Below are 56,477 nucleotides of genomic sequence, written 5' to 3' on the forward strand. Positions count from 1 at the left end.
CGGGGCCCATGGGTGCGATCGGCACCCGGCTTTCCCTGCGCCCTCTGATCGAGGAGGGCGGAACGAAGAGCAAAGCTCGGGCGGATCATGTCGCGAGAACGCGGATGTCTGACTCACAAGTGGCGCAACAAACTCAGTGTCGTCCCGGCGCAGGCCGGGACCCATAACCACTGAAGGCGATTGTTGCGCGACGCTGGGGCCACAGCTTTCCTCACCAACCCAATCCTGGGGTTATGGGTCCCGGCCTTCGCCGGGACGACATGGGGAAGGGGTCATCCCTCGATCCAGCGGAAACCGTTCATCCCGGGAACCCGCCAACCCGCTCGGCCGGCGGCATTTCCCGCCTCCAAATTTCCCTTTGGTAACCTCGCCTTAACCATGATTAGCGTTTGGTTAGGGTCGGAATGCCGCGCGAAAAGCCCTCGTTTTGACATGTTGGCAGGGGAAGCAGGGCCCGGCTTTTGGACGGGCCCCCCATGCGACAGATGTAAGAGGCTCTCGCGCAGTTTTGCCGCGCCTGATACGCGGCCGTGGAACCGGTGCCGACTGGCGGCCCGCCTGATAGGGACACTTGCGTTGAGAGGATATTGCCGATGAATCCCGCCGACGTGGCTCAGTCGACGCTGCCACTGGCATCGAGCGATGTGTCGCTGATCGCATTGTTCTGGCAGGCCCATTGGGTCGTCAAATGCGTGATGTTGGGACTTCTGTCCTGCTCGGTCTGGGTCTGGGCGATCGCGATCGACAAGATCCTGCTCTATGCCCGCACCAAGCGGGCGATGGACAAGTTCGAGCAGGCCTTCTGGTCCGGCCAGTCGATCGAGGAGCTGTACCGGGCGCTCTCCGCCAAGCCGACCCAGTCGATGGCGGCCTGTTTCGTGGCGGCGATGCGGGAGTGGAAGCGCTCCTTCGAGAGCCAGTCGCGGTCCTTTGCGGGCCTGCAGGCCCGGATCGACAAGGTTATGAACGTCTCGATCGCCCGGGAGGTGGAGCGGCTGGAACGGCGGCTTTTGGTGCTCGCCACGGTGGGCTCGGCCGGCCCCTTTGTCGGCCTGTTCGGCACCGTCTGGGGCATCATGTCGAGCTTCCAGTCGATCGCGGCGTCGAAAAACACCTCGCTGGCGGTGGTGGCGCCGGGCATCGCGGAGGCGCTATTTGCCACCGCAATCGGCCTGATTGCCGCAATTCCGGCGACTATTTTCTACAATAAGTTCACTTCGGAGGTGAACCGGCAGGCCCAGCGCCTGGAGGGGTTTGCCGACGAGTTCTCCGCCATCCTGTCGCGTCAGATCGACGAGCGGGGCTGAGACATATGATAGTCACTTTGGCGAGTGTGCGATCATGGCGATGAGCATGGCAGGGTCCGGCGGTGGCGGCGGGCGTCGCCGCGGCGGGCGCAAGCCGGTCATGGCCGAGATCAACGTCACGCCGATGGTCGACGTGATGCTGGTGCTCTTGATCATCTTCATGGTGGCGGCGCCGCTGATGACGTCGAACATCGACATCGACCTGCCGGTCGCGAGCGGCGGCAAGTCGATGTCGTCCAACGCGCCGCCCTTGACGCTGTCGGTCAAGCGCACGGGCGGCGGCTGCAACTCGAACATCGAGCTCTATCTGGGTGACGCGTCGATCGCGGCGGCCGATCTTCTGCCCAAGATCAAGGCCATCGGCGAGGCCCGGTCGGAGGCCGAACGAGTGGTCTATCTGCGTGGCGACAAGGACGTCTGTTACACGGATATGATGAAATTGCTCGGGGAGATCCGGACCGCGGGGTTCAAGGCGAATATCGTCATCATCCCTGAAGGTGGCTAGGAGCATGATCCGGAAAAGTGGAAACCGGTTTTCCGGCCAGATCATTCTCCAACATGATGAGTCCATGTGCGGCAAGCGGCACGAGGAAGCCTGAATTGAAGGTCAAGGTCGACAAGACTCTGGCGGCATCGATTGTCCTGCACGTCCTCGTGATCGGGTGGGGCCTCGTGTCGTTTTCGACCAGGGCGTACGTGATGCCGGAAGAAGAGTCCGTCGCTGTTGACGTCATCTCGGCCGATCAGCTGTCCCACGTCATGACCGGCCAGAAGGACGGCAAGAAGGAAAATCCCAAGCCGCTGGTCGACAAGGTCGCCGAAGCCAAGCCGGTCGACGACATGGTTGGCAAGGTCGAAGATAAGAAGCCGCCGGTGGTGACGGAAACCGCGCCGCAGCCGACGCCGAAGGTGGAGAAGCCGGAAGACAAGAAGCCGGATCCGCCGAAGAAGGTCGAGAACAAGCCGAAGGAGGAGCCGAAGCCGGTCGAGAAGAAGCCCGATCCGGTGAAGCCCGACCCGATCGCGGAAGCGATCAAGAAGGAAGAGAAGAAGCCGCAGAAGCCGGTTGAGCAGGCCGCCAAGCCGCCGCCGGAGCAGAAGCCGAAGGATCGCGTGTTCGACCAGAGCAAGATCGCAGCGCTGCTCGACAAGCGCGACCCGACGCGCGCCGCGGCGACCGGCGATACGCTCAACGCCAACGCTGCGCTCGGCACGGCGAAGGGCAAGGCCGCCGACAACTCCGCGACCTGGGGCGCGATGTTCAGGCAGCAGGTCGAACGCTGCTGGAAGAACAAGCCCTACGGCAGCATTGAGGAGCAGCGGACCCAGGTGGTGATCGATGTCGATCTGAAGCGCGACGGCACGCTCGCGCGCATGCCGGTCGCGGAAGGCTCGCCGAGCACGCCCTACATGCGCGTCTATCAGGAGAGCGCCCTGCGCGCGATTATCGCATGTCAGCCCTATAATCTGCCCGCGGGCTGGTTCGACGAATGGAAGGCATTCGCACCGGTGTTCAAAGAGAATAGTACGTGAGATCAGCTGCGACGCTTGGCCAATAGCAGACAAAGTCTACCGACAATGACCGACAACAATGATTTGCGTGAAATGATGTTTCGCCTCAACCGCCGACAGATGATTTCCGGAATGGCCGCCTTTGGCGCGCTTGCGGGTGCACCCTTCCGTCAAGCCATCGGGCAGGAAGGTGGCCGCAAGCAGATTCCCGTCCCGGGGGGCGAGTTCGCGCCGGTGCCGATCGCGATTCCGAATTTTTCGGCCGGCACGCCCGGCGATACCGAAGTCGGCGTTGGTGTTGCCCAAGTCATTACCAACAACCTGAAGCGCAGCGGATTGTTCGCGCCGATCGACCAGGCGGCCTTTCTCGAGAAGCAGGTCAACATCGACGCGCCCCCGAACCTGAATAACTGGACGAGCATCAAGGCACAGGCGCTGGTGGTCGGCCGCATGACCCGCCAGGGCAACGGCCGCGTGAAAGCCGAATTCCGGCTCTGGGACGTCGGCACCGGCCAGCAGCTCGCCGGCCAGTCATACGACACCTCGGCGGAATACTGGCGCCGCATCGCCCACATCATCTCCGACCAGATCTATGAGCGGATGACCGGCGAGAAGGGCTATTTCGATACCCGCGTCGTGTTCGTCGACGAGAGCGGCTCGGCTGACCGCCGCGTCAAGCGGCTGGCGCTGATGGACCAGGACGGCGCCAATGTGCGCTATCTGACCCGCGGCACGGATCTCGTGCTGACGCCGCGCTTCTCGCCGTCGACCCAGGAAATCACCTATATGGAGTTCGGGCAGGGCGACCCGCGAGTCTATCTGCTCAACATCGAGACCGGCCAGCGCGAGATCGTCGGCAACTTCCCGGGCATGTCGTTCTCGCCGCGCTTTTCGCCCGACGGCCAGCGCGTCATCATGAGCCTGCAGCAGGGCGGCAACTCCAACCTGTTCGTGATGGATCTGCGCTCGAAGTCGATGACGCGGCTGACCGACACGCCGGCGATCGACACTTCTCCGTCTTATGCGCCAGATGGCACGCGGCTCTGCTTCGAATCCGATCGCGGCGGCAAGCCACAGATCTATGTGATGCCGGCGACCGGCGGCGCGGCTCAGCGCATCTCGTTCGGCGACGGCACCTATTCGACGCCGGTGTGGTCGCCGCGCGGCGACTACATCGCCTTCACCAAGCAGGGCGGCGGGCAGTTCGCGATCGGCATCATGAAGCCGGACGGCTCGGGCGAGCGCATCCTGACCTCGGGCTTCCACAATGAAGGCCCGACCTTTGCGCCGAACGGGCGCGTCGTGATGTTCTTCCGCGATCCCGGCGGCAACAGCGGGCCGTCGCTGTACACGATCGACGTCTCCGGCCGCAACGAGCTGCGGGTGCCGACGCCCGGATTTGCCTCCGATCCCGCCTGGTCGCCGCTGTTGTCGTGAGCCGGCGCAGACCTGCTCCGCGGAACCCCGGGGCTGGTCGGCGGTTCTCACCTAGCGCACTGAATCCTATGCCGAATTTCGATCGTCAATGGGGCACGGCAAGGACTTGCTAACGATATTCCCTCAGAAAGACTTCACCTGCGATCAGTAAGAGTGCGAGCTGAAAAGGACGCGCGCTCTCACAATGCAGTTTGCAAGTCAGACGGGAGAACCGGACCGATCGATGTCGCCGACGATCTCCGCGGCGCTGGTCGATTCCCTGTTCATGAACCCCGCGCCCATGATCTTCGGCGCCTTCGGCCCCGCCATTGCGGGCGCCGTGATTGCGTTTGTCACCGGCAATCTCTTGTCCTGGCTGTGCGTGCCGCTGTTCATCGTGGTCGGTCTGGCGCGCGCGTGGCAGATGTACCGCTACCAGCAGCGCAATTCCCGGCTCACCGTTGAAGAGTCCGAGGCGTGGGAGAAGCGCTACCGGATCGGCAGCCTTGCCTACGGCATTGCGCTCGGCCTGTGGGGCTCCGCCGTGCTGCTCACGACCAAGGATGCCGCCGCCCACATGCTGTGCGTGACCACGGTGGTCGCCTACACCTCGGCGGGGGTCGGACGGACCTTCGGCCGGCCGCAGATCTTCCACCTGCATCTGCTGATGTCGATCGGTCCCCTTATCGCGGCGCTGATGTATGTCGGCGGTCCCTATCACATCGCGCTTGCGCTGCTCAGCCTGGTGTTCTTCAGCGCCATCCGCCACCTCACGACCAGCCTGCAGCGGATCTACGTCAACGCCTGGATCGCCAAGGAGCGCGAGGCCGCGCTGGCGGGCCAGTTCGATACCGCGCTGAACAACATGCCGCACGGCCTGTGCATGTTCAGCGCCGACGGCCGCCTTGCGGTGATGAACCACCGCTTCATCGAGATGATGCAGCTGTCGGACGACTTCGTGCAGCGCGGCGCCAGCGCGACCGACATCTGCAATGCCTGCGTCCTGTCCGGCTCGATCTCGGCCGCGGCCGCGCAGCAGATCCTGTACGAGATCGAGAGTTCGCAGCGCGGCGACATCGTCACCAGCGACCCCGATCCCGCCAAGAACCGCTCGCTGGACTGGACCTTCCAGCCGATGGCCGGCGGCGGCACCGTCGTGCTGGTCGAGGACATCACCGAGCGCAAGGACGCCGAGGCCCGGATCAGCCACCTCGCGCGCTACGACGAGCTGACCGCGCTGCCCAACCGCGTCAATTTCCGCGACGAGATCGGCCGGCTGCTCGCCATGCAGCACGGCGAGCACCGCTCCGCATTGCTGTTCGTCGACCTCGACCAGTTCAAGCAGGTCAACGATACGCTCGGCCATCCCTGCGGCGACCAGCTGCTCTGCGCGGTTGCCGAACGGCTGCGCGAGATGCTGCGGCCGGAGGATTTCGTGGCGCGGTTCGGCGGCGACGAGTTCGTCGTGTTCCAGCAGAACATCCACTCGCACGAGGACGCCGCCGCATTGGCGCGGCGCATCGTTGACCGCCTCAGCGAGCGCTACAAGATCGACAACCATCTGGTCGAGATCGGCGCCAGCGTAGGCATCGCGATGACCGCGCCCGGCGTCGGCGCCGATACGCTGCTGAAGAACGCCGACATGGCGCTCTACCGCGCCAAGGCCGACGGCCGCGGCACCTTCTGCTTCTTCCGCGACGAGATGGCGCAAACCGTCGAGGCCCGCCGCATCCTCGAACTCGATCTGCGCAAGGCGCTGGCCAACGAGGAATTCGAGCTGTTCTACCAGCCGCTGATCAACCTCAAATCCGGCAAGGTCTCGACCTGCGAGGCGCTGCTGCGCTGGAACCATCCGGCGCGCGGCACGGTCTCTCCGGTCGACATCATTCCGGTCGCCGAGGACATGGGCCTGATCGTCGATCTCGGCCGCTGGATCCTGCGCAAGGCCTGCATGGAGTGCATGAAGTGGCCCGAGGCGGTCAGCGTCGCGGTCAATTTCTCGCCGCAGCAGTTCCATCAGCGCGACGTGCTGAGCGAGGTGCGCTACGCGCTCGAGGTCTCCGGCCTGCCGGCGCACCGTCTCGAGATCGAGATCACCGAATCTTCGCTGCTGCACAACACCGAGCTGACCCACGACGTGCTGTCGCAGCTGCGCTCGCTCGGCGTGCGGATCTCGCTGGATGATTTCGGCACCGGCTACTCGTCGCTCAGCTACCTGCACAATTTCCCGCTGCAGAAGGTCAAGATCGACCGCTCCTTCCTCGAAGGCATCGACAGCGATCGCCCGCTGACCTTGCTGCGCGGCGTGGCGCGGCTGTCGGCGGATCTCGGCATGTCGGTCGTGGTCGAGGGCATCGAGACAAATGAGCAGCTCGAACTGATAAGCGCCGACGGCGCGGTGACCGAAGCACAGGGCTACCTGTTCAGCCGGCCGGTTCCCGCGGTGCGCATCCGCCAGCTGCTCAACGCTTCGCACGGCCGCCGCCCCGACGAGCAGTTGCACGTGGTTCCGTCGCGCTCGATCGCTTGATCCGGCGCCAAGGCCTTCAATCGATAGTTGTGAGAACCTTCGACTGCACGATTCGAAGTGCACCCCTGCGGTCAGAGGTTAACTGTATTGCCGCGATTGCTTTGACGAAAATTAAGAAGCTGTTAATCTTTTGGCTCGCGTTGAAGTTGTTGGGTTGTTCAGGGGAGTACTAAATGAGGTCCGCGGCCGAAGCCATCAAGCCCGCGACAGGAAGGCTTGCGGACCCTCTGGATCAAGTCGACTACCGTCTCGCTCAGACCCCCGAACAGAAAGACGAGATCTACCGGCTTCGCTACCGCGCCTATCTGCGCGAAGGCGCGATCCGGCCGTCGGCGGACGAGCGCGTCGTCGATCAGTTCGATGAGGCCCCGAACGCTTGGGTGTTCGGCGTCTATCTTCACGGCGAACTCTGCAGCTCGATTCGCATCACCGTGGTGACGCCGGAGTGGCGCACCTCGCCGACGCTCGATGTGTTCGGCGATATATTGCAGCCGAAGCTCGATCAGGGTCTGGTCTTCATCGATTCAACGCGCTTCGTTGCCGATCCCGAGAAGGCGCGGAACAATCCGGAACTGCCCTATGTCACAGTGCGTCTCGGCTCGACCGCCGGCGTGCATTTCAATGCCGATTACGGCCTGGCGCCGGTCCGGCCCGAGCACATGGCGTTCTACCGGCGGGTGTTCCTGCACGAAACCTGGTCGGAGGCGCGGCTCTATCCCGGGCTCGTGAAGCCGGTCGGCTTGATGGCCTCGCATCTGCCGTCGGTGCGGGAGCGTGTGCTCGCCCGCTATCCGTTCCTGCGCTCCAGTGCGTTCGAGCGGCGGATGCTGTTCGACCGGGAAGGCCAGTTGCAGCCCGACGGTATCGTTCGGCCGTTCGAGCGCGCCTCGATCGTGCCGAATCCCTGAGCACACTGGCGATCTGATCGATCTGGCGTCCATCGACTGTTGCGCGCAGGCCAAATTGTCCTGCAAAAGCGGCCGGTTCCCGCGAACCTTGCCTTCCCTTCACCATCGCGCCACATTTGCCACCCATTAACCATCGGGGGCGCTTTTCGGCATTGCGCGGCATTTGATGGGGTCCAGCAAGGTCTCGTCAAGGTTGACGGAACGTTCGCTTAACCATCGCCCTGTAGACCCAATGGACCAGTACGAAGAGCGTGAGCGTGGAGGCTCCGGAATGAAATATCAGATGCGTATCCTCCAGGGTATGAAGCTGGCCGCGGTTCTGGCGGTGGCGCTGTCGATGGGTGCCTGCGCTAACAAGAACCCGCTGGACGCCAATGGCGCAATTGGGGGCGCCGCGACCCCGGGCAGCCAGCAGGATTTCGTGGTCAATGTCGGCGACCGCGTGTTTTTCGAGAGCGATCAGACCGATCTGAGTCCGCAGGCGACCGCGACCCTCGACAAGCAGGCGCAGTGGCTGCAGACCTATAACCGCTATTCCTTCACCATCGAAGGTCACGCCGACGAGCGCGGCACGCGCGAATACAACATCGCGCTCGGTGCCCGCCGGGCCCAGTCGGTCCGCTCCTATCTCGCTTCGCGCGGCATCGATCCGAGCCGCATGCGCACCATCTCCTATGGCAAGGAGCGCCCGGTCGCGGTCTGCAACGACATCTCCTGCTGGTCGCAGAACCGCCGCGCCGTCACCGTGCTGAACGCCAGCTCCTGACGCGAGCCTGAATGAATTCTTCCAAGCCGGCGCCTTCGGGCGCCGGTTTTGTTTTGGCCGCAGGAAACACCGAGGCGCCGTCATCTTGATGAACGAAGCTGCGCGCAATTGGCCGCTTGCTTGTTCCGGCGTCCGTACTAAACCGGTGTCCGCGGCGCTGTCCCGGATTTGAAGTGCCAGTCACAATTCTGGCGTACTCCGTCCCTCAATGTCGCTCGCTTTTCACGTCGATCTCGTCGTCAGGGCAAAATGTCATCCAGGCTTCATTTCCTTTCCACCGCTGCGGCGATCGCGGCGCTGTTCGCCGTTTCCTCTCCAGTGTTTGCCCAATCCGACGATTCCGATGCTGAAATGCGGATCGAGCGGCTCGAGAATCAGCTGCGGCAGCTGACCGGGCAGAACGAGGAGTTGCAGTACCGCAACCGCCAGCTCGAGGAGCGGCTGCGCCAGCTCGGCGGCCAGCCGCCCGGCCCGGGCGGACAGCCTCCGGCGGCCCAGCCCGGCGTCGCGGCGGTGCCACCGGCGCAGCAGCCGCAGGCCTATCCGCAAGCCCAGCCCGGCTACGCCCAGCCGCAGCAGGGATACGGCCAGCCGCAGCCAGGCTATGGCCGGCAGCCGCAGGGCGGCTACGACCAACAGCAGATCGCCGCGCCCGCGCCGATCGTGCAGGAGGCTGCGCCGTCGGCTGCGCCCGGCCGCCGCGGTCGCGGTGACGCCTTTGATCCGAGCCAGAACCCGAACGCCCCGGGCGCCCCGCGCGCGCTTGGTGGCGGTCAGATGCCGATGCAAGGCGAAGCGGCGGTCGGTGCTCCCGGCGGCCGCGGGGCGGGCGAGCCGCTCGATCTCGGCAACACCAGCCCGCCGCGGGCGCCCGGCGCGAGCGCGGCCCTGACCACATTGCCGCCGTCGGCCACGTCGAAGGACGAGTTCGACCTCGGCATCGGCTACATGCAGCGCAAGGACTATGCGCTCGCCGAAGAGACGATGAAGAACTTCGCCAACAAGTATCCGAGCGATCCCTTGGTGGCGGACTCGCAATACTGGCTCGGCGAAAGCTATTTCCAGCGCCAGCAATATCGCGACGCAGCCGAAACCTTCCTCGGCGTGACCACCAAGTTCGACAAGTCCGCGAAGGCGCCCGATGCCCTGCTGCGGCTCGGCCAATCGCTGGCGGCGCTGAAAGAGAAGGAAGCCGCCTGCGCCGCGTTCGGCGAGATCACGCGAAAGTACCCGCGCGCATCCGGCGGGGTCAAAGCCGCGGTTGACCGCGAGCAGAAGCGCGTGAAGTGCTAAACCAGATGCGGGAGGCCACGTCCGGCCTCCTCGTGACATGCTGGTTTTGCGATGCCCGACGATCAATCCGCCATCCCGGCAAGGGACGCCAAGCGCCTGTTCGCAGGCCTTTCGTCCGCGCCGGCGATCGTGCTCGCGGTATCAGGCGGTCCCGATTCAGTCGCGCTGATGTGGCTGGCCGCGCGCTGGCGCCGTGCGCTCGCGCGGGGACCGCGGCTGGTGGCGGTCACTGTCGATCACGGCCTGCGTCCTGAAGCGGCGCGCGAAGCGCGCGACGTCAAGCGGCTGGCGCACAGCCTCGACCTGCCGCATCACACGCTGCGCTGGAGCGGGCCCAAACCCGGGACCGGCCTGCCGGCGGCCGCGCGCGAGGCCCGCTACCGCCTGCTCGCTCAAGCCGCGCGCAAGCATGGCGCCACCCACATCCTGACCGCGCATACCCGTGACGATCAGGCCGAGACGCTGTTGATGCGGCTGCTGCGTGGCAGCGGCATCGCGGGCCTCTCGGCGATGGCGCGCGAGACCGCTCGCGACGGCGTTTGGCTGACGCGGCCACTGCTCGAAATCTCCAAGGCAGACCTGATCGCAACGCTGAAGAAGGCGCGCATCGGCTTTGCCGACGATCCGACCAACCGCGATCCCGCGTTCACGCGTCCGCGGCTGCGCGCGCTGATGCCGATGCTGGCGGAGGAGGGCGGCGATGCGCGGAACCTGGCGCGGCTTGCCGCGCGGATCGCGCGCGCCAACACCGCCCTGGAGGTGCTGGTCGACGGCGCCGAGCACAATCTTGCATTGAAAAGCGAGGATAACCCGCGCAACGGCTTCGAGGCGGCGCTGTTCGCGGCGATGCCTGAGGAAATCCGGCTTCGCCTCCTCAAGCGCGCGATCGACCGCACCGGACATGAGGGCCCGGCCGAACTCGGCAAGGTCGAAACCCTGCTCGCCGCCGTCGATGAGGCCCTCGGGAAGCGCGAACCGAAGCTGAAACAGACGCTTGCCGGAGCCGTTATCAGGGTCGGCGGCGGTCGTATCAGGATCGGGCCGGCGCCGCCGCGCCGGGCGCGTTCCCGCTGAGCCGGGTTCGATTGTTTCAATCGCTGTCATAATCCGGCAAAGAGGCTTAACCACCCCCGGAAAACACGGGATTTAGCGCCATTTTTTGACCGGGAATCGCGCTAGGATGCGGTAAATAGTCATGCGTGGTTCCCTTGGCATCGACCCCAGCGGCACCTAGATTGTATGCCATCGACGGGATGGATTCCCTGGGGATTCCAACAGAGCCTGCCCAAGGATAGAGAGAGGCCGCGATCCGCGCGACCACGAAGGAAGACCATGAACGCCAATCTGCGGAATTTCGCCCTCTGGGTCATCATTGTCCTGCTGTTGCTGGCGTTGTTCACGCTTTTCCAGAATCCTGGCCAGCGCTCGTCGTCCTCGGACATCTCGTTCTCGCAACTTCTGACTGAAGTCGATCAGGGCCATGTCCGCGATGTCGTGATCCAAGGGCCCGACATTCACGGCACCTTCAACAATGGCACGAGCTTCCAGACCTACGCGCCGAGCGATCCGACGCTCGTGAAGCGCCTCTATGACGCCAAGGTGCAGATCACCGCGAAGGCGCCCGGCGACAACGTGCCGTGGTTCGTCTCGCTGCTCGTCTCATGGTTGCCGTTCATCGCGCTGATCGGCGTCTGGATCTTCCTGTCGCGGCAGATGCAGGGCGGCGCCGGCAAGGCGATGGGCTTCGGCAAGTCGCGCGCCAAGATGTTGACCGAGGCGCATGGCCGCGTCACCTTCGAGGACGTCGCGGGTGTCGACGAGGCCAAGCAGGATCTGCAGGAGATCGTCGAATTCCTCCGCGACCCCGGCAAATTCCAGCGGCTCGGCGGACGCATTCCGCGCGGCGTGCTCTTGGTCGGCCCTCCCGGCACCGGCAAGACGTTGATCGCGCGCGCGGTCGCGGGCGAAGCCAATGTGCCGTTCTTCACCATCTCCGGTTCTGACTTCGTCGAAATGTTCGTCGGCGTCGGCGCGAGCCGTGTCCGCGACATGTTCGAGCAGGCCAAGAAGAACGCGCCCTGCATCATCTTCATCGACGAAATCGACGCGGTCGGCCGTCATCGCGGCGCCGGTCTCGGCGGCGGCAACGACGAGCGCGAGCAGACGCTGAACCAGTTGCTGGTCGAGATGGACGGCTTCGAGGCCAACGAGGGCGTGATCCTGATCGCGGCGACCAACCGTCCCGACGTGCTCGATCCCGCGCTGCTGCGTCCCGGCCGCTTCGACCGCCAGGTCGTGGTGCCGAATCCGGACGTCGTCGGCCGCGAGCAGATCCTCAAGGTTCACGTCCGCAAGGTGCCGCTGGCGCCGGATATCAACCTCAAGACCATCGCGCGCGGCACCCCGGGCTTCTCGGGCGCCGACCTGATGAACCTCGTCAACGAGGCCGCGCTGACCGCTGCCCGCCGCAACAAGCGGATGGTGACGCAGGCCGAGTTCGAAGAGGCCAAGGACAAGGTGATGATGGGCGCCGAGCGCAAGTCGCTCGTCATGACCGAGGAAGAGAAGTTGCTGACGGCCTATCACGAGGGCGGCCATGCCATCGTCGGCCTCAACGTCGTCGCGACCGATCCGATCCACAAGGCGACCATCATTCCGCGCGGCCGTGCGCTCGGCATGGTGATGCAGCTGCCGGAGCGCGACAAGCTGTCGATGTCGCTGGAGCAGATGACCTCGCGCCTCGCCATCATGATGGGTGGCCGTGTCGCGGAAGAGCTGATCTTCGGCCGCGAGAAGGTGACCTCGGGTGCCGCCTCCGACATCGAGCAGGCGACCCGCCTTGCCCGCATGATGGTGACGCGCTGGGGCCTGTCGGAAGAACTCGGCACCGTGTCCTACGGCGAGAACCAGGACGAGGTGTTCCTGGGCATGTCGGTCTCGCGCACGCAGAATGCGTCCGAGGCGACCGTCCAGAAGATCGACTCCGAGATCAGGCGTCTGGTCGAGGAAGGCTATAACGAGGCGACCAAGATCCTCACCGAGAAGCGGCAAGATCTCGAGGCGCTCGCCAAGGGCCTGCTCGAGTTCGAGACGCTGACCGGCGACGAGATCATCGACCTGCTGAAGGGCAAGAAGCCCAACCGCGAGTCGGTGCTGGAGCCCTCGACGCCGCGCGCCTCCGCCGTGCCGCCGGCCGGCAAGCCGCGCCCGCGTCCCGATCCGGACACTGGCATGGAGCCGCAGCCGCAGGCATAAGCCTCGCCTGCCATGGCCGGCAGTTCCGGCAAACCGATTGTGCAAAAGCTCGGCCTCAAGCCGGGCTTTTGTATTTTTGTCGACGGGTTGTCCGTCCCCTACAGCGACATCGTCGGCGAACTGCCGGCGGATCTGCGGATCGCGAAGACCGCGCGGGCGCCGCTTGATGCCGTGCATCTGTTCGCCGCCGAGGCCAAGGGGCTCGCCGCCAAGCTACGGCGCTACCGCGAGGCGATCGCACCTCGCGGCATGATCTGGGTGTCGTGGCCGAAGAAGACGTCTGGCGTCGTGACAGACCTCAACGATACGGTCGTACGCGAGGCCGGGCTCGCGTCCGGCCTGGTCGACGTCAAGGTCTGCGCCGTCGATGTGGTTTGGTCGGGACTGAAATTCGTGATCCCTCTCAAGGAGCGCGGCAGGCGCTGAGATCGTCGCGGCGAATATGCTTGGCCTCCGTCTGGGGGCCGTGGCATCCTCGCGCCAAGCCGTTCAACGGCACGGCCGTGTCCTCCAAGGCGCGCGGCAAGAAAAAGGGGAGGGGAGGCCGATGCGCAAGGCATTCGGCGCGCTTGGCGCCATTTCATTCCTGCTGCTGCCCACCGTTTCATTCGCCGCCGAGATGCGCGGCGTCACATCGACCGAAATCAGGATTGGCCAGACCATGCCCTATAGCGGGCCGGTGTCGGCGTTCGGTGCGCTCGGCAAGGGCGAAGCCGGCTATTTCAGGATGCTGAACGAGCGCGGCGGCATCATTGGCCGCAAGATCAACTTCATCTCGCTCGACGATTCCTACGCGCCGCCGAAGACGGTGGAGCAGACCCGCCGCCTCGTCGAGAGCGACGAGGTCGCGCTGATCTTCTCCTCGATCGGCACCGCGCACAACACCGCGATCGCAAAGTACCTGCAGAGCAAGAACATCCCGCAGCTGTTCCTGGCTTCCGGCGCCTCGAAATTCGGCGACATCGCGCAATTCCCGCAGGCGACGATGGGCGTGCAGGCGCCGTTCCGCTACGAGGCGCGGCTCTACGCGCGCTATGCGCTGGCGAAGAATCCGAACGCGAAATTTGCGGTGATCTCGCAGAACGACGATTACGGCGGCGACTATCTCGCCGGCCTGAAGGACGTACTCGGCGAGAAATATGATTCCGTCGTCACCGTTGCGAAATACGAGATCACTGAGCCAACCATCGACTCGCAGATCGTTCAGCTGAAGGCAACCAACGCCGACGTCTTCGTGATCGCGGCGACGCCGAAATTCGCGGCGCAGTCGATCCGCAAGGCCTATGAGATCGGCTGGCGGCCGATGACCTTCCTCTCCAACACCGCGGTGTGGATTTCGACCGTGATGCAGCCGGCCGGCGTCGAAGCCGGCATCGGCATCATCTCGACGGCTTATGTGAAGGACCCGGACGATCCGGCCTGGAAGGACGATCCCGGCATGAAGGGCTGGCGCGAATTCATGACCAGATATTTGCCCGATGGCGATCAGCACGACACCAACTATGTCAACGCCTACAACAGCGCGATGGTGTTGGAAGCGGTGTTGAAGGCCTGCGGCGACGATCTCTCGACCGAGAACATCCTGCGGCAGGCGTTTGCGATCAAGGACCTGGAATTGCCGATGCTGCTGCCGGGCATCAAGGTCAACACGTCGCCGTCCGACCACGTGCCGGTCGACCAGATGCAGCTGATGCGCTTCAACGGCAAGACCTGGGATCGCTTCGGCGAGCTTCAGACGGGGAATTGAGGCTCAAGTCGATCGCGCTTGAGTCCATGCTCCGCATTCTCCCCGTCATCCTGAGGTGCGAGCCACTTCGGCGAGCCTCGAAGGATGCACGGCCCGGCTGGTGGCCGTCGACCCTTCGAGACGCGCTTCGCGCTCCTCAGGGTGACGGAACTGCGCTTCAGGAGAACGCGACAGCGCAGCCTACTTCGTGCTCTCTGCTGCCGGCAGCGCGCCGGACTTCATCTCGTCCGATCGCACATGGATGACGGCGATGTCGTCCTTGTAGAGCCGCTTCCAGCCCTTGAGGTGGTCCAGCGCGTTTCCGGCGGGGGAGTCCGAGCTCAGCAGCGTGGTGTCGATCCGGTATTTGTCGAGCAGGCCGAGCAGCTGGCCGACGTCGCGGGCATCCAGCGCGTCGTAATAGTCGAGCACGAATTGCTCGCCATAGAGCTCGGCGCGGCCGTCGATGAACACCTTCATGTCGCGGCTCACCATGTAGCCGCCGAACGGCGCGGTGCTGAAGACGCGCTGCGCCTTGTGCTGCTGCAGAACATCGACCGCGGCCACGGGCGAGAACTGCGGCAGGAACTTGAACTGATGCTGCGCGACGAACATCGTCGTCGTCACCCACGCGCCGATCACCATCGCGATCGCGGCCAGGATCGTGACGAGCGGGATTGCGCGGGTTTCCTCGAAGCGGGTGGCGGCAGCGCCTGCCGTTCCCCATTGTTCGGCGATCGGCTTGGCGAGCACCAATGGGGCGATGAACGCGAACACCTCGATGTTGCGGACATGGCTCAGCGCCATCCAGATCAGGCCGAGCAGCAGCAGGATCCGCGGCACCGACAGGGTCAGCCTGCGATAGCAGATCAGGCCGATCAGGCCGAGCAGCGTGGCTTCGAAGAAGCTGGGCTTGCTGAAATCCGCAGGCTTCCACTCCCCGATCAGGGTCAGCAGCTTGCCGAGGCTGAGGATCTTCGTCGCACCCAGCAGGCTATTCCAGCCGTAGGGTGTCACGCAGCTCGCGGCCAGCGCGGCGAGGCCGAACAGTCCCCATCGCACGATGAGCTGACGGCGGCGGCTGGGCTCCACGTTCCAGATGGCCTCCAGCCCGATCGGTCCGATCAGCGCCAGGCCGAGAACGAAGCCGCCATGCAGATTGGCCCACAGCGTCATCAGCGGCAGTAGCCACCATGACGGTGAGGTGCGGCGGTCGGCGGCCGCCATCAGGCCGCCGATGAACGCCAGCAGCACCGGCAGCGCCAGCACGTGGGGCCGCGCGAAGAAGTGGATCGTCGACAGCAGCAGCGCCAGTGCCGTGATCAGGACGGCACGCGCCGGATCGAAATACGGGCTCAGGAGATTGAGAAAGATTGCAACCGTCGCGCCGATCGCAATCGACGTCAGGATCACCGGCCCGGCCCAATCTCCGCCGTACACCAGCGCAAACACCACCTGCGCCAGCCACGAACTCGAGATCCAGGCTTCGCCATAGCGGGTGAACGAGAACACGTCAGTGGTCGGCATCGCGCCGTGTTCGAGGATCCACTGCCCGATCCTGATCTGCCACATCGTATCGGAATCGCGCAGCAGGATTTCGCCGGCCGAGAGATAAAACAGATAGGCGCCCACGGCGGCGCACAGCGGCACCAGCCCTCGCGCCGCATTGCGGCTGATCACGCTGCTGGTGATGGAGAGTGACATGCGCTTTCTGGTTTCGGCCTGATGCATCGAGAGACAACGCCACGCATGGCGCTTAAGCGCACTCGACCACGGCTACCGATAAATTCGGGTAAATGCGGCCGCGACATCGTGGACCAGCGTGAGATCAGACGTCTCGATTTCGAGCGATCATGTTAGCGCGCGATTTACCATCTCGATCATGCTCCGACTTGATCGCAAGCTGCCAACCGCGGGCAGCGGATCACCCCATCCCGTGGCCGACGCTGGCCTGCCGGCCGTAGCGCCGCCGGCTCAATCAGAGGTGGCAACGGCGGTTGTAAAAAATCCCGACAATTCCAGCTTGTCAACCAGTCTGAATAGTTGTTCACTTCTTCAGACGATTGCGGGATCGATCGTTCAAAACATTGAAGACGCGTGTGTTCTGCCGGTGGGCGCCAGGGCGCACGGTGGGGGACGGAACGCCATGGTCTACCGGCGAACTCATCAGGTCGTGAAACGGCTGGCCGCCCGGCGCAGCGCTATCCTGTCGGCGGCGCGGGACGCGGCGGCGGCGGGCGGCATGGCGGCGGTCCAGATCGCACCCGTTGCGGTGCGAGCCAATGTCGCGGCCGGGACGGTCTATCGCTATTTCCCGTCGAAGGCCGAGCTGATCTCGGAATTGATCACGGAAGTCTCGCGCGACGAATTGTCCGCGATCCGGCGCGCCGCTGATGCCGCGCCCGGACCATCGTCGGCGCTGGCGACCGCGGTGACGACGATTGCGGTCCACGTGCTGTCGCAGCGCAAGCTCGCCTGGGGCATCCTGGCCGAGCCTGTCGATGTCGACGTCACCGCCTCGCGCCTCGCCAGCCGCCGCGATATTTCCGGCGAGCTTGCCATGCGCATCGACGCCGCCGTGCGTGCCGGGCATCTGCCGGCGCAGGATACGGCGCTGGCCGCCACGGCCTTGCTTGGCGCGCTGCACGAAGCGCTGCTCGGCCCGCTGGCGCCGGCCAATCTCGACGATCCGATCAAGCTGCGCGATGCGGTGCAGACCGTGACGCTGCTCGCGCTGCGCGCGGTCGGCGTCATGGATGCGCGCGCCCGTGGCCTCGTGGTGCAGGCGACGACCCCGGCCAAGGCGCTGGTCGGCGCCTAGCGCTTCGGTTCTGATCGAACCGAAGCTCTGGATTGCTGTTTTGACGCGTTTTCTTTACGCGAACCGGCGTCCACTTCGCTCGAAAACGCTCTGGCGCCGGAAGCACAGCGAACACTTCTGTCGCATTGGCGTTGTAGCTTTGGGCTTGGTTCAACCACCTCAGGGAGCAACGCATGACGACGACCCACGGCTCGGCCAAATGGCAGGGCGGCATCAAGGACGGCAAGGGCGCGATCTCGACCAAGAGCGGCGCGCTCTCGGATTACCCCTATGGCTTCGCCAGCCGCTTCGAGGGCAAGCCCGGTTCGAACCCCGAGGAACTGATCGGCGCGGCGCACGCCGCCTGCTTCACGATGGCGCTGTCGCTGATCCTGGGCGAAGCCAAGCTCACGGCCGAGCACATGGAGACCAGGGCCGATGTGACGCTGGAGAAGGTCGGCGACGGTTTTGCCATCACCGCGGTGCACCTGACGCTGTCGGCGAAGATTCCGGGTGCCGACAACGCGGCGTTCCAGGAACTGGCCGGCAAGGCGAAGGCCGGATGTCCGGTGTCGAAACTGCTCAACACCAAGATCACGCTCGACGCGTCGTTGCAGGGCTGAGCGTCGCGCGCCTCAAGCACGGCGGAGAACGTTAGAGCTGCGCGTCGCCGTTCGGGCCGACCGAGGCGATGCGCAGCATGTTGGTGGTGCCGGGCGCACGCAGCGGCACGCCGGCGACGATGATGACGCGCTGGCCGGCCTTGGCAAAGCCGTCGCGGAACGCAATCGAGCCGGCGCGATCGACCATGTCGTCGAGATCGTGGGCGTCCTCGGCGACCACGCAATGCACGCCCCACACCACCGCGAGCTTTCGGCCGGTGACGAGGTTCGGCGTGATGGCGACCACCGGGACCTTCGGGCGCTCGCGCGCGACGCGGATCGCGGTCGAACCCGAAGAGGTCCAGCAGATGATCGCCGACAGATCGAGCGTCTCGGCGATCTGGCGCGCGGCGTCGGCAATGGCGTCGCCCACCGTCGGCTCCGGATCGACGCGCTGCGCGTTGAGCACGCTGCGATAGGTCGGGTCGCGCTCTACTTCCTCGCCGATGCGGTTCATGGTCGAGACCGCCTCGACCGGGAATTTGCCGGCGGCCGATTCCGCCGACAGCATGATGGCGTCGGCGCCCTCGTAGACGGCGGTGGCGACGTCGGAGACTTCGGCGCGCGTCGGCACCGGCGCCTGAATCATCGATTCCAGCATTTGGGTCGCGACCACCACGGGCCGGCCGGCGCGCCGCGCCATCCGGATCATCTGCTTCTGCAGGCTCGGCACCCGCTCCAGCGGCAGTTCGACACCGAGATCGCCGCGCGCCACCATCAGCGCGTCCGCCGCATCGATGATGTCGGCGAGGCGGTCGATCGCCTGCGGCTTCTCGATCTTGGCCATCACGGCGGCACGGCCGCGGATCATCTTCTTGGCCTCGATCACGTCCTCGGCACGCTGCACGAAGGACAGCGCGACCCAGTCGATCCCCTCCGGCAGCGCGGCCTCCAGATCGGCGCGGTCCTTTGCGGTCATCGCGGAGACGGGCAGATCAGTGTCGGGCAGGCTGACGCCCTTGCGGTCCGACATCTTGCCGCCGATCACGACGCGCGTCACCGCGCGGTCGGGCGAGGTTTCCTCGGCGATCAGCCGCACCTTGCCGTCGTCGAGCAGCAGGGCATGTCCGGGCCGGAGCGCGGCGAGGATTTCCGGATGCGGGAGCTGGACGCGGCCGTTGTCGCCGGGCGTCTTGTCGGAATCCAGGACGAAGCTCTGACCGTTCTTCAGCTGGGTCGATCCTTCCGCGAACGCGCCGACCCGCAGCTTCGGCCCCTGCAGGTCGACCAAAATGCCGATCGGCCGGCCGTAGCTCGATTCGACATTGCGGATGGTCTTGACCAGCTCCCGCATCTTGTCATGCGGGGTATGGCTCATGTTGATGCGGAAGACGTCGGCGCCCGCCTCGAACAGCTTGCGGATCATCGCGCTGTCTGAAGAGGCCGGGCCGAGCGTTGCGAGGATCTTGATTCGACGCAGTCGTCTCATTGTTTGCTTCCGGGTGGTGCGGCTGGCGGCAGACCAGACGCGCCCGGAGGCGCTGCGCCCGGCGGCGGGTTCGGCAGGCCCGGCATCGCTCCGGGGCTTCCTGGACCCACGCCGCCCGGCATTCCCGGTACTTTCTGCGGCTGTTGTTCGTTGGCTTCGGTCAATTGGACGGTCCATGCACGCTGCTCGCCGGTGTCGACCTCGAAGAAGCCGGTGCGGTCAAAGCCGCGCGCTAGGCAATTCTCGGTACCCTTGATGGTGAATTCCTTGTCGCGCGAGCACATGAAGGCCTGGCCGGACCATTCGCCGCCGCGATCATAGTCGAGAGCGTAGATGTAGTAGTAGCGCGCCACAAGATTGCCGCGCAGCAAGGTCTCGCAGGTCCGCGACGACACGTTCCACCAGCCTTCGGTGGTCCAGCCTTCGGCGTCCTTGTAGCCGAGCGCGATCCCGACCCGGCTCGAGGTGTTGTTGCAGAGCCGGAAATCGGCGGCCGCCGGGCTCGTCCACAGGCAGGTCGCGACAAGCGCCAGCACCGGCAGGATGCCGGCCAGGATCAGGCGGATGGTGCGGGGAGCTGAGGCGGGAGAATCTATTGGGCTCATGCGGCGAAGCTATATCAAATCATTATCGATTTCGCGTGCCCGGCAGGCGCTGTCAACGGGCGGGCGCCCATTTGCCATGCTGCGGGACCATGGCAAATCCGGCCGGACAGGTCCGTTTTGCGCGCCGATATGGCAAAATCTGTGACAATTCCCACTTGATATCAATATGGTGAGCGCGCGACACACCGGGATCACGAAGATGAGCATTGACGACAAAACCAGAACAGAACTCGAGGCCGCGGTCTTCCGGCGCCTCGTCGATCATCTGCGCAACCGGACCGACGTCCAGAATATCGACCTGATGAACCTGGCCGGCTTCTGCCGCAACTGCCTGTCCAACTGGATGAAGGAAGAAGCCGACGCCAAGGGCCTTGCCGTGAGCAAGGACGAGAGCCGCGAAGCGGTCTACGGCATGCCCTATGAGGAATGGAAGGCGAAGCATCAGGGCAGCGCGACGCCGGAGCAACTCGCGGCGATGAAGAAGGCCCAAAGCGGGCATTAAATCTCAGCCTGTGTGACGTCAGTTCCTTGGCCGCCTGCATCTCCTGTGGGCGCGCTGTGGATGAGCGCGATGTTTCCTTGACGGAACGTGCGCCAAAATCGAGGGTCGCCCGCAGCAAGCGGTGCGCGTGGCGCGTATTCGCGCGACATTTCATTGCCATTTCAGGAGTACGCGATGGCCACCACGTCTGCCGCCGTTCAGGATGAGCCCGCAACGCGATTTGCCAAGGACCAGCTCAAGTCCATCATCGAGCGCATCGAGCGGCTGGAAGAAGAAAAGAAGACGATCTCGGACGACATCCGTGACGTCTATGCCGAGGCCAAGGGCAACGGCTTCGACGTCAAGGCGCTGCGCACCATCGTGCGCCTGCGCAAGCAGGACGCCAACGAGCGCCAGGAGCAGGAGACCATCCTGGAGACCTACATGCAGGCGCTCGGGATGCTCTGAGGCGGCCGGCGTTCTCGGCCGGCAAGCGCGCCGGGCGGCCTTTCGGGCGCCCGAGGCGCTTCAGCGAACAAGGCTTGGGCGAAATCCCGTGAACTGCTAGAGTGCCCGGCGAGGTAACCGGGCAGATCGTTCAAATGGACGTGCCAGGACCAGAGCGCCGGCTCGCTGCGGTGCTCGCCGCCGATATGGTCGGCTTTAGTCGGCTCATGGAGGCTGACGAGACGGGCACCCTTGCGCGCCTCAAGACCCATCGGATCGAACTGATCGATCCGGCCATCACCAAGAATCGCGGCCGCATCATCAAGACCACCGGCGACGGCCTGCTGGTCGAGTTCCACAGCGTCGTCGATGCGGTGCTGTGCGCGGCCGAGGTGCAGCGCCGGATGGCCAAACGCAACACCGACGTCGCGCCGGCGCGGTGGATGCAGTTTCGCATCGGCATCAATCTCGGTGATGTGATCGTTGACGGCGCCGACATCTTCGGCGACGGCGTCAATGTCGCGTCGCGCCTCGAGGTGCTGGCCGAGCCCGGCGGCATCTGCATTTCCGGCGCGGTCCGCGATCAGGTCGGTGATCGTCTGGAAGATCTGAGCTTCGAGGATCTCGGCGATCAGACCGTCAAGAACATCGCGCGCCCGATCCGGGTCTTCCGCGTCCATCTCGGAGCGGATGCCAGGGCCGTTGCCGAGCACCCGAAGGGGGCGGCGGCCGCGCCCGTCGTCGCCAGGAAGCCGTCGATTGCGGTGCTGCCGCTGGTCAACATGAGCGGCGATCCGGAGCAGGAATTCTTCGCCGACGGGCTCACCGAGGACATCATCACCGAGCTGTCGCGCTTCCACGATTTGCTGGTGATCTCGCGCAACTCGACCTTTGTGTACAAGGGCAAGGCCGTGAAGGTGCAGGACGTCGCGAAGGAATTCGCCGTCGACTATGTGCTGGAGGGCAGCGTGCGCAAGGCGGGCGGCCGGATCCGCGTCACGGTGCAGCTGATCGATGCCGAGGCGGACCGGCACGTCTGGGCCGAGCGCTACGACCGCGAGCTGGCCGATATCTTCGCCATCCAGGACGAGATGACGCGCGCGATCGTGTCGACGCTGCCGGGGCGCGTCGAGGCCGCCGCGCATGACCGCGTCAAGCGCAAGCCGACCGACAACATGGCGGCCTATGAGTGCGTGCTGGCCGCCAAGGTGCTGCATCATCGCTCGGCGCGCGACGACAATGCGGAGGCGCAGCGCCTGCTCGAGCGGGCCATTGTGCTGGACCCCAACTATGCGCACGCGCACGCCTGGCGTGCCTGCGTGCTCGGGCAGACCTGGGTCTACAACTGGTGCGAGGATCGCGACGCGACCTTCGCGCAGGTGGCCGCCGAGCTCGAGATCGCTCTCAAGCTCGACGACAATGACAGCGACGTGCACCGCATCCTCGCCGCGCTGAACCTCAACCGCGACGATCATGACAAGGCAGCATTCCATCAGGAGCGCGCGCTCGCGCTCAACCCGAACTATGACCTCGTCGTGGTGCAGCAGGGCGAGCTGCTGACCTGGCTCGGGCGGCCGGAGGAGGGCCTTGACTGGATCAAGCGGGCGATGCGCCTCAATCCGTTCCATCCGGAGCGCTTCTGGAGCCATCTCGGCCGCGCCTGCTATTGCGCCGAGAAATACGCCGAAGCGGCCGAGGCGTTCTCGCGGATCACACGGCCCGACCACACCCATCACGCCTTCCTCGCGGCGACGCTGGCGCAGATGGGTAACCCGGTGGCGGCCTCGGCGCACGCCGCCGAGGTGATGAAGCGCGAGCCGGCCTTCTCGGTCGCCGCCCATCTGACGACCCAGCACTACAAGCGCGAACCCGACCGGGCGCGCTACGAGGCCGGCCTGCTCAAGGCGGGACTGCCGGCCTGACCGGCTTGATGAAGGGATATTGTGGGTAGAGCCTAGGCTAGCGCAGCGAGGCGGTGCGCAGCACGAACGACTGGGTCGTCAGCAGACTTGTCGCCGAGCCCGAGAAGCGGTCGCAGGTCATGCCCATCATCGGATCTTCCGAGAAGGTCATGGCGACGGCGGCCTGCGGCTTCACGAAGTGCGCCCGCATCAGGCTCATATCGGTGTCGCCCAGCACCGTGGTCAGCATGCCGGTGCTCGCGCTCGGCGCCAGCATCACCACGCGCATCCAGACGTCGTTGCCTTTGGCAGCCGAGATCCGCGCCGACGTGGTGATCACGCCCTGGCCGGGCGCGCCCTTCGCAACGACGGTGTTGATTTCGGTAGCCGGCGCAGCCGCATTGCGGGCCGGCCGTACATTGCGCGGGATCGGCGCTGTCGCCGCGACGATGTTGGCGCGATCGACCGGCGAGCTGGCTGGAACGTAGGCCAGTGCCTTGTTGAAGTTCTCGGTCGCGCTGGCGGTGGTCTGCGGATCGGCGGCGCCGACGGCTTCACGGGCTTTCAGCGCAGCGATCTGCGCCGCCGATGCCTGCTTCGGTGCCGCTGAATCGTCACCCCAGAAGCCGCGGGCATTGATGATATCGGCAGGCGATTGCGGCGCGGTGCTCTCGGCCGTCTGAACCACTTGCACTGCGGGCTTGGCCTTCGGCATCGGGACGAGCTGCGCGTCGGCGGCGGCAAGCTGGATCGCGGCAGCGAACTGCTGCGGCTTGGCGCGCGGCATCGGAACGGGATCGGCGGCTTTGGCGGGCGCTGCGGCTGCGACCACGGTGTTGGCGGCGGGCTTGTCGTTCACGACAGCCAAGCCTTCGTCTTCGTCGTCGCCCGACTTGCCGGCGCCGAACAGTTTCGCGAACAGGTTCGGCTTGCTGATAACAGCTGCATTGTCACCATCGCCGCGGCGCTCGATGTCGGCCCTGGCGAGCTCATAGCCCTTCAGCGGCGTGCCGTCGGTCGGGACATGGACGGTGCGGCCGTCGGGGAACACCCGGACCAGCTGCTCGCGGGTCATCCGCGGCCAGTGGCGAATGCTACCGGTGTCGAGATGCACAAACGGCGAGCCCGAGGTCGGATAGAAGCCGACGCCGCCGCGCTGCAGGCGGAGGCCGGCGAAGCGAATCTGCTCCAGCGGTACGCCCGGGATGAAGAAGTCCATCGCATGGCCCAGCATGTGCTGGCTGTGGCGGGCAACGCCCGAGGAGCGGCGGCGGAGCATGGCGTTGGTGGCGGGGGCGCGATAGGCGGAGATGATCTGGATCGGCTGCTTGCCGCCGACGTCGCTATAGACTTCCCAGAGGATGTCGAACAGATGACGGTCCATCACCGTCTCATCCTGGGAGCGCCAGTCGCGCAGGAAGTGATTGAGCTGTTTCAGCGCGGCTTCGTCGTAGCGGCCGTCGCGCTTGAAGGTGACGGCGAGATCTTCGCCGGAATGGGTGTGGTGGAAGGAGAGGGTGCGGGTCTGGTTCAGCGCCGTCGCGTCGTGCACCGATCCCGCGCCCGCCAATAGCAATAGCGCGCTCAGGCCGACTTGGTACCCGGCCTTAGGTAGCGACAGCAGATTGCAGCGGCGTGCGAAGACAGCCAGCACTAATGAGCCCACCCAAGTCGACGAGCGTTCGGTCGGCACCTTTCGCAGACCCCCCGCGAAAGACGGTGAACGCTTTCTTAAAGCGGGACGGTTAACCGAGGTTTACCGACCCGCCCCCAAGTTAGGCTTAACTAACTGGGCGACTGTGGCAAAAGATAGCCCAGTTCCTCGGCAGAGACGGGTAATGGTTAACATAAACGATCCCGCTTTTTGAGCGAGATCGTTGATTTTACTTCAAAATTTATCTCAATCTGGCCGGAGAAACAGCTTAGCGGGTGATCACCCGGCGCTGCTGCTGGGCCTGGCCGCGGCGGACCGGTTGCGGCTCCGGCTGTCCGAATCCTCCGAACAGGCGCTCGAAGAAGTTCGGTCCGGAGGAATTAAAGCCGCTGTTGTCGCCGGCGACGTTGACGCCCGGGGGCAGGCTGCTGCTCGGCGGACGCGAATAGCTCGGCTGGGCGTGCGCCACCACCGTCTCGAGATCCTTGCCGCGGCTGTTCTTGAGCAGCGACAGCATGGCGGCGTCGCGGCCGTAGACGTCGCGGCGGATTTGCAGCTTGCCGGCGTCGTCCACGAACGCGGTCTGGTAGGTGATGTTGACCGGGATCGGCGTCGCGAATTTCAGGTCGATCTCGCTCGAGCCGTACATGCTGCGGATCTTCTCCGGCGTGTAATGGTCGTTCGGCATCGCGATGTTGAGCAGCACCGAAGCGTACTGATCCGGGTTCTGCACGCGCATGCAGCCGTGGCTGAAGGCGCGCTCGTCCCTCGCGAACAGGTTCTTGTCCGGCGTGTCGTGCTGATAGACCAAGAACTTGTTCGGGAAGTTGAAGCGGATGCGGCCGAGCGCGTTGGCTTCACCCGGCGGCTGCGAGATGTGGATCGAGCCGTCGCGGTTGCGCTCGAGCTTCAGGCCCATGCGCTGCAGCACGGTCGGATCCTGCTGCAGGGCCGGCAGATACTCGTTGTAGATGATCGACGGCGGCACGTTCCAGGTCGGGTTGACCGTGATGTACTTCATCGTCTCGGTCAAAAGCGGCGTGGCGTGCTGGCCGGGCTTGCCGGTCACCACGCGCGTGGTCCAGACCTGCCCGCCGTTCTGCATCACCTTCAGCGTGTAGTCGGGGATGTTGAGGATCACATAGGCGTTGCCGACATTGGCGGCGCCAAGCTGGCGCGGCAGCCAGCGCCAGCGCTCCATGTTGACGATCACGGTATCGATCTGGCGGTCGCGCTTCGGATTGTTCAGCGCCTTGACCGTGCGCTCGTCGAGCACGCCTGATGGCTTGAGGTCGACGCTGTTCTGGAATTTCTCCACGGCACGCGCGACCGTCGCGTCATACTTGGTGCTGTCGGCATTCTCGGTGACGCCGAGCTTGCTGCGCAGGTCCGGCACGCGCGGATCGTCCATCTCGACCGCGGCCTGCTTCTTGCGCGCCGGCACGTATTTCAGCGCGGGGCCGTCGGCGATCGTGATGACCGGACCGTCGCCCTGGCCGCGCAGCTCGGCGAGCTTCTGCTTCAGCTCCTTGTAGAGCTTCTGCGGCGGGTTGTAGCTGTCGAGCGCGGCGGAGGCGTCCTTGGCGGAGGTCACATGCGCAAACACTTCCGCCGCATCGATCGGGTGCTCCGGATAAAGGATGTCAGCCGACACTTGCGACCAGTGCATGCGGCCGCTCTGGGCTTGGCGTGCATAGTCCAGCATGCTGGCCGCGAGCTTCAGCTCGGCGTCGGCCAGCGCATCTGATGTCGTGGCCGCGGCGAAATCCGGCACCGGATAGTCTGAAACATCGAGACCGTCGGCGGCGGCGTCCTTGACGCGGGCGATCACGCCCTTGCCGGCGTCGGTCAGCTTGCCGGCCTTGGTGAAGACAGGCGCGTAGTCGCGGGCCGAATAGAATTTCTCGGCCGCCGCGCGCTCGTTCTTGCGATCGAAGGTGCGCAGCGACTTGCTGGCGAGCTGTTCGCGCAGCTTGTCGGCAACCGGCTGATCTTCGGCGGCAACGTTGCTCGCAGCCTTCGCGGGTTCGGCAGCCGGAGCTGCGGCCGTCGCCGGCGCGGGGCTTGCCGAAGGCGCGGTTGCGGTTGCAGGGGCGGGGGCTGCCGCAGGTGGCGCGACCGCGGGATCTGTCTTCGCAGTATCCGTCTTGGGCGCTTCGGCGGGCGTCGTCGCCGGCGTCGTTGCGACATCGGCGGGCTTCGGCTCGGCGGCCTTGGCCGTGCTGGGCTCTGCCGGTTTGGCGTCAACCGGCTTGGCATCGGTAGGCTTGGCCTCGGTGGCCTGCACTCCGGCCGGCTTCACATCTGCCGGCTTGGCTGCGTCGGGCAGCGCGGCGGTGGTGTCGGCCTTGAAATCGCTTGCGGTGGGCGGCGGCACATTGGCCGGTTCGGGGCGCGGGATCGCGGCGTCGATCGCGAGTTCCGAGGCGCTGGAGCGAGGCGTGTCCTGCGCGAAGGCTGAGGTCGCGGACACCGTGAGGAAGGTCGCCGCGACGGCCATCAATACGCGGTCAAATCCTCGACGGTGGTTCGAACAGTCACGCATTATCGCACCCCCTGGGTGGAACTGCCCCTCGCTCTCTGGAACAGTTCAAGTCAGTATTTGGTTTCATAGCTTGCGCGAAAGCGCCGGCTCTTCGATCGACTCGCACGCCTGCAACGCAATTGACGCAGACGATACATTCGCCCCTCTTATGCAGCCAGCGCCATGCGGGGCAACTCACGACAAACTGACCTCGAAGCAGCTGATTTCGCTCGGGCCGTGCGTTTTTGCCACGCGGCACAGCCTTTGTCTGTCACCGCCGGGACACGGTTCAAAAGGTTCCCTGGTATGGTCTTGCCGGCGCCTGCGCCTAGCTGGCGTCGCTTGTGCGCGTGCCGGCCGCAGCTTCGTCGAGCTTGCGGTAGAGGGTCGAGCGGCCGATCTTGAGCCGGCGCGCGACCTCCGACATCTGTCCGCGATAATGCGAAATCGCGAAGCGGATGATCTCGTTCTCGAGATCTTCCAGGGGGCGCACCTCGCCCGCAGCATTGAGCATCGGGAGGCCGCCCGCGGTCGGGAGGGGGAGTGCAACCGGTATCTCGTTACCGGAAATCATGGCGGGCGCCGTGGACGGCGACACCACCAGCGGCTCGCCCTGCAAGGATTTGCCCTCCGGTACCGGATGCGCCGACCCTTGCGGGAAATCGGCGAGCCCGAGCTGGTCGGCATCGCTCATCACCACGGCGCGATACACCGTGTTCTCGAGCTGGCGGATGTTGCCCGGCCAATCGAGCTGGGCGAGATGCGCCATCGCCTCGCCGCTGATGCCGGTGATGTTGCGGTTTTCCTCGGCGCAGAACCGCGCCAGGAAATGCCGCAGCAGATGCGGGATGTCTTCGCGCCGCTGCCGCAGCGCCGGAATGGTCAGCGGCAGCACGTGGAGCCGATAGAACAGGTCCTCGCGGAACTGGCCGCCCTTCACGAGATCGAGCAGCTTGCGGTTGGTCGCCGAGATGATGCGGACATCGACCTTGACCGGCTTGCGGCCGCCGACCGCCTCGACGGTGCCTTCCTGCAGCGCGCGGAGCAGCTTGACCTGCGTGGCCAGCGGCAATTCGCCGACCTCGTCGAGGAACAGCGTGCCGCCATGGGCTTCGACGAACTTGCCCTGGTGGCGCTCGGTGGCGCCGGTGAAGGCGCCCTTCTCATGGCCGAACAGGATCGATTCGACGAGATTGTCCGGGATCGCACCGCAGTTCACCGCGACGAACGGCCTGGCCTTGCGCTCGCTGCTGCCGTGGATGGCGCGCGCGAACAGTTCCTTGCCGACGCCGGACTCGCCCTCGATCAGCACCGGAATCGTCGAGGAGGCGGCCTTCTGCGCGGTGCGCAGCACCCCGGCCATGGCCTCGCTGCGGGTGATGATATCGGAAAAGGTCAGCCGGCCCTCGCGGCTGTGGCGGATGCGCTGCAATTCGCCCTTCAGGGCGGAGGCGTTGAGCGCGTTGCGCAGGCACACCTGCAGCCGCTCGAAGCCGACCGGCTTGACGACGAAATCCTGTGCACCGGCGCGCATCGCCGACACCACATTGTCGATCCCGCCATGCGCGGTCTGCACGATGACCGGGACGTTCAAACCAGCTTCACGAATTTTTGCGAGGACTCCGAGACCGTCGAGACCCGGCATCACGAGGTCGAGCACGACGGCGTCGATCGCCTGCGTCTCGGATGCGGTCAGTGCCGCTATCGCCGCGTCGCCACTGTCCACGACGAGGGGCTCATAGCCGCACTTCTGCACCATGTTTTCTACCAAACGACGCTGTACTGCGTCATCATCGGCGATCAAAATGGTGGCAGCCATGGTTTTCCCCGCACGCTACGTTTATTTGTCTCGAATCGGGGCACTGTCGCCGATGCCGATTAACGCACTCTTAAACGTTGCAAACCCGCTTTCATTCCGCCGCCGCCGACATCTTTCCGACTGAACTAAGGTTTCGAACAAGATGACCTCGCGCTCCAAATCTGCTCCGAACAAGTCTGCTCTCAGCAAGGCAGCCCTCCGCAAGGAATCCGCGTTGCGCAAGACGGTCGCGCAACGCAAGCCGGCCGCAACCGGACCGGCGGCGAAAAAGCCGGCCGGCAAGACCGGAAAGCTTCCGGAATGGAATCTGGCAGATCTCTACTCCGGTATCGACGCGCCAGAAGTCGCCCGCGACCTGCAGAAAATGGATGCAGATTGCGTCGCGTTTGAGACCGATTACAAGGGCAAGCTTGCCGAAAATACCGCCAAAGAAGGCGGCGGGAGGTGGCTCGCCGAGGCGGTCAGGCGCTACGAGGCGATCGACGATCTGGCTGGCCGTCTTGGCTCCTATGCCGGCCTCGTCCATGCCGGCGACAGCGTCGATCCCGCGATTTCGAAATTCTATGGCGATGTGTCCGAGCGGCTGACGGCGGCGTCGGTGCATCTCTTGTTCTTCGCGCTCGAGCTCAATCGCGTTGACGATGACGTGATCGAGCGCGCGATGGCCGAACCCGCGCTCGGTCATTACCGGCCGTGGATCGAGGATCTGCGCAAGGACAAGCCGTACCAGCTCGAGGATCGCGTCGAGCAGCTGTTCCACGAAAAGGCGCAGAGCGGCTACGCCGCCTGGAACCGGCTGTTCGACCAGACCATCTCCGGCCTGCGCTTCAAGGTCTCGGGCAAGGAGCTCGCGATCGAGCCGACGCTGAACCTGTTGCAGGACAAGGCAGGGGACAAGCGCAAGTCCGCCGCGCAGGCGCTCGCCAAGACCTTCAAGGACAATGAGCGCACCTTCGCGCTGATCACCAACACGCTCGCCAAGGACAAGGAAATCTCCGACCGCTGGCGCGGCTTCCAGGATGTTGCGGACTCCCGCCATCTCAACAACCGCGTCGAGCGCGAGGTGGTCGATGCGCTGGTCGCCTCGGTGCGCGCGGCCTATCCGAAACTGTCGCACCGCTATTACGCGTTGAAGGCCGGCTGGTTCAAAAAGAAGAAGCTGCCGCATTGGGACCGCAACGCGCCGCTGCCGTTTGCCGCGACCGGCACCATCGCCTGGCCCGAGGCGCGCAACATGGTGCTGTCGGCCTATAACGGCTTCTCGCCCCGGATGGCCGAGATCGCGGAGCGCTTCTTCGCCGATCGCTGGATCGATGCGCCGGTCCGTCCCGGCAAGGCGCCCGGCGCGTTCTCGCATCCGACCACGCCGTCGGCGCATCCCTATGTGCTGATGAATTATCAGGGCAAGCCGCGCGACGTGATGACGCTGGCGCATGAGCTCGGCCATGGCGTCCATCAGGTGCTGGCGGCGAAGAACGGCGCGCTGATGGCGCCGACGCCGCTGACGCTGGCGGAAACCGCGAGCGTGTTCGGCGAGATGCTGACCTTCAGGCGGCTGTTGTCCCAGACCAAAAACGCAAAGCAGCGCCAGGCGCTGCTCGCGGGCAAGGTCGAGGACATGATCAACACCGTGGTGCGGCAGATCGCGTTCTATTCATTCGAGCGCGCGGTGCATACCGAGCGCAAGAACGGCGAGCTGACCGCCGAGCGGATCGGCCAGATCTGGCTCAGTGTGCAGGGCGCGAGCCTCGGGCCGGCGATCGAGATCAAGCCGGGCTACGAGACGTTCTGGATGTACATCCCGCATTTCATCCACTCGCCGTTCTACGTCTACGCCTACGCGTTCGGCGATTGCCTGGTGAATTCGCTCTACGCGGTCTACGAGCACGCGTCCGACGGTTTCGCCGAGCGCTATCTCGACATGCTCGCGGCCGGCGGCACCAAGCACTACTCGGAGCTGCTGAGGCCGTTCGGGCTCGACGCCAAGGACCCCAAATTCTGGGACGGCGGCCTGTCCGTCATCGCCGGCATGATCGACGAGCTGGAGGCGATGGGCTGAGGCCAAACGGCCTTCCGCCGCGCGGTTGGCCGTGCTGGTTTTCGGGCAGGGTCATTCGGCGTTTTTGCGCCTGACGGCATGATCCTTCCATGACGCCCGCGTTTGGGAGATCAATCCTGCCCCCGCGGCGGCCGCTGGCCGTCGCTTGACCGTCCGGGTCGGGGACGATTTGCGCTTCAAATCACCCGATCGGGACCGCGCCGTTGCCCTGCCAACCCGTTTGCGGTAATGGCTCGCAGAACGCGAATTTCTGACTGGGGACAGCGATGGCAGACCATAGCGAAGTGGCCTACACGACGGCCGACGGCAACGACTACGTGGCGCATGAGCAGACCTATGAGGGGTTTCTCATCCTGGTCAAATACGGCAGCATCACCGTCGCCATCATTCTCGCCCTGATGGCGTATTTCCTGGTCTGAACCCTGATCGGCTACCGGCATCGCCGTCCCGCGGCGATGCCAGAATTCCTGATCGAACCCGGATGTAAAAACCGGGTATCCAATCTGGCGAAAATAACGCTAGTTTGAAGACGCGTGCGCGGCTCGCGCCGCCGGAGGGCCCATGAAGATTGCCGTTGCCAAGGAAATTGATCCGTCCGAGCCGCGGGTTGCGGTCTCGCCTGACACCATCAAGAAGTTCAAGGCGATCGGCGCCGAGGTCGCGGTCGAGCCGGGCGCGGGCATCAAGTCCGGCTTGCCCGATTCGGAGTTCACCGCGGTTGGCGCCACCGTTAGCGCCGACGCGCTCAAGGACGCCGACATCATCATCAAGGTGAAGCGGCCCGAGGCCTCCGAACTGTCGAAATACAGGCGCGGTGCGCTGGTCATCGCGATCATGGATCCCTACGGCAATGATGCCGCGCTGAAGGCGATGGCCGATGCCGGCATTGCCGCCTTCGCGATGGAATTGATGCCGCGCATCACCCGCGCCCAGGTGATGGACGTCTTGTCCTCGCAGGCCAACCTGGCGGGCTACCGGGCGGTGATCGAGGGCGCCGAAGCCTTCGGCCGTGCCTTCCCGATGATGATGACCGCCGCCGGCACCATTCCGGCCGCGAAAGTGTTCGTGATGGGTGTCGGCGTTGCCGGCCTGCAGGCGATCGCGACCGCGCGGCGGCTCGGTGCCGTCGTCACCGCGACCGACGTGCGCCCCGCCACCAAGGAGCAGGTCGAATCGCTTGGCGCCAAATTCCTCGCCGTCGAGGACGAGGAGTTCAAGAACGCGCAGACCGCCGGCGGCTACGCCAAGGAAATGTCCAAGGAATATCAGGCCAAGCAGGCCGCGCTGACCGCCGAGCACATCAAGAAGCAGGACATCGTCATCACCACCGCGCTGATCCCGGGCCGTCCGGCGCCGAAGCTGGTCACGGGCGAGATGGTGAAATCGATGAAGCCCGGCTCGGTGCTGGTCGATCTCGCGGTCGAGCGCGGCGGCAATGTCGAGGGCGCCAGGCCCGGCGAGGTCGTCGAGACGGATGGCATCAAGATCGTCGGCTACACCAACGTCGCCGGCCGCGTCGCCGCTTCGGCCTCGAGCCTGTATGCGCGCAATCTGTTCTCGTTCATCGAGACGATGGTCGACAAGGCCAACAAGGCGCTCGCGGTCAACTGGGACGACGAGCTGGTGAAGGCCACCGCGCTGACCAAAGACGGCGCCGTCATCCATCCCAACTTCCAGCCGAAGTAAGGAGAGAAGCCATGGAGCATCTCGCGCAGGCCGTCGATCCGTTCGTGTTCCGGCTGTCGATTTTCGTTCTCGCCGTGTTCGTCGGCTATTTCGTGGTGTGGTCGGTGACCCCTGCGCTGCATACGCCGCTGATGAGCGTGACCAATGCGATCTCGTCGGTGATCGTGGTCGGTGCGCTGCTCGCGGTCGGCGTCGGCATGGTCTCGAGCGGCTCGGGCTGGGCCCGCGGCTTCGGCTTCGTGGCGCTGATCTTCGCCTGCGTGAACATCTTCGGCGGCTTCCTTGTCACCCAGCGCATGCTGGCGATGTACAAGAAGAAAGCAAAGTGAGCGGCGTGCACCTCGGGGTGACGAAGACAAAGGGGGACCTGAGATGAACGCCAATCTGGCTGCTGCTCTGTATCTCGTGGCGGGGGTGCTGTTCATCCTGTCGCTGCGCGGCCTGTCGAGCCCGGCGTCGTCGCGCCAGGGCAACATGTTCGGCATGATCGGCATGGCGATCGCCGTCGCCACCACGCTGGCCAGCCATCCGCCGGCCGACGGCGTGGCCTGGCTGCTGGTCATCGTCGCGATCGCGATCGGCGGCGGCATCGGCGCGGTGATCGCGCGCCGCGTGCCGATGACCTCGATGCCCGAGCTCGTCGCCGCGTTCCACTCGCTGGTCGGCATGGCCGCGGTGCTGGTCGCCGCCGGCGCGTTCTATGCGCCTGAAGCCTTCGACATCGGCACGCCCGGCAACATCCATCCGCAGAGCCTGGTCGAGATGTCGCTCGGCGTCGCGATCGGCGCGCTGACCTTCACCGGCTCGGTGATCGCGTTCCTCAAGCTCTCGGCCCGGATGAGCGGCGCGCCGATCATCCTGCCGTTCCGCCACGTCATCAACATCGTGCTGGCGCTGGCGCTGGTGTTCTTCATCGTCGGCCTCGTGCTGTCGGGCAGCGCGCTCGACTTCTGGCTGATCACCATCATCGCGCTGGCGCTCGGCGTGCTGATGATCATCCCGATCGGCGGCGCCGACATGCCGGTCGTGATCTCGATGCTGAACTCGTACTCCGGCTGGGCCGCGGCCGGCATCGGCTTCACGCTCGGCAACTCGGCGCTGATCATCACCGGCGCGCTGGTCGGCTCCTCCGGTGCGATCCTGTCCTACATCATGTGCCACGCGATGAACCGCTCGTTCATCTCGGTGATCCTCGGCGGCTTCGGCGGCGAGACCGCGGCGGCCGGCGGTGGCGGAGGAGAGCAGAAGCCCGCCAAGCTCGGCTCGGCTGACGATGCCGCCTTCATCATGAAGAACGCCTCCAAGGTCATCATCGTGCCCGGCTACGGCATGGCGGTGGCGCAGGCCCAGCACGCGCTGCGCGAGATGGGCGACATCCTGAAGAAGGAGGGCGTTGAGGTGAAATACGCTATTCACCCGGTGGCGGGGCGCATGCCCGGCCACATGAACGTGCTGCTGGCCGAGGCCAACGTGCCCTATGACGAGGTGTTCGAGCTCGAGGACATCAACTCGGAGTTCGCCCAGGCCGACATCGCCTTCGTGATCGGCGCCAACGACGTCACCAACCCGGCGGCGGAAGAGGACAAGACCTCGCCGATCTACGGCATGCCGGTGCTGCAGGTCTGGAAGGCCGGCACCGTGATGTTCATCAAGCGCTCGCTGGCGTCAGGCTATGCCGGCATCGACAACCCGCTGTTCTACCGCGACAACACCATGATGCTGCTCGGCGACGCCAAGAAGGTCACCGAGAACATCGTCAAGGCGATGTAGGGCGGCCCGCGATGGTCCTGAACCGGGAGTGGCATCGAACCCATCGTATGCCGCCCCGGGCCACGCGCGAGCAGCGCATCAAGTGGCATGTCGTGCATGCGGCGGCGTGTTCATGCCGGCCGGTGCCCGACAGCATCAAGGTGGACGTCGAGAAGCTGCGCAAGCGCCGTGGCAAGACATAGAAGCGGCCACCGGTGATGGCGCTCGCACTCGCAATCCTGAAATGGCTCGTGATCGCCGCGGTCGTCGTCTATCTCGGCGGGCTCGTGGTGCTGTTCGTCAAGCAGCGCGAATTGCTGTTTCCGATCCCGCCGGTCGGGCGCACTGCGCCGGCAGCCGCAGGGTTTCTCGAGGCGGAAGAGCATGTCCTGATCACGGCCGACGGCGAGAAGCTCATCGTCTGGCACGTGCCGGCGAAGCTGGGCCGGCCCGTGGTGCTGTTCTTTCACGGCAATGGCGATTTCCTTGCCGGCCGCGTGGCGCGCTTCAAGGCCATCACGGCCGACGGCACCGGGCTGGTGGCGCTGTCGTTTCGCGGCTACGCCGGGTCGAGCGGGTCACCGAGCGAGCAGGGGCTGCTGCAGGACGCCGAAGCGGCTTACGCGTTCACCACCGCGCGCTACCGCGCCGATCAGATCGTGGCCTGGGGATTCTCGCTCGGCACCGGCGTCGCGGTCGCGCTCGCCGCCGAACATCCGATCGGCAGACTGATCCTGGAGGCGCCCTACACGTCGACCGCCGACGTCGCCGGCGCGCACTTCTGGTATGTGCCGGTCAGCCTGTTGATGCGCGATCAATTTCACTCCGACCGGCGAATCACCGGCGTCACCGCGCCGCTCCTGATCATGCACGGCACCAGCGACCCAGTGATCCCGATCCGCTTCGGCGAGCGCCTGTTCGGTCTCGCCCGTGAGCCCAAGCAGTTCGTGCGTTTACCCGGGGGCGGGCACGACAATCTCGACGATTTCGGTGCGATGGAGACGGCGAGGCGGTTTATCGACGCGGCAAAAGGCTGACGACGGCGATCGTCTGTCGCATAATCGGGCCGGTCGAATTGAGGGGGCTGACGACATGAGCGCACACGCACCGATGCCACGGTCGTCCTGGCTGTATCCCGTTCTGGCGATGCTGTTGTTCGTCGCCGTCACGGCGTCGGGCTACGCCTTCGCGCCGTCCGCGGCTGGCTGGCTGTTCGCGGCCGTGCTGCTCGTGATCCTGTTCGGCACCGTGTTTGCGGCCGTCCACCACGCCGAGATGATTGCCGAGCGGATCGGCGAGCCGTTCGGCACGCTGCTGCTGACGCTTGCGGTGACGATCATCGAGGTGGCGCTGATCTCGACCATCATGCTGGGCGACACGCCGGCGCCGACGCTGGCGCGCGACACCGTGTTCGCGGTCGTGATGATCGTCTGCAACGGCCTGGTCGGGCTTTGCATCTTCATCGGCGGCTTGCGCTACCGCGAGCAGGATTTCCAGATTACCGGCGCCAACCTTTACCTCAGCGTGCTGTTCGTGCTCGCCACCATCACGCTGGATATGCCGAACTTCACGCTCACTGCGCCGGGACCGGTCTATTCCACGGCCCAGCTCGCCGTCATCAGCGTGGTGACCCTGCTGCTCTATGCGGTGTTCCTCTACACCCAGACCATTCGCCACCGCGACTATTTCGTCAGCGGCGCCAATGAGGCGGCGGCGCATGGCGAGGTGATGTCGGACCGCATGACGGCGATCAGCGTTGCCCTGCTGCTCGCTTCCCTGCTGGCGGTGGTGCTGCTGGCGAAGAAATTCTCGCTGGTGGTCGATGTCGTCACCGTCAAGATCGGGGCGCCGCCGGCCTTTGCCGGCCTGGTCGTGGCGGCGCTGATCCTGTTGCCGGAAAGCGTTGCCGCGGTGGCGGCGGCGCGCAAGAACGACCTGCAGAAGAGCATCAACCTCGCGCTCGGCTCGTCGATCGCCACCATCGGGCTCACCGTTCCCGCCGTGGCCGTTGCCGCCTATGCGCTCGACAAGCAGTTGGTGCTCGGGCTCAGCAACCAGCATATGCTGATCCTGCTGCTCACCTTCATGGTCAGCATGCTCACCTTCGGAACCGGCCGCACCAACATCCTGTTCGGGCTCGTTCACATGGTGGTGTTCGCCGTGTTCGTGTTCATGGTTTTCGTACCGTAGTGGAGAGAATGACGATGCTCAGCGCCAAATCGGATGTGCAGGTGGATACGGCGGAGGTCCGCGTGACCGAGTGGCGGCTCGCGCCGGGCAGCGCCACCGGCCACCACACCCATGAGATGGACTACGTCATCGTTCCGATTACGGCGGGCGAGATGACGATCGTGGCGCCGAACGGCGAGCGCTCCAAGGCGCAACTCGCCGCCGGCAAGTCCTATTTCCGCAAGGCCGGGGTCCAGCACGACGTGCTCAACGAGACGGCCAGCGAGATCGTGTTCCTCGAGGTCGAACTCAAGCCCTGACGCGGCGCCTTAACCCTGCGCGCGCCGAATGGCAGGCCCGAGCCTGCGGGGCTGTGGAAATTCATAACCCGTTAACGGCTGCACGATGATCTAGCAGGCGGATGCGGCCTGCGCAGGGGGCGCCTCCGGCTGAAACCAAGATGACACCAAAGGTGACGGCGGAACGGGGGTTTGCCACCGATCCGTCGCAGTTGATCCCTGAATGTGCCTCAAAGTTCCAGCATGAAATACCGGGGCGGGGAGTGGCAGGTCATGCTGAGTTACCTGAAGAAATTCGTGATGGACATCTTACCCTCGGTGGCAGCGACCATCATCGGGGCGTACATCGTTAATCACTACATCGTGGCCAGGCCGGAAGCGCCGGCGGCCGCAGCCGTGACCGCCGCCGTGGATCCCAAAGCCGATCCGAAGGCCGCCGCTAAGCCCGCCGAAAAGTCCACCGTGGTCAGCAGCCTTCCCGAAGCCGGCGTGAAGGCCAAGGGCATGTCCGAGCGCACGCTGATCGAGCGCTCCGCGTCCGAGAAGGCCACCGTCACCGAGAAGCCGGCCGACCCCAAATCTGCTGACCCCAAGGCTGCTGACGTAAAGCCTGATGCGCCGGCCGATACGGCCAGCATTCCCGCCGATACGCGCCATCATCCGGCGGCGCCGAAGGCGGTCGCGAAGGCTGCGCCCGCTGCCGCGCCGCAGCCTTCCGCTCCTGCGACGTCAGCCGCGCCGACCGAGGCCGCGGTCACGCCTGAGGAAAACCGCGACGCCAACGATCTTGCCCGCGCCGCCATCGAGCGGTTGCGCAAGGAGCGTCCGCAGGACGCTGCGCGCTCCCAGGATGCGGCGCGCCCCGATCTCGCCCGCCTGCCTGACCAGCAGCGTCCGGCCGCAGCGTCGGCGATCCGGCCGTTGCCGCCGCCGATCATGGTGTCGAACCCGTCCGGCGAGAATGGCGATCAATCCTCGCAGCCGCGTCCGCCCTACGCCGCCAGCGCCCAGGATTCCAACCGAGATTCGAACCGGCTGACGCCGCCGGCCGATATTCCGGTTCCGGTGCTGCAGGCCCCGCTCGACCTGCGTGCCGACGCCGCCATGCCGGCGTCCAAGAACGAGCGGACCAGTGAGCGCACCTCGGTGACCGACGACGTGTTCTCCGGCATGAAGTCGATGTTCCACGCCGTCTTGCCGAAGTAAGCCGAACTCGTCGAAGTAAGCCGAACAATTATCCGCCGGTGCGCGCCAGCCCGCTGCGGGCGGTCTCGTCCCTTGGCCGCAGCGCCAGCGCGCGATTATAGGACACCGCCGCCTTGGCCTTGTCGCCAAGACGCTCATAGGCCTGGCCGCGCGCGCTCCACGCCGCAACATTGTTGGGATCGGCCTGCACGGCCTCGTCGAGATCGGCGACGGCCTGCTTGGTCTTGTCGAGCGCGAGATAGCTGGTGGCGCGGCTGACCAGAGGCTCGGCCTTCTGCGGCGACAGCCCGCTGGCCGCCGTGAAATCGTCGATCGCCTGCTGATGTTGCCCGCGGCCCTGATAGATCAGGCCACGGCCGTACAGAGCCTGGATGTTGTAGGGATCGGTCGTCAGCGCTTGCTCAAATTCCGCCTGCGCCTCGTCGAGCTTGCCGGAATGCGCCAGCACCTGGCCGCGCGTGGCGTGATCCTTGGCGCTGTTGATGTCCTGCGGCGTGATCGTGTCGGCAGCCGGCTTGTCGGCGGTGGCAGCCGGTTTCGGCTTGTCGTTCGAGCCCCATGATCCGAGATCGAAGGAGCAGCCTCCGAGCGGCAGGCCGAGAGCCACTGCAACGATGATGAGTTGCGATGCGCGACGGCGGTGCGCAGTCCCTGGATGTACTGGTCCTGGGGGAAGGGGGCGGAGCGCCGAAGCAGCCATTATGCAAAATGCTCCTGCCGGTAATTTTGCATTGGTACCCCGGAACGAGGCTCGCTTCAAAACGACAACGCGGGCCCGGGGCCCGCGCTGTTAGACTTCCATATCTGCAAAACGGTTCAGCGAGGGCCGCGACCAGCGCCCGGACCACCAGGACGGCCACCGCGATCGCCACCCGGACCAGCGCCAAACACCGGCTTCGGCTTCATCGGCAGCAGGCCTTCGCGCTGCAGCTTCTTGCGCGCCAGCTTGCGTGCACGGCGCACGGCTTCGGCCTTTTCGCGAGCCTTCTTCTCAGAGGGCTTTTCGTAGTGACCGCGGAGCTTCATCTCGCGGAAAATGCCCTCGCGCTGCATCTTCTTCTTCAGCGCCTTGAGAGCTTGGTCGACATTGTTATCGCGGACGAGAACCTGCACGCGGCATCCTCTTTTGAATTGATCGGTTCGGAATTCTGGCGAGGTGAAGGGGCGGCAAAAGGCCTGCCTCTTAACCCTAGGCGCGCGCATGTATCAGACAAACGCGCAGATGTCCACCGGTCGAGTGACTTTCGGGCCTAGTAAAGCCACGAAATGGGGCGAAAATGCCTTTGTGCGGCCCTGATTTGGGTGATTTGGCGCCGGGATGGGGGCCGTTCCCGGAGTTTTGAGAACTTCGGACATTGGAAATAGGGGAGATGCCACATGGCGATGAAGAAATACGCGGCCGAGGCCATCGGTACGTTCTGGCTCACATTTGCCGGCTGCGGCAGCGCGGTGATCGCGGCCGGCTTTCCGCAGGTCGGCATCGGCCTGGTCGGCGTGTCACTGGCGTTCGGGCTCAGCGTGGTGACCATGGCCTATGCGATCGGCCATATCTCGGGCTGTCACCTCAACCCGGCCGTCACGGTCGGGCTGGCTGCGGGCGGGCGTTTTCCGGGCGGCCAGGTGCTGCCCTACATCGTCGCGCAGGTCGTGGGTGCCATCATCGCGGCCTGGCTGCTCTATGTGATCGCCAGCGGCGCGCCCGGCTTCGACGTCAGCAAGGGCTTCGCCTCCAATGGCTATGACGCGCATTCACCCGGCCAGTACAGCATGGTGGTCTGCTTCATCACCGAAGTGGTGATGACCATGATGTTCCTGTTCATCATCATGGGATCGACCCATGGCAAGGCGCCTGCCGGCTTCGCGCCGCTCGCGATCGGCCTTGCGCTGGTGATGATCCATCTGGTCAGCATTCCCGTCACCAACACCTCGGTGAACCCGGCGCGCAGCACCGGGCCGGCACTTTTCGTCGGCGGCTGGGCGGTGGCGCAGCTCTGGATGTTCTGGGTCGCACCGCTGATCGGCGGTGCCTTGGGCGGCGTGATCTATCGCTGGCTCAGCGACGAGCCGACCGGTGTCGTCGCCGGCGTGAAGACCTGACCGGCAAAACGGGATCGTGGCTGCCACGATCCCGTTTCCATCGGTCTGTCGCGAATGCCGCTGCGAAGCGTGGCGGATCAAGGCTTGCGGGGCGGCGTCACTTCGGTGACGTGCCCCATCTTGCGGCCGGGGCGCGGCGTGCCCTTGCCATAGAGATGCACGGTAGCGCCGGGGACGGTGAGCCACTGCTCGTAGCTCAGGATATCGTCGCCGATCAGGTTGGTCATGGTGGCCTCGCCATGGCGCACCGGCTTGCCGAGCGGCCAGCCGGCGATCGCGCGGATGTGCTGCTCGAACTGTGAGATCGAGGCGCCGTCGAGCGTCCAGTGGCCGGAATTGTGCACGCGTGGCGCGATCTCGTTGACTAGCACCGTCGCCGCGCCATTGCCGGGCACGACAAACATCTCCACTGCAAGCACGCCGACATAGTCGAGCGCCGTGGCGATCTTTTCGGCGATCGCCCGCGCCTGCGCAGCTAGCTCCTCGGGGATTGCAGCGGGCGCGCGGGAAATCTTCAGGATGTGGTCGCGATGCTCGTTCTCGGTGACGTCGAAGCACTCGACCTCGCCGGACGCGGAGCGGGCCGCGATCACCGAGATCTCGCGCTCGAACGGCACGAAGGCCTCGAGGATCGCCGACTTGGTGCCGAGGTCCTGCCAGACCTGTTCGAGGTCGTCGCTGGCGCGGATGATCGCCTGGCCCTTGCCGTCATAGCCGAAGCGGCGGGTCTTGATGACAGCCGGCAGGCCGATCCGTTCGATCGCCGTGCGCAGCGAGGCGACCGAGGAGACGTCGGCATAATCAGCAGTGCCGATGCCGAGCCTGCTGACGAAATCCTTCTCGATCAGCCGGTCCTGCGTGGTCTCGAGGATCTTCTGCGCCGGCAGCACCGGGCGTCGCGCGGCGAGCACCATGGCAGTCGCGGCCGGGACGTTCTCGAACTCATAAGTGACGACGTCGACGTCGTTGGCGAACAGTTCGAGAGCCTCGACGTCGGCATATTCCGCGCAGGTCGCGTTCTGCACCACGTCGAACGCGGGCGAGTCCGGGTCCGGCGAAAACACCTGGCAGCGGAGCCCGAGGCGCGCTGCGGCCATCGCCAGCATCCGGCCCAATTGTCCGCCGCCGAGGATTCCAATGGTGTCGCCCGGCTTCAGCTTCACTGTATCAGAAGCCGTCACGCCGTGCCCTCCGGATGGTCCTTGACCGCGTCGGTCTGCTGCTGTCGCCAGGCCGCAAGCCGGCCGGCCAGGGCAGCATCGTTGAGCGCGAGCACGCTGGCCGCGAGCAAGGCGGCATTGATCGCGCCGGCCTTGCCGATCGCGAGAGTTCCGACCGGGATCCCGGCCGGCATCTGCACGATCGAATAGAGCGAATCGACGCCGGACAGCGCCTTCGACTCAACGGGAACCCCGAACACCGGCAGCTCCGTCAGCGCGGCCGCCATGCCCGGCAGATGGGCTGCGCCGCCGGCGCCGGCGATGATCACCTTGTGGCCGGCAGCCTTGGCGCCCTTGGCGAAGGCATAGAGCCTATCGGGGGTGCGGTGGGCCGAAACAATGCGCGTTTCGCAGGCAATACCGAGCGCAGCCAGCGTGTCGGCGGCGTGGCGCATGGTCTCCCAGTCGGACTGACTTCCCATGATGATGGCGATCGGAGCGGTCATCTCTTCAATTCTGTGCAGGAATCCAAAAGCATAGGCCGATTATAGGGGCGGCCCGGGCGTCATCCAAGGCGTGGCAAGGGAGTTAGAATGGACTATCCTGTCTTGGTGAATCCCGGCAAGCCTTCATAAGCAGGCCTCAACAAGGATGCGCATGAAGAAGAAGACGACGGCGGCCGCCTCGGGGGCATCGAAACGACGCAAAGGCACGACGGCCGCGCGCAAATCCGGGCCGGGCAAGGCTGGACGTAAGCAGGCTGGAAGCAAAAAGGCTGGAACCAAACGGGCTGGAACCGAAGCGTCCACGCGCGGGGCGGTGGCATCCGGCGACAAATCGACGATCCGCCGGCTGCGGGCACAGCTGGCGCGGGCCCAGGCCCGGATCGAGGAGCTGCAGGCGTCGTCCGAGACCGACTTCCTGCTCGACATCCTGAACCGGCGCGGCTTCGAGCGCGAGCTCGCCCGTTCGCTCTCCTTCATCAAGCGCTATCACGCCTCCGGCGCGCTGATCGTGCTCGACGTCGACCGTCTCAAGCCGATCAATGACAGCTTCGGGCATGCGGCGGGCGACAAGGTGCTGAAGGCGATCGTTGCCGCGATATCGGATCAGGTGCGCGCGTCCGACGTGGTCGGCCGCCTTGGCGGCGACGAGTTTGCCGTGCTGCTGTGGAATCTCAGCGAGACCGATGCGAGGGCCAAAGCCGCGGCGCTGGAGGAGGCGATCGACCGCCTGACCTTCATGTTCCGTGGCAGCCACGTTTCGGCAGGCGCCTCCGCAGGCGTCGCGATCCTCACCGCACATTCGGATGTCGAGCGCGTCCTCGATGAGGCGGACCGGGCGATGTATGTGCGCAAGGCGCAGCGGCGCCACGAATCCTAGACTTCGCTCGAAAACGCCAGGGATTAGAGCGCGCTCAGATCCTTCGGCACGTTGCCGTAGGCGCGCAACAGCTTGGCGTCGCCGAATTCGCCGATCGCAGGATCGCCGGTGCGGCTGAATGCGACCGCGCCGATGCTGCCGGGCATTCGCGACATCGTCTCCGCACGGCGTAGCGCGATCGCCGAGCTCTGGCACTCTTCAGCATTGCCGGCGACCGGCGTGCCGTCGTCGTCCTGCATGAAGGGCAACGCCACGTAGTAGGTGACATCGGTCATCGCTGGTGCTCCGGATGTTAAGCGGCGTCGCTCGCCGCCTGGCTCTGCGCCGGAACGCAGCCGGCGGTGACCGCGGCCTGCAACTCCTCGAGCTCGGCTTCCAGATATTCATTGGCCATGATCAGCGCCTTGATGGTGCTGCGCAGGTTGCCGTCGCACATCGCGATAGCCTGATCGCAGGCCTTCTCGTAGTGGCTGTGCTCGGGCTGGGAACGCGGTGCGGACATGGCGAAACTCCCTCTCATGGCTGGCGGCTGAACCAATATGTTCCTATTTTGTTCTGACAGAGTCAAGCGTGCTTCCGCCTTCGCGAGTGATCGCCCGCAACGGCCCGGACAGCCGCTTTCCTAATCGCTTCTTAACGATGTAGACTTCATATGCACGATAGCGTGCACACCGCCCGCACAGTTCGGAAGCACGGCGTATGGACGACTTAGAGCAACGCTGCGAGTCCTGCGATCTCACGAGGCGCTGGATCGGCGCCGAGATGCTGAACAGCGACTACGAGGCGATGGCCCTGCAGTGCCCGGGGTGCAAGTCGATCCTGCGGCTCGTGGTGCCACGGCCGAAGCGACCGCGAAGCGGTCTATCCTGATCTAGCCTCATTCCCCGCCGGTGCCACGAATGTGAAGCCGGCACGCGAACTGTGGATGACGGGGAAAACTGCCGTCTGATTTTGAATCGGGGCCGCCGAACCGCGCGCTGCGCGCATCAGGCGATGATGTCGGGCGTGATCTGGTCTTCGATGAAGGCGATGCGATCGCGCAATTGCAGCTTCCGCTTCTTCAAGCGTTGCAGCATCAGGAGATCCGGCGCCGGCGACTGATGCAGCGCGTCGATCGCGGCATCGAGGTCGCGGTGCTCTTGTTGCAGACGCGCGAGCTCGGCGTGGAGTTCGCGCTCATCCTGATCGTTCATGGTTGTGTATTAACTGATAAGCACGATGAGATTGTTGCGGCCGAAGCAGCCGCTTGCTGGAATATCCTCCTTGGGCGCGCGCCGCGCAAGCCGGTCCGGTTCCATAGTCACGATTGGTTACAGATAAACCGAAACACGTGCGTGTGGCATTTCGCTTTCCCCGTCGACAGCGCCGTCCACTTGTGTAAACTCGGGAGTCCGGATCGAACCTGAGGTTTAACGCACCGAGGAGAGTTCGCAATGGCAATACAGGCCCATCTCGTTGAGCTGGAGCGTAAGCACAAAATACTCGAAAACGAACTGCACGAAGCGCTCGTGCACCCCTCAGTCGACGACCTGCATATTTGCGAGCTGAAGCGCCGCAAGTTGATGGTCAAGGATCAAATCGAGCGGTTGAAGAGTTCCGCGGACGATACGGTCCACTAGTTCCCCCACCAACATCAACCAAGCTTATCTGCCGCCGGATGGACGCTTGAGTGCGACCATCCCCCGGCAGGCTATGCTGCATGCGCTCAGAGCTCGGCCAGGTCGCCAACATGGTCGGCGACCGCGAGCGATGACGTCAGTCCGGGCGATTCAATCCCGAACAGGTTGATCAGGCCAGCGACGCCGTGGTCGGCCGGCCCCTGGATCAGGAAATCCTGGGTCGCCACCGCGGGCGGGACGATCTTGGGCCGGATTCCGGAATAGCTCGGCATCAGCGCGCCATCCGGCAGCGTCGGCCAGTATTTCCGGATCGCCGGATAAAACCGCTCGGCCCGCGCCGGATCGACGGCGTAGTCGATGTGATCGATCCATTCGACGTCAGGGCCGAACCTTGCCTGTCCGGCCATGTCGAGCGTCAGGTGCACGCCGAGCCCGCCGGGCTCCGGCACCGGATAGATCAGCCGCGAGAATGGCGCCCGGGCGCTGCAGCTGAAGTAATTGCCCTTCGCCAAATAAGCCGTTGGAATCAATTCGATCGGCATGCCCTCGACACCGCGGGCGACCGCCGTGGCGCCGAGGCCGGCGGCATTGACCAGGAGGTCGCAGGCGAGCGTCATCGGCGCCGCGCCGCCGGTCTCGATCTCGAACCCGTTGGCGGTGGCCCGGGCGTGCAGCAGCGGCGTGTGGAACGCGAATGCCGCGCCGGCGGCCTCGGCGTCGCCGCGCAGCGCCAGCATATAGGCATGGCTGTCGATGATCCCGGTCGAGGGCGACAACAGCGCGGCGTCGCAATTCAGCGCCGGCTCCAGCGCACGCGCGGCCTCGCCTGACAACAGCTGCATGTCGTCGACGCCGTTGGCCTCGGCATGCGAGCGGATCGACTGCAGCTTCTCGGTCTCCGCAGCTGTGGTGGCGACGATCAGCTTGCCGCAATTCTTGTGCGGGACGCCGTGCTCGGCGCAGTAGCGATAAAGCGCCCGCTTGCCGCTGACGCACATCCGCGCCATCAGGCTGCCGGCGCGGTAGTAGATGCCGGCGTGGATCACCTCGCTGTTTCGCGACGAGGTCACGGTGCCGATCGCCTCGGCCTCGTCGATCACAATCACTTCGCGGCCGGCCTGTGCCAGCCGGCGCGCCACGGCGAGGCCGATCACCCCCGCTCCGACGATCACGCAATCAACCCTGTCCATCTCGTCCTTCAGGTCCGAATATTTCCGCGCATTGCGGGCTTGCCGCCCCGCGCCAGCATCGTTCAGCCGATCCGGCGCGTTTGAGCAAGTGCTTGGGCCATCTCGAATAGTTGGGGAGCCATGCCTTGTTAGTGGAGCATTAATCATGTCAGGGCAATTGCCGTATATTAAGTCGCATTTTCCGGTTGCATCCCTACGCGTTTACCCGATCCAAACTGCCGGAGCCGAACACTCGCACCGGAAATCCGCGGGTGATCGATGGCTGGCAGGAAGTGGCAGGCGGGCGGGAAGAATTCGATTCCGGCAAGGGCCGTGCTTTGCCTGATCGCCGCCGTCACCCCGTGCGGTGTCGCCTCGGCCGGCACCGGCGCGTTCGCGCCCTCGACCTATCTCGGTGACCTCGACCCCGGCGTGGTCTGGGAGCTTTTGATCGGCAGCGTGGTGGTCGCGTCCTTCTTCGGTGCGGTCGGGCTCTGGATCCTCTCGGCCCTGCGCAAGGCCAAGCGCGCGCAACTGCGGCGCAACGCCTTTGTCTCGTCGGCGCTCAACCATTTGAACCAGGGCGTCGTAATGACGGATGCGCATGGGCGCATCGTCTTCTGCAACGACCGCTATCTCGATATCTATGGCCTGTCGCGCGCCGATATCAGGCGCAACATGACCGGGACCGAGCTGCTGGAGCTGCGCCGCAGCCGCGGCGTGCTCGACATCAGCGCCGGGGATTTCTTTGCCAGGGCGGCGACGCCCGAGGGGCTGGTCACCGAACTGCCCGGCGGGAGGTCGGTGCTGGTGAGATATTTTCCGCTGCCCAACGGCGGCTCGGTCGCGACCCATCTCGATTGCACCGACCAGCGCAAGCTGTCGCGCAAGCTCGCCTCGACCACCCAATTCCTGGAATCGGTGCTCGACAACGTTCCGGTCTGCGTCGCGGCCAAGAACATCGAGGACGGCCGCTACATCTTCGCCAACCGCGCATTCGAGCGCTTCTCGCGTTTCTCGCGCGAGCACATCGTGGGCAAGCGCGCCGACGAGATCTTCCGTCCCGAAACCGCCGTCAGCATCGAGGTCGCCGACCGGGCGGCGCTGAACGCGCCGGAAGGCTATCACCGCAGCGAATTCTTCGTCGAACGCGGTTCGGAGAAGCGCATCCTGGCCTCGAACCGGGTGATCGCCCGCAACGAGGCCGGCGAACCGGAATTCCTGATCGCGCTGTTCGAGGACGTCACCGACCGCCGCTCGCTGTCGCGCGAGCTCGAGAACAACAAGAAATTCCTTGAGCTCGTGGTCGACAACATCCCGGTCTCGCTGATCGTCCAGCGCGTCAGCGACGGTCGCTACCTGCTTGCCAACCGCAGCGCCGAGACGATCCTCAATCGCCGCCGCGAGGATGCCGCCGGCCTCACCGCGTCCGACATCTTCAACGCGCGCGAAGCCAAGCTGATCGTCGCCCGCGACGAGGCCGCGATCCGGAAGCGCAGCATGATCGCCGAGGAGCACCCGATCTCGACCAAGGACGGCCTGCGGCTGTTCCTGACCCGCCGCATGACCGTGCTCGACGATGTCGGTGAGCCGCAATATCTGATCAAGACCCATGAGGACGTCACCGACCGGCGCCAGACCGAGTCGCGCATGGCGCACATGGCCTATCACGACGGCCTGACCGATCTGCCGAACCGCGCCGCCTTCCTGCAGGCGCTGACCCAGATGATCGAGGCCTGCGCCGGCACCGACGAGGAGTTCGCCGTGCTCTGCGTCGACCTCGACGGGCTGAAGGAGATCAACGACGTCTACGGCCATGCGATGGGCGACAAGGTGCTGATCGAGGTCGCCCAACGCCTGCAAAGCGCGGCGCGCGGCGGCGTGGTCGCACGCCTGTCCGGCGACGAATTCGGCCTCATCATCGACGGCAAGCAGCCTGCCGCCGGCATTGCGCTGGCCGAGCAGGCCGCCGAGGCGCTCGCGGAGGATTTTGCGATCGACGGCAAGTCGGTGCGCACCGGCCTCACCACCGGCATCGCGGTGTTTCCGCACAACGGATCCGACGCAGCCTCGCTGCTGGCCAATTCCGGCGCTGCGCTGTTCCGCGCCAAGGCGAAATCGCGCGGCACGATCTCGATCTTCGAGCCGGAGATGGATCAGCAGATTCGCGATCGCCGGGTGCTGCACCAGGAGCTGTCGGTCGCGATCAAGAACGGCGAATTGTCGCTCTACTACCAGCCGCAGGCGGCGGCGGGCGCGAGCGTTGCAAGCAGCGAGATCATCGGCTTCGAGGCGCTGGCGCGCTGGCACCATCCGGTGCGCGGCTTCGTGCCGCCCAGCGACTTCATTCCGCTCGCGGAAGAAAGCGGCCTGATCGTCGAGATGGGCGAATGGATCCTGCGCGAAGCCTGCCGGGAAGCGGCCTCCTGGGCGGCTCCGCTGCAGGTCGCAGTCAACCTGTCGCCGGCGCAATTCATCCATGGCGACCTCGTCGGCCTCGTCCATTCGATCCTGCTCGAGACCGGGCTGACGCCCGACCGGCTCGAGCTCGAAATCACGGAAGGCGTGCTGATCGAGGATTTCGACCGCGGCCTGTCGCTGCTGCGGCGGCTGAAGGCGCTCGGCGTCCGCATCTCGATGGACGATTTCGGCAGCGGCTACTCCTCGCTGAGCTATTTGCAGGCGTTTCCGTTCGACAAGATCAAGATCGACCGCGCCTTCGTCATCAATCTCGGCCGCAATCCGCAATCGGCCGCGATCGTGCGCGCGGTCATCGATCTCGGCCACGGCCTTGAGATGTCGATCGTCGCCGAAGGCGTCGAGACCGAGGCGCAACTCGTGTTCCTCGCCGAAGAAGGCTGCGACGCGGTGCAGGGCTATCTGATCGGCAGGCCGGCCCCGATCGGTCAATTTGCCGCGCTGGTCGGCGGCGACCATCTTGCGGAATCCGTGCGCAAGGCCGGGTAGGCGGGCCTGAACCGCCGGTCCGGACCGGTCGGCGCTGCTTGCCATCCGTTGTCCGTGCGGCTACCGTCGAACCACCGCATCATTTCAGCCGAGAAAGGAGGGCTGCGTCGTGGCGAGATTCACCGATCCCCACCTCAAGCGTGGCCCCGTCAACGCCCTGCAAATGCGTTTGCAGGGCTGACCGGAAACTCGCGTAAAATCTCTGGTCTGCCCTTCGTGGCCGTGCGGCGTCGAACGTTTGAACGTTTGCGCCTGCACCTGAATCCCTCGCCGCGCTTCGACACGCACATCCGATGATGGCTGGATGCCTCCGGATGTCGTGATTGCCGGCAAGACCAGAGAATTGACCGTGACCCTCATCAATGTACGCAATCTCGGCGTGACGCTGAACGCGCCGCTGTTTTCCGAACTGAATTTTGTCGTCAATGCCGGTGACCGGATCGGGCTGGTGGCCGCCAACGGCCGCGGTAAATCCACGCTGCTGCGCTGCATCGCTGACACGATGGAGCCCAACGAGGGCGATATCACCCGCGCACGTGGACTGACCGTCGGCTATGTCGAACAGGATGCGCCGCCAAGGCTCTTGGATACGCCGTTCCATGCCGCAGTGCTTGGGGCGCTGCCCGCCGAGCAACGCGCCGGTGAGGGCTGGCGGGTCGACGTCGCCTTGCAGTCGCTCGACGTGCCCGAGGAGCTGTGGGCGAGGCCGCTGAAGCACCTGAGCGGCGGCTGGCTGCGGCTTGCGCTGCTCGCCCGCGTGCTGGTGACCGATCCGGATGTGCTGCTGCTCGACGAGCCGACCAACCATCTCGACCTCGCCAAGATCGGCAGGCTTGAGGCCTGGCTGAATGCGCTGCCACGCGAGATGCCGGTGGTGATCGCAAGCCACGACCGCGCCTTTCTCGATGCGACCACCAACCGGACGCTGTTCCTGCGCCCGGAGCGGTCGCAGCTGTTCTCATTGCCCTACACGCCGGCCCGCGCTGCGCTCGACGAATTCGATGCCTCGGACGAGCGGCGCTTTCAGCGCGACATGAAGACCGTGCGGCAGCTGCGGCAGCAGGCCGCGAAGCTGAACAACCTCGGCATCAATTCCGGCAGCGACCTTTTGCTGTCCAAGACCAAGCAATTAAAGCAGCGCGCCGAGAGACTGGAGGAGACCGCAAAGCCGGCGCATCTGGAACGCTCGGCCGGAACGATCCGGCTCGCCAACCGCGACACCCATGCCAAGGTGCTGATCAGGCTGAGTAACGCCGCGATCGCCACGCCCGGCGGCAGGCCGCTGTTCCGGACCGGGCAGCAGTTCATCTGCAAAGGCGATCGCATCGCGCTGCTCGGACCGAACGGCGCGGGCAAGACCCGGTTCGTCGCGGCGCTGCGGCTGGCGATCGAGAGTCCCGAGGCTGCAGTCGCCGAGATTCGCGCCACGGAGTCGCTCGTGCTCGGCTATTGCGATCAGATGCTGGGCGATCTCGTTGATAGTGACACGCCGATGCGCATGCTGACCCGGCGCTTCGAGGTCGGCGACCAGCGTGCGCGCGGGCTGCTCGCCGGCGCCGGGCTCTCGATCGAGATGCAAAGCCGTCCGATCGGGCGGCTGTCGGGCGGGCAGAAGGCGCGCCTCGGCATGCTGGTGCTGCGGCTCACGCAGCCCAACTTCTATCTGCTCGACGAGCCGACCAACCACCTCGACATCGAGGGCCAGGAGACGCTGGAGGACGAACTGATGGAACAGCAGGCCAGCTGCCTGTTGGTGTCGCACGACCGCCAGTTCGTGCGGACGGTCGCCAACCGGTTCTGGGTGATCGAAGGCAAGAAGCTGATCGAGGTCGATGGCCCCGAACACTTCTTTGCCTCGGTCGGCGCAAGCTGACGCCTTTTTTGTGCGAGCACATATTCCGTTCGCATGGAAATGCGATAGGCGTTGCGCATGGCGGACTATGACGTCGCGATCATCGGCGGTGGCCTAAACGGCACGAGCATTGCGCGTGACGCGGCCGGCCGCGGCTTGCGCGTGATCCTGCTGGAGCTGGGCGATCTCGGCTCCGGCGCGTCGCAAGCGTCGCCGCGCCTGGTCCACGGCGATCTGGCGGGGCTGGAGCGGCGCGAGTTCTTCCGCGTCCGTCGCGCGCTCAGGGAACGCGACGTGTTGCTGCGCATTGCGCCGCATCTGGTGCGGCCGGCGCGCTTCGCAATCCCGGCGCATGCCGAGGAGCGGCCGCCATGGCAATTGCGGTCGTTGCTGCTGCTCTACGAGCGTCTCGCCTCGCGCAGCGGCCTGCCGCGCTCGGCGACGCTCGACGTCACCCATCATCCGGTTGGCAATGCGTTGAAGCGGCCGTTCGGAACCGCGTTCGAATATTCCGATTGCATCGTCGACGATTCCCGGCTCGTGGTGCTTACCGCCGTCGATGCCGCGGCGCGCGGCGCCGATATCCGCACCGGTGCGCGCCTGACCCGGGCCGAGCGTAGCGAGACCTGGCGGCTGGTCGCGATCGACCGCGGCTATCGCAGGGTGATCACGGCGCGGTCGCTGGTCAACGCGACCGGCGCCTGGACGGCTTCCGTCGCCGATACCGTGTTGCGCGTGCCGGCGCCACAGCTTGCGACGGTGCAGATCAGCCAGATCGTGGTGCGCCGCCTGTTCGACTGCGACAACGTCTATGCGTTCCAGAACAGCGACGGACGGCTGATCTTCGCAAGTCCCTACGAGCGCGACTTCACCCTGATCGGCAGTGTCAGCCATCCCTTCAAGGGGGATCCGGCTATTGTCGCGATGGGCGTGCGAGAGGTGGCCTATCTCTGCGATGCAGCCAATCGCTACTTTCGCGAGCAGATCGCCCCGGTCGATGTGCTGCGAACGATTTCCGGCGCCAACTCCGTCGCTGCGCCCGCGCACCGCCGCATGAGCGATGGCGCCGCGTCGCTCGATTTCAGGCGCGGCAAGGCGCCGTTGCTCACGATCTTCGGCGGCGACGTCACCACCTCGCGGCGCCGCGCCGAGCGGGCGGTCTCCGAGTTCACGCGGTTCTATCCGATGACGCCGCGCTGGACCGCGACAGTGCCGTTGCCGGGCGGCGAATTCGCCTGGCAGCGCTTTGAGACCGAGGTCGACATCGCCCGCGACCGCTGGCGCTTTCTCGGCGAGGCGCAGGCGCGGCGGCTGGTGGCCGCCTATGGGTTGAACGTCAAGGACGTTCTCGGAGATGCGAGGGAGAAGGCCGATCTGGGCCCTGCCTTTGGTCCCGAATTAACCGGCGCGGAGGTGCGCTACCTCATGCGCAGGGAATGGGCGCGCTTTCCGGACGACGTGCTGTGGCGGCGCTCGAAGCTCGGGCTGACCATGCCGCCAGCCGATCGCGACGCGCTCGCGGCATTCATGGCGAAGCCGGATTGAGCGCGACTCTCAAACCTCCCCTTGCAAAGGGGAGGTCGCTTTGCTCGCCAGAGCAAAGCGGGTGGGGGTCCTGCCTCCATGACAACCGGTGTCGCTTGTGGCCGACCCCCATCCCAACCTTCCCCCTTTCAGGGGGATGGAGAACAGCTCCCGGCTGGCGCGACAGCGTAGCCCGAATGGAGCGCAGCCAAATCCGGGAACAGGCGACCAGACAGTCACCAACCGCAACAGCGGCTATTGCCTTGCCGCCTCCTGCGACCAGGCGAGGTCGCGCCGGGACGGACGGCGATGCAGCCGCTCCGAGATCAGGCCTGTCGCTTGCCGGCCTTGGCCGGCGCGCAGGCACGCGACGATGAAGGTGTCCTCCCACAATTCGCGTTGCGCATGGCTGCCGCCGATCCGCACCAGTTCGGGTATCAGCGGCGCCAGGATGCGCACGGCGCTGTCGTTGTCGCCGGCGGCGAAGGCCGCGACGCCCCGGCCGAGCCCGATCGCGGCAGGACCGGGCGCCAACTTGCCGTCGGCCTCGCGCGCCGCCATCTCGGCCAGCCGCGCCTCGAGCGCGTCATTGTTGGTCGTGGCCGAGACCAGCGCGTGGTGCACATCGGCGAAATGCGCGCCGGCCTTCGGGAAATAGCCGTCGCCATAGGCGGCGACATCCTTCCAGTGCGACTCGAGGCCGGTCTTGCCGGCGACCGACAGCCGCCAGAGCAGCGAGGACGTGTCGGTGTAGATATTGAGCGGCGGATAGGGCCGGTTGGCCGGCTTGATGTGCTGCTCGTAAATGTCGAGCGCACCGTCGGCGTCGCCTTCCTCGATTGCGATCAAAGCGAGGTGCCAGGCGAGATGGCCCTGCAGGAAGCTGGTGCGATCATTCGCCGGCAGCCAGCTGGAGAGGAAGCTGCGGCCTTCCGCCGCGTCGCCCTGCTCGAACAGCGCATGCGCCACGGCGTGCGCGGCGCCGGCGTTCTCCGGCTTAAGCGCATAGCCGCGCTCGGTGACGGCGCGGCCCGAGACGACATCGCCGGCCTCGGTCTTCGACCAGCCGAGATAGGTCAGGAACCACCAGTCATCGCCGTAGTCGCTGATATAGCGTTCGCAGATGGCGAGCCGCGCGGCGTCATGGTCGGGACGGCCGGAGAAGGCATAGAGGCCGAAGGCGCCGAGCAGCAGAGACAGCACCTGCGCATCGCGCGGATATTCGGTGAGGTGCTGCTCGGCAGCCGTCATCGCCTTCTTGCCCTGGCCCTCGATCGCCGACGCGATGATCTCGATGTGCTGGCGCTCGCGCGGGCTCGCCGCGGCGGCCAGCTGTCGTGCATCGGCCGCCTTGGCGCGGGCCTTGGCGCCTTCCATGTTGAGCTGGTGCACGCGGGCGCGCCCGATATGGGCCAGCGCGAAGCCGGGGTCCTCTGCAATCGCGGCCTCGAACGCCGCATCAGCGCCGTGCAACGCCGCCAGCATGCGATCGACGCCGTCGACATAATAGGCGGCGGCGCGGTCCGAAGCGGTGGCCAATGGCAGGCCGTAACGGTCGTTAGTCATCGGTTGTCCTCCCGAATTTGACTACGAAGTCTAGCAGAGGCATGGGAGCCGACAATATTGCGGGAGATGTCCGTGAGGCGGTTGAGCCGGCAGCGATCCGCCGCTAGCTTGCGGCCGGGATTGGACCTTGCGGGGAATCGGGGCTGACCGACGTGACATCAGGCGAAGCGACTGCGGAGGCGGCGAAGCCGTTGCCTGAACCGGCCGTCTTGGACATGCCCCTGCTGCGGATCGAGGGCGTCGCAAAATCGTTCGGCAATTTCCGTGCGGTCGACAGGCTCTCGCTCGATATCCGCGCCGGCGAATTCTTCGCGCTGCTCGGCCCGAGCGGCTGCGGCAAGACCACGCTGCTCCGCATGCTCGCTGGCTTCGAGACACCGGACGAGGGCCGCATCCTGCTCGGCGGCAACGACATCGCCCAGGTGCTGCCGCATGAGCGGCCCGTCAACATGATGTTCCAGAACTATGCGCTGTTCCCGCATCTGTCGGTGCGCGACAATATCGCCTTCGGGCTGAAGCGCGCCGGGATGGCGCGTCGCGACATCGCGGCCCGCGTCGCCGAGATGGTGGCGCTCGTCAAGCTCGAGGGGCTCGAGAAGCGCAGGCCCGACCAGCTGTCCGGCGGGCAGCGGCAGCGCGTCGCGCTGGCGCGCTCGCTGGCGCGGCGTCCGCAGGTGTTGCTGCTCGACGAGCCGCTCGCCGCGCTCGACAAGAAGCTGCGCGAGAGCACGCAAGGAGAGCTGATGGAGCTGCAGCGCAGGCTCGGCATGACCTTCATCATCGTCACCCACGACCAGGAGGAGGCGATGACGATGGCGGGCCGGATCGGCGTGATGGATGCCGGGCGCCTGGTCCAGGTCGCGACCCCGCGCAACCTCTATGAGGCGCCGGCCTCGCGCTGGATCGCCGAGTTCGTCGGCGACATCAATCTGTTCGATGGCCAGGTCGCCGCCCGCGAGCATGGCCGCCTGACGGTCTCGACCGCGGAGGCGGGCCGGCTCGTGGTCAGCGAGCTGTGGCCGCCGGTGACCAAGGAGACCGTCAGCGTCGCGATCCGTCCCGAGAAGGTGAAGCTGTCGCGCCGCGCGCCGGCAACGGATGAGGGCGGCTCTCACGCGATCAACCGGCTGGAGGGCGTCGTCGCCGACGTCAATTATCTCGGCGGCGTGACGAGCTATCGGGTGAAGCTGGAGACGGGCGCGGTGGTGCGCTCGTCGATGGCCAATACCGCGCGGCTCGATGTCGATGCCTATCTGGCCGGCCAGCGCGTGGTGGCGTGGTTCACCGCCGACGATTGCCTGGTGCTCGAGCAATGAGCGCGCGTCGCATCTTCGCCCGGCCGGCGCGGCTTGCCGCGATCGCGCCCTATCTCTGGATGGTGCTGTTCTTCCTGGTGCCGTTCGGCTTCGTGCTGAAGATCAGCCTGTCGCAGACCGCGATCGCGCAGCCGCCCTATACGCCGGTGTTCGATTTCACCGATGGCCCTGCGGCGCTGGCCGCAGCGTTTGCGCAATTGTCGTTCGACAATTTCCGCCTGCTGCTGCAGGACAATCTGTACATCCTGTCCTATCTGCGCAGCCTCGTCGTCGCAGTGACCTCGACGCTGATCCTGTTCGTGATCGGCTACCCGATCGCGTACGGCATGGCGCGGCTGCCGCAACGCTGGCAGGGCTTGGCGATGATGCTGGTGATCGTGCCGTTCTGGACCTCGTTTTTGATCCGCATCTATGCCTGGATCAACATCCTGCAGCATGACGGCCTGCTCAATAAGATCCTGCTGGCGCTGCATGTCGTGTCATCGCCGGTGGTCTGGCTGTCGACCGACAGCGCGATGTATCTCGGCATCGTCTATTCCTATCTGCCGTTCATGATCCTGCCGCTCTATGCCACGCTCTCGAAGATGGATGCGTCGCTCTTGGAGGCCGCGGGTGATCTCGGCGCCTCGCCACGGCAGGCGTTCTGGCTGGTGACGTTTCCGCTGTCGCTGCCGGGCGTCGGCGCCGGCGCGCTGCTCTGCTTCATTCCGATCGTCGGCGAGTTCGTGATCCCCGATCTGCTCGCGGGCTCCAGCTCGCTGATGATCGGGCAGACGCTGTGGCTCGAGTTCTTCACCAACAAGGACTGGCCGGTGGCCTCCGCCGCCGCGGTCGCGCTGCTGCTTTTGCTGGTGCCACCGCTCGTGCTCTATGATCGTCTGCAACGTCGCCAGCTCGAGAGCAACCGCTGATGGCAGGCAACGCCACCAGGCTCACCCGTTTCAACATGACGTCGCTGGCGCTTGGACTGGCGTTCCTCTATCTGCCGATCGTCATTCTGGTGATCTACTCGTTCAACGCCTCGCGGCTGGTGACGGTGTGGGGCGGCTGGTCGCTGCGCTGGTACCACGAGTTCTTCAACGACCGCGCCATGCTGGAGGCCGCCTGGATGAGCCTGTCGGTCGCCGCGGTGTCGGCGACGCTGGCGACGTTGCTGGGCACGCTGGCGGCGGTCGGGCTGGCGCGCGGCGAGCGGTTCCGGGGGCGGGCGCTGTTCTCCGGCATGCTGTATTCGCCGCTGGTGATGCCCGAGGTGATCTCCGGCCTGTCGCTGCTGTTGCTGTTCGTGGCGCTCAACGCCGAGCGCGGCTTCTGGACCGTGACGATCGCCCACACCACGCTGACGATGTGCTTCGTCGCCGTGGTGGTGCAGTCGCGCCTGACCGCGCTCGACCGCAGCCTCGAGGAAGCCGCGATGGACCTCGGCTGCGATCCGGTACGCGCGTTCCTGCTGGTGACGCTGCCGCTGATCGTGCCGGCGATCGTCGCCGGCTGGATGCTCGCCTTCACGCTGTCGCTCGACGACGTCGTGATCGCGAGCTTCACCACCGGCCCCGGCTCTGCGACGCTGCCGATCCGGATCTATTCCGAGGTCCGGCTCGGCGTGAAGCCCGAGATCAAC

51 protein-coding genes (1 of these 51 running past the window's edge) are annotated in these 56,477 nt (G+C 65.4%); 36 read left to right on the plus strand and 15 right to left on the minus strand.

From position 1 onward, the window contains the following. Positions 1-593: 593 nt before the first annotated feature. The 12 genes from tolQ to K359_RS0149480 all read left to right on the plus strand — a co-directional run bounded on the left by tolQ (position 594) and on the right by K359_RS0149480 (position 14,734). Positions 594-1,307 carry a protein TolQ gene (gene tolQ, locus K359_RS0149420; protein WP_029085484.1) on the plus strand — a complete coding sequence of 238 codons (714 nt, stop codon included), beginning with the start codon at positions 594-596 and terminating at the stop codon, positions 1,305-1,307. A 34-nt stretch (positions 1,308-1,341) separates the two neighbouring features. Beyond that, the gene (locus K359_RS0149425; RefSeq protein WP_029085485.1) at positions 1,342-1,812 is read left to right on the plus strand and encodes a biopolymer transporter ExbD; all 471 of its coding nucleotides are present in this window, start codon (positions 1,342-1,344) and stop codon (positions 1,810-1,812) included. A 56-nt stretch (positions 1,813-1,868) separates the two neighbouring features. Next, complete coding sequence (locus K359_RS0149430) at positions 1,869-2,840, plus strand: cell envelope integrity protein TolA (RefSeq protein ID WP_051346882.1); 972 nt, start codon at positions 1,869-1,871, stop codon at positions 2,838-2,840. A gap of 72 nt (positions 2,841-2,912) precedes the next feature. Beyond that, complete coding sequence (tolB, locus tag K359_RS0149435; protein ID WP_029085487.1) at positions 2,913-4,256, plus strand: Tol-Pal system beta propeller repeat protein TolB; 1,344 nt, start codon at positions 2,913-2,915, stop codon at positions 4,254-4,256. A 184-nt stretch (positions 4,257-4,440) separates the two neighbouring features. Further along, positions 4,441-6,765 (plus strand): EAL domain-containing protein, encoded by a 2,325-nt coding sequence (locus K359_RS0149440; protein WP_029085488.1) that lies wholly within the window; start codon positions 4,441-4,443, stop codon positions 6,763-6,765. 173 nt (positions 6,766-6,938) lie between these two features. Then, positions 6,939-7,673 carry a hypothetical protein gene (locus K359_RS0149450; RefSeq protein WP_029085489.1) on the plus strand — a complete coding sequence of 245 codons (735 nt, stop codon included), beginning with the start codon at positions 6,939-6,941 and terminating at the stop codon, positions 7,671-7,673. A gap of 271 nt (positions 7,674-7,944) precedes the next feature. Next, entirely contained in the window at positions 7,945-8,439 is a 495-nt protein-coding gene (gene pal / locus K359_RS0149455) for a peptidoglycan-associated lipoprotein Pal (protein WP_029085490.1), read from the plus strand. Positions 8,440-8,688: 249 nt separating this feature from the next. After that, positions 8,689-9,732 (plus strand): tol-pal system protein YbgF, encoded by a 1,044-nt coding sequence (ybgF, locus tag K359_RS0149460; protein WP_029085491.1) that lies wholly within the window; start codon positions 8,689-8,691, stop codon positions 9,730-9,732. Positions 9,733-9,783: 51 nt separating this feature from the next. Next, complete coding sequence (gene tilS, locus K359_RS0149465; protein ID WP_029085492.1) at positions 9,784-10,806, plus strand: tRNA lysidine(34) synthetase TilS; 1,023 nt, start codon at positions 9,784-9,786, stop codon at positions 10,804-10,806. 258 nt (positions 10,807-11,064) lie between these two features. After that, positions 11,065-12,987 carry an ATP-dependent zinc metalloprotease FtsH gene (ftsH, locus tag K359_RS0149470; RefSeq protein ID WP_029085493.1) on the plus strand — a complete coding sequence of 641 codons (1,923 nt, stop codon included), beginning with the start codon at positions 11,065-11,067 and terminating at the stop codon, positions 12,985-12,987. 12 nt (positions 12,988-12,999) lie between these two features. Then, positions 13,000-13,413, plus strand: coding sequence for a DUF3052 family protein (locus K359_RS0149475; RefSeq protein WP_029085494.1), 414 nt, complete (start codon positions 13,000-13,002; stop codon positions 13,411-13,413). Between the two features lie 121 nt (positions 13,414-13,534). Then, positions 13,535-14,734 (plus strand): ABC transporter substrate-binding protein, encoded by a 1,200-nt coding sequence (locus tag K359_RS0149480; protein WP_029085495.1) that lies wholly within the window; start codon positions 13,535-13,537, stop codon positions 14,732-14,734. Positions 14,735-14,914: 180 nt separating this feature from the next. Here the strand turns inward: K359_RS0149480 and K359_RS0149485 are convergent, their stop codons facing one another. Next, the gene (locus tag K359_RS0149485; RefSeq protein ID WP_029085496.1) at positions 14,915-16,417 is read right to left on the minus strand and encodes a hypothetical protein; all 1,503 of its coding nucleotides are present in this window, start codon (positions 16,415-16,417) and stop codon (positions 14,915-14,917) included. Positions 16,418-16,859: 442 nt separating this feature from the next. On the opposite strand from K359_RS0149485, the gene K359_RS0149490 reads away from it, so the two are divergent. Both K359_RS0149490 and K359_RS0149495 read left to right on the plus strand, forming a co-directional pair. Continuing rightward, a complete protein-coding gene (locus tag K359_RS0149490) occupies positions 16,860-17,534 on the plus strand; it encodes a TetR/AcrR family transcriptional regulator (RefSeq protein ID WP_029085497.1) in 675 nt (224 codons plus the stop codon). Between the two features lie 173 nt (positions 17,535-17,707). Further along, positions 17,708-18,136 (plus strand): OsmC family protein, encoded by a 429-nt coding sequence (locus tag K359_RS0149495; protein WP_029085498.1) that lies wholly within the window; start codon positions 17,708-17,710, stop codon positions 18,134-18,136. A 31-nt stretch (positions 18,137-18,167) separates the two neighbouring features. Here the strand turns inward: K359_RS0149495 and pyk are convergent, their stop codons facing one another. Next, entirely contained in the window at positions 18,168-19,604 is a 1,437-nt protein-coding gene (pyk, locus tag K359_RS0149500; RefSeq protein ID WP_029085499.1) for a pyruvate kinase, read from the minus strand. After that, on the minus strand, positions 19,601-20,209 hold the full coding sequence (locus K359_RS0149505; protein WP_035978686.1) for a DUF1036 domain-containing protein: 609 nt from the start codon (positions 20,207-20,209) through the stop codon (positions 19,601-19,603). Before K359_RS0149505 ends, pyk begins: the two co-directional genes overlap by 4 nt. A 199-nt stretch (positions 20,210-20,408) precedes the next feature. Here K359_RS0149505 and K359_RS0149510 point away from each other — a divergent pair, with 199 nt between their 5' ends. From K359_RS0149510 to K359_RS0149520, 3 genes are all read left to right on the plus strand, one after another. Next, positions 20,409-20,711, plus strand: coding sequence for a DUF1244 domain-containing protein (locus K359_RS0149510; RefSeq protein WP_029085501.1), 303 nt, complete (start codon positions 20,409-20,411; stop codon positions 20,709-20,711). Between the two features lie 174 nt (positions 20,712-20,885). Next, a complete protein-coding gene (locus tag K359_RS0149515; RefSeq protein WP_029085502.1) occupies positions 20,886-21,158 on the plus strand; it encodes a DUF2312 domain-containing protein in 273 nt (90 codons plus the stop codon). Between the two features lie 134 nt (positions 21,159-21,292). Continuing rightward, on the plus strand, positions 21,293-23,059 hold the full coding sequence (locus tag K359_RS0149520; RefSeq protein WP_029085503.1) for an adenylate/guanylate cyclase domain-containing protein: 1,767 nt from the start codon (positions 21,293-21,295) through the stop codon (positions 23,057-23,059). A gap of 37 nt (positions 23,060-23,096) precedes the next feature. On the opposite strand, the gene K359_RS0149525 is transcribed toward K359_RS0149520, so the two are convergent. From K359_RS0149525 to K359_RS0149535, 3 genes are all read right to left on the minus strand, one after another. Next, a complete protein-coding gene (locus tag K359_RS0149525; RefSeq protein WP_084518883.1) occupies positions 23,097-24,692 on the minus strand; it encodes a DUF882 domain-containing protein in 1,596 nt (531 codons plus the stop codon). A 268-nt stretch (positions 24,693-24,960) separates the two neighbouring features. Next, the gene (locus tag K359_RS0149530) at positions 24,961-27,237 is read right to left on the minus strand and encodes a murein L,D-transpeptidase (protein WP_029085505.1); all 2,277 of its coding nucleotides are present in this window, start codon (positions 27,235-27,237) and stop codon (positions 24,961-24,963) included. A 307-nt stretch (positions 27,238-27,544) separates the two neighbouring features. Then, entirely contained in the window at positions 27,545-29,035 is a 1,491-nt protein-coding gene (locus K359_RS0149535) for a sigma-54 dependent transcriptional regulator (protein ID WP_029085506.1), read from the minus strand. A 142-nt stretch (positions 29,036-29,177) separates the two neighbouring features. Here K359_RS0149535 and K359_RS0149540 point away from each other — a divergent pair, with 142 nt between their 5' ends. The 10 genes from K359_RS0149540 (at position 29,178) to K359_RS0149585 (ending at position 38,203) form a co-directional block, all read left to right on the plus strand. Then, entirely contained in the window at positions 29,178-31,094 is a 1,917-nt protein-coding gene (locus K359_RS0149540; RefSeq protein ID WP_029085507.1) for a M3 family oligoendopeptidase, read from the plus strand. Between the two features lie 266 nt (positions 31,095-31,360). Beyond that, positions 31,361-31,513 (plus strand): aa3-type cytochrome c oxidase subunit IV, encoded by a 153-nt coding sequence (locus K359_RS0149545; RefSeq protein ID WP_029085508.1) that lies wholly within the window; start codon positions 31,361-31,363, stop codon positions 31,511-31,513. Positions 31,514-31,655: 142 nt separating this feature from the next. After that, entirely contained in the window at positions 31,656-32,780 is a 1,125-nt protein-coding gene (locus tag K359_RS0149550) for a Re/Si-specific NAD(P)(+) transhydrogenase subunit alpha (protein ID WP_029085509.1), read from the plus strand. 11 nt (positions 32,781-32,791) lie between these two features. After that, positions 32,792-33,109 carry a proton-translocating transhydrogenase family protein gene (locus K359_RS0149555; RefSeq protein WP_016841609.1) on the plus strand — a complete coding sequence of 106 codons (318 nt, stop codon included), beginning with the start codon at positions 32,792-32,794 and terminating at the stop codon, positions 33,107-33,109. Between the two features lie 43 nt (positions 33,110-33,152). After that, positions 33,153-34,550 (plus strand): NAD(P)(+) transhydrogenase (Re/Si-specific) subunit beta, encoded by a 1,398-nt coding sequence (locus tag K359_RS0149560; RefSeq protein ID WP_029085510.1) that lies wholly within the window; start codon positions 33,153-33,155, stop codon positions 34,548-34,550. 11 nt (positions 34,551-34,561) lie between these two features. Beyond that, positions 34,562-34,732 carry a hypothetical protein gene (locus K359_RS63985; RefSeq protein ID WP_165127648.1) on the plus strand — a complete coding sequence of 57 codons (171 nt, stop codon included), beginning with the start codon at positions 34,562-34,564 and terminating at the stop codon, positions 34,730-34,732. Between the two features lie 15 nt (positions 34,733-34,747). After that, positions 34,748-35,566, plus strand: a complete 819-nt coding sequence (locus tag K359_RS0149570) for an alpha/beta hydrolase (protein WP_029085511.1) — start codon at positions 34,748-34,750, stop codon at positions 35,564-35,566. A gap of 55 nt (positions 35,567-35,621) precedes the next feature. Then, positions 35,622-36,719, plus strand: a complete 1,098-nt coding sequence (locus tag K359_RS0149575) for a calcium:proton antiporter (RefSeq protein ID WP_029085512.1) — start codon at positions 35,622-35,624, stop codon at positions 36,717-36,719. Positions 36,720-36,733: 14 nt separating this feature from the next. Next, on the plus strand, positions 36,734-37,018 hold the full coding sequence (locus K359_RS0149580) for a cupin domain-containing protein (RefSeq protein ID WP_029085513.1): 285 nt from the start codon (positions 36,734-36,736) through the stop codon (positions 37,016-37,018). Positions 37,019-37,270: 252 nt separating this feature from the next. Further along, the gene (locus K359_RS0149585; RefSeq protein ID WP_029085514.1) at positions 37,271-38,203 is read left to right on the plus strand and encodes a hypothetical protein; all 933 of its coding nucleotides are present in this window, start codon (positions 37,271-37,273) and stop codon (positions 38,201-38,203) included. 28 nt (positions 38,204-38,231) lie between these two features. On the opposite strand, the gene K359_RS0149590 is transcribed toward K359_RS0149585, so the two are convergent. Together K359_RS0149590 and rpsU are read right to left on the minus strand one after the other, a co-directional pair. Beyond that, positions 38,232-38,810 carry a tetratricopeptide repeat protein gene (locus K359_RS0149590; protein ID WP_245284982.1) on the minus strand — a complete coding sequence of 193 codons (579 nt, stop codon included), beginning with the start codon at positions 38,808-38,810 and terminating at the stop codon, positions 38,232-38,234. 209 nt (positions 38,811-39,019) lie between these two features. Then, the gene (gene rpsU, locus K359_RS0149595) at positions 39,020-39,316 is read right to left on the minus strand and encodes a 30S ribosomal protein S21 (RefSeq protein WP_029085516.1); all 297 of its coding nucleotides are present in this window, start codon (positions 39,314-39,316) and stop codon (positions 39,020-39,022) included. 264 nt (positions 39,317-39,580) lie between these two features. Here rpsU and aqpZ point away from each other — a divergent pair, with 264 nt between their 5' ends. Continuing rightward, complete coding sequence (gene aqpZ / locus K359_RS0149600; RefSeq protein WP_029085517.1) at positions 39,581-40,300, plus strand: aquaporin Z; 720 nt, start codon at positions 39,581-39,583, stop codon at positions 40,298-40,300. A gap of 77 nt (positions 40,301-40,377) precedes the next feature. On the opposite strand, the gene K359_RS0149605 is transcribed toward aqpZ, so the two are convergent. Both K359_RS0149605 and purE read right to left on the minus strand, forming a co-directional pair. Next, positions 40,378-41,481, minus strand: coding sequence for a 5-(carboxyamino)imidazole ribonucleotide synthase (locus K359_RS0149605; protein WP_029085518.1), 1,104 nt, complete (start codon positions 41,479-41,481; stop codon positions 40,378-40,380). Next, positions 41,478-41,966 carry a 5-(carboxyamino)imidazole ribonucleotide mutase gene (gene purE, locus K359_RS0149610; RefSeq protein WP_029085519.1) on the minus strand — a complete coding sequence of 163 codons (489 nt, stop codon included), beginning with the start codon at positions 41,964-41,966 and terminating at the stop codon, positions 41,478-41,480. Before purE ends, K359_RS0149605 begins: the two co-directional genes overlap by 4 nt. Positions 41,967-42,111: 145 nt before the next feature. On the opposite strand from purE, the gene K359_RS0149615 reads away from it, so the two are divergent. Further along, positions 42,112-42,843 carry a GGDEF domain-containing protein gene (locus tag K359_RS0149615; RefSeq protein WP_029085520.1) on the plus strand — a complete coding sequence of 244 codons (732 nt, stop codon included), beginning with the start codon at positions 42,112-42,114 and terminating at the stop codon, positions 42,841-42,843. Between the two features lie 23 nt (positions 42,844-42,866). On the opposite strand, the gene K359_RS0149620 is transcribed toward K359_RS0149615, so the two are convergent. The 3 genes from K359_RS0149620 to K359_RS0149635 form a co-directional block, all read right to left on the minus strand. Beyond that, positions 42,867-43,118 carry a hypothetical protein gene (locus K359_RS0149620; protein WP_029085521.1) on the minus strand — a complete coding sequence of 84 codons (252 nt, stop codon included), beginning with the start codon at positions 43,116-43,118 and terminating at the stop codon, positions 42,867-42,869. Between the two features lie 17 nt (positions 43,119-43,135). Further along, positions 43,136-43,345, minus strand: coding sequence for a hypothetical protein (locus K359_RS0149625; RefSeq protein WP_029085522.1), 210 nt, complete (start codon positions 43,343-43,345; stop codon positions 43,136-43,138). A gap of 484 nt (positions 43,346-43,829) precedes the next feature. Then, the gene (locus K359_RS0149635; RefSeq protein ID WP_029085523.1) at positions 43,830-44,036 is read right to left on the minus strand and encodes a YdcH family protein; all 207 of its coding nucleotides are present in this window, start codon (positions 44,034-44,036) and stop codon (positions 43,830-43,832) included. Positions 44,037-44,276: 240 nt separating this feature from the next. Between K359_RS0149635 and K359_RS0149645 the strand changes: the two genes are divergently transcribed. After that, positions 44,277-44,462 carry a YdcH family protein gene (locus tag K359_RS0149645; protein ID WP_029085524.1) on the plus strand — a complete coding sequence of 62 codons (186 nt, stop codon included), beginning with the start codon at positions 44,277-44,279 and terminating at the stop codon, positions 44,460-44,462. An 86-nt stretch (positions 44,463-44,548) separates the two neighbouring features. On the opposite strand, the gene K359_RS0149650 is transcribed toward K359_RS0149645, so the two are convergent. Beyond that, the gene (locus K359_RS0149650) at positions 44,549-45,718 is read right to left on the minus strand and encodes an NAD(P)/FAD-dependent oxidoreductase (RefSeq protein WP_371261274.1); all 1,170 of its coding nucleotides are present in this window, start codon (positions 45,716-45,718) and stop codon (positions 44,549-44,551) included. Between the two features lie 192 nt (positions 45,719-45,910). Here K359_RS0149650 and K359_RS0149655 point away from each other — a divergent pair, with 192 nt between their 5' ends. From K359_RS0149655 to K359_RS0149665, 3 genes are all read left to right on the plus strand, one after another. Further along, complete coding sequence (locus K359_RS0149655; RefSeq protein WP_029085526.1) at positions 45,911-48,598, plus strand: EAL domain-containing protein; 2,688 nt, start codon at positions 45,911-45,913, stop codon at positions 48,596-48,598. A gap of 304 nt (positions 48,599-48,902) precedes the next feature. After that, on the plus strand, positions 48,903-50,471 hold the full coding sequence (locus tag K359_RS0149660) for an ABC-F family ATP-binding cassette domain-containing protein (protein WP_051346877.1): 1,569 nt from the start codon (positions 48,903-48,905) through the stop codon (positions 50,469-50,471). Positions 50,472-50,528: 57 nt separating this feature from the next. Continuing rightward, positions 50,529-51,995, plus strand: coding sequence for a glycerol-3-phosphate dehydrogenase (locus tag K359_RS0149665; protein ID WP_029085528.1), 1,467 nt, complete (start codon positions 50,529-50,531; stop codon positions 51,993-51,995). A gap of 234 nt (positions 51,996-52,229) precedes the next feature. Here K359_RS0149665 and K359_RS0149670 read toward each other — a convergent pair whose 3' ends face one another. Further along, complete coding sequence (locus tag K359_RS0149670) at positions 52,230-53,459, minus strand: tetratricopeptide repeat protein (protein WP_084518888.1); 1,230 nt, start codon at positions 53,457-53,459, stop codon at positions 52,230-52,232. A 224-nt stretch (positions 53,460-53,683) separates the two neighbouring features. Between K359_RS0149670 and K359_RS0149675 the strand changes: the two genes are divergently transcribed. The 3 genes in view from K359_RS0149675 to K359_RS0149685 are tightly spaced (each overlapping or abutting the next) and all read left to right on the plus strand, a layout consistent with a single transcriptional unit that may run on beyond the window. After that, positions 53,684-54,856 (plus strand): ABC transporter ATP-binding protein, encoded by a 1,173-nt coding sequence (locus tag K359_RS0149675; RefSeq protein ID WP_029085530.1) that lies wholly within the window; start codon positions 53,684-53,686, stop codon positions 54,854-54,856. Next, the gene (locus tag K359_RS0149680) at positions 54,853-55,767 is read left to right on the plus strand and encodes an ABC transporter permease (protein WP_029085531.1); all 915 of its coding nucleotides are present in this window, start codon (positions 54,853-54,855) and stop codon (positions 55,765-55,767) included. The genes K359_RS0149675 and K359_RS0149680 overlap by 4 nt, the downstream gene beginning before the upstream one ends. Beyond that, on the plus strand, positions 55,767-56,477 hold the 5' portion of the coding sequence (locus tag K359_RS0149685; RefSeq protein WP_029085532.1) for an ABC transporter permease. The gene runs 105 nt beyond the window's last position; the window shows 711 of its 816 coding nt (coding positions 1-711); it begins with the start codon at positions 55,767-55,769; the stop codon falls past the right edge of the window. Before K359_RS0149680 ends, K359_RS0149685 begins: the two co-directional genes overlap by 1 nt.

It is taken from the genome of Bradyrhizobium sp. th-b2, from assembly GCF_000426785.1.
GTDB classification, from domain to species: Bacteria; Pseudomonadota; Alphaproteobacteria; order Rhizobiales; family Xanthobacteraceae; genus Bradyrhizobium; species Bradyrhizobium septentrionale.

What these genes read in the sequence shown, in the direction of transcription:
- tolQ (WP_029085484.1), top strand. Translation starts at nt 594, where the DNA reads ATGAATCCCGCCGACGTGGCTCAGTCGACGCTGCCACTGGCATCGAGC.
- K359_RS0149425 (WP_029085485.1), top strand. Translation starts at nt 1,342, where the DNA reads ATGGCGATGAGCATGGCAGGGTCCGGCGGTGGCGGCGGGCGTCGCCGC.
- K359_RS0149430 (WP_051346882.1), top strand. Translation starts at nt 1,869, where the DNA reads ATGAGTCCATGTGCGGCAAGCGGCACGAGGAAGCCTGAATTGAAGGTC.
- tolB (WP_029085487.1), top strand. Translation starts at nt 2,913, where the DNA reads ATGATGTTTCGCCTCAACCGCCGACAGATGATTTCCGGAATGGCCGCC.
- K359_RS0149440 (WP_029085488.1), top strand. Translation starts at nt 4,441, where the DNA reads ATGCAGTTTGCAAGTCAGACGGGAGAACCGGACCGATCGATGTCGCCG.
- K359_RS0149450 (WP_029085489.1), top strand. Translation starts at nt 6,939, where the DNA reads ATGAGGTCCGCGGCCGAAGCCATCAAGCCCGCGACAGGAAGGCTTGCG.
- pal (WP_029085490.1), top strand. Translation starts at nt 7,945, where the DNA reads ATGAAATATCAGATGCGTATCCTCCAGGGTATGAAGCTGGCCGCGGTT.
- ybgF (WP_029085491.1), top strand. Translation starts at nt 8,689, where the DNA reads ATGTCATCCAGGCTTCATTTCCTTTCCACCGCTGCGGCGATCGCGGCG.
- tilS (WP_029085492.1), top strand. Translation starts at nt 9,784, where the DNA reads ATGCCCGACGATCAATCCGCCATCCCGGCAAGGGACGCCAAGCGCCTG.
- ftsH (WP_029085493.1), top strand. Translation starts at nt 11,065, where the DNA reads ATGAACGCCAATCTGCGGAATTTCGCCCTCTGGGTCATCATTGTCCTG.
- K359_RS0149475 (WP_029085494.1), top strand. Translation starts at nt 13,000, where the DNA reads ATGGCCGGCAGTTCCGGCAAACCGATTGTGCAAAAGCTCGGCCTCAAG.
- K359_RS0149480 (WP_029085495.1), top strand. Translation starts at nt 13,535, where the DNA reads ATGCGCAAGGCATTCGGCGCGCTTGGCGCCATTTCATTCCTGCTGCTG.
- K359_RS0149485 (WP_029085496.1), bottom strand. Translation starts at nt 16,417, where the DNA reads ATGTCACTCTCCATCACCAGCAGCGTGATCAGCCGCAATGCGGCGCGA.
- K359_RS0149490 (WP_029085497.1), top strand. Translation starts at nt 16,860, where the DNA reads ATGGTCTACCGGCGAACTCATCAGGTCGTGAAACGGCTGGCCGCCCGG.
- K359_RS0149495 (WP_029085498.1), top strand. Translation starts at nt 17,708, where the DNA reads ATGACGACGACCCACGGCTCGGCCAAATGGCAGGGCGGCATCAAGGAC.
- pyk (WP_029085499.1), bottom strand. Translation starts at nt 19,604, where the DNA reads ATGAGACGACTGCGTCGAATCAAGATCCTCGCAACGCTCGGCCCGGCC.
- K359_RS0149505 (WP_035978686.1), bottom strand. Translation starts at nt 20,209, where the DNA reads ATGAGCCCAATAGATTCTCCCGCCTCAGCTCCCCGCACCATCCGCCTG.
- K359_RS0149510 (WP_029085501.1), top strand. Translation starts at nt 20,409, where the DNA reads ATGAGCATTGACGACAAAACCAGAACAGAACTCGAGGCCGCGGTCTTC.
- K359_RS0149515 (WP_029085502.1), top strand. Translation starts at nt 20,886, where the DNA reads ATGGCCACCACGTCTGCCGCCGTTCAGGATGAGCCCGCAACGCGATTT.
- K359_RS0149520 (WP_029085503.1), top strand. Translation starts at nt 21,293, where the DNA reads ATGGACGTGCCAGGACCAGAGCGCCGGCTCGCTGCGGTGCTCGCCGCC.
- K359_RS0149530 (WP_029085505.1), bottom strand. Translation starts at nt 27,237, where the DNA reads ATGCGTGACTGTTCGAACCACCGTCGAGGATTTGACCGCGTATTGATG.
- K359_RS0149535 (WP_029085506.1), bottom strand. Translation starts at nt 29,035, where the DNA reads ATGGCTGCCACCATTTTGATCGCCGATGATGACGCAGTACAGCGTCGT.
- K359_RS0149540 (WP_029085507.1), top strand. Translation starts at nt 29,178, where the DNA reads ATGACCTCGCGCTCCAAATCTGCTCCGAACAAGTCTGCTCTCAGCAAG.
- K359_RS0149545 (WP_029085508.1), top strand. Translation starts at nt 31,361, where the DNA reads ATGGCAGACCATAGCGAAGTGGCCTACACGACGGCCGACGGCAACGAC.
- K359_RS0149550 (WP_029085509.1), top strand. Translation starts at nt 31,656, where the DNA reads ATGAAGATTGCCGTTGCCAAGGAAATTGATCCGTCCGAGCCGCGGGTT.
- K359_RS0149555 (WP_016841609.1), top strand. Translation starts at nt 32,792, where the DNA reads ATGGAGCATCTCGCGCAGGCCGTCGATCCGTTCGTGTTCCGGCTGTCG.
- K359_RS0149560 (WP_029085510.1), top strand. Translation starts at nt 33,153, where the DNA reads ATGAACGCCAATCTGGCTGCTGCTCTGTATCTCGTGGCGGGGGTGCTG.
- K359_RS63985 (WP_165127648.1), top strand. Translation starts at nt 34,562, where the DNA reads ATGGTCCTGAACCGGGAGTGGCATCGAACCCATCGTATGCCGCCCCGG.
- K359_RS0149570 (WP_029085511.1), top strand. Translation starts at nt 34,748, where the DNA reads ATGGCGCTCGCACTCGCAATCCTGAAATGGCTCGTGATCGCCGCGGTC.
- K359_RS0149575 (WP_029085512.1), top strand. Translation starts at nt 35,622, where the DNA reads ATGAGCGCACACGCACCGATGCCACGGTCGTCCTGGCTGTATCCCGTT.
- K359_RS0149580 (WP_029085513.1), top strand. Translation starts at nt 36,734, where the DNA reads ATGCTCAGCGCCAAATCGGATGTGCAGGTGGATACGGCGGAGGTCCGC.
- K359_RS0149585 (WP_029085514.1), top strand. Translation starts at nt 37,271, where the DNA reads ATGCTGAGTTACCTGAAGAAATTCGTGATGGACATCTTACCCTCGGTG.
- aqpZ (WP_029085517.1), top strand. Translation starts at nt 39,581, where the DNA reads ATGGCGATGAAGAAATACGCGGCCGAGGCCATCGGTACGTTCTGGCTC.
- purE (WP_029085519.1), bottom strand. Translation starts at nt 41,966, where the DNA reads ATGACCGCTCCGATCGCCATCATCATGGGAAGTCAGTCCGACTGGGAG.
- K359_RS0149615 (WP_029085520.1), top strand. Translation starts at nt 42,112, where the DNA reads ATGCGCATGAAGAAGAAGACGACGGCGGCCGCCTCGGGGGCATCGAAA.
- K359_RS0149620 (WP_029085521.1), bottom strand. Translation starts at nt 43,118, where the DNA reads ATGACCGATGTCACCTACTACGTGGCGTTGCCCTTCATGCAGGACGAC.
- K359_RS0149625 (WP_029085522.1), bottom strand. Translation starts at nt 43,345, where the DNA reads ATGTCCGCACCGCGTTCCCAGCCCGAGCACAGCCACTACGAGAAGGCC.
- K359_RS0149635 (WP_029085523.1), bottom strand. Translation starts at nt 44,036, where the DNA reads ATGAACGATCAGGATGAGCGCGAACTCCACGCCGAGCTCGCGCGTCTG.
- K359_RS0149645 (WP_029085524.1), top strand. Translation starts at nt 44,277, where the DNA reads ATGGCAATACAGGCCCATCTCGTTGAGCTGGAGCGTAAGCACAAAATA.
- K359_RS0149655 (WP_029085526.1), top strand. Translation starts at nt 45,911, where the DNA reads ATGGCTGGCAGGAAGTGGCAGGCGGGCGGGAAGAATTCGATTCCGGCA.
- K359_RS0149660 (WP_051346877.1), top strand. Translation starts at nt 48,903, where the DNA reads ATGCCTCCGGATGTCGTGATTGCCGGCAAGACCAGAGAATTGACCGTG.
- K359_RS0149665 (WP_029085528.1), top strand. Translation starts at nt 50,529, where the DNA reads ATGGCGGACTATGACGTCGCGATCATCGGCGGTGGCCTAAACGGCACG.
- K359_RS0149670 (WP_084518888.1), bottom strand. Translation starts at nt 53,459, where the DNA reads ATGCTGGCGGCGTTGCACGGCGCTGATGCGGCGTTCGAGGCCGCGATT.
- K359_RS0149680 (WP_029085531.1), top strand. Translation starts at nt 54,853, where the DNA reads ATGAGCGCGCGTCGCATCTTCGCCCGGCCGGCGCGGCTTGCCGCGATC.